The organism is Micromonospora sp. CA-246542 (assembly GCF_050942905.1).
GTDB lineage: Bacteria > Actinomycetota > Actinomycetes > Mycobacteriales > Micromonosporaceae > Micromonospora.
Window position 1 is genome coordinate 6546544 of sequence record NZ_CP192040.1, and the last position, 55167, is coordinate 6601710.

At 72.3% G+C, this 55167-nt stretch carries 57 protein-coding genes, 2 pseudogenes and 1 riboswitch (2 of these 60 cut by a window edge); of the genes and pseudogenes, 27 read left to right on the forward strand and 32 right to left on the reverse strand.

Features of this window, described 5'->3' with window-relative positions; genetic code table 11:
- Positions 1-460 carry the beginning of a glycerol-3-phosphate dehydrogenase/oxidase gene (locus ACQP0N_RS30470; RefSeq protein ID WP_433115883.1) on the reverse strand. 1406 nt of this gene lie to the left of the window's left edge, so the window shows 460 of its 1866 coding nt (coding positions 1-460); its start codon is at positions 458-460; the stop codon falls past the left edge of the window.
- A gap of 136 nt (positions 461-596) precedes the next feature.
- Here ACQP0N_RS30470 and ACQP0N_RS30475 point away from each other — a divergent pair, with 136 nt between their 5' ends.
- The 3 genes from ACQP0N_RS30475 (at position 597) to ACQP0N_RS30485 (ending at position 4536) form a co-directional block, all read left to right on the forward strand.
- A complete protein-coding gene (locus tag ACQP0N_RS30475; protein ID WP_433115885.1) occupies positions 597-3239 on the forward strand; it encodes a S8 family serine peptidase in 2643 nt (880 codons plus the stop codon).
- Positions 3240-3278: 39 nt separating this feature from the next.
- Complete coding sequence (locus tag ACQP0N_RS30480; protein WP_433115887.1) at positions 3279-4214, forward strand: GNAT family N-acetyltransferase; 936 nt, start codon at positions 3279-3281, stop codon at positions 4212-4214.
- Positions 4215-4290: 76 nt separating this feature from the next.
- Positions 4291-4536 carry a hypothetical protein gene (locus ACQP0N_RS30485; protein WP_355050899.1) on the forward strand — a complete coding sequence of 82 codons (246 nt, stop codon included), beginning with the start codon at positions 4291-4293 and terminating at the stop codon, positions 4534-4536.
- 58 nt (positions 4537-4594) lie between these two features.
- Here the strand turns inward: ACQP0N_RS30485 and groL are convergent, their stop codons facing one another.
- The 3 genes from groL to ACQP0N_RS30500 all read right to left on the reverse strand — a co-directional run bounded on the left by groL (position 4595) and on the right by ACQP0N_RS30500 (position 8029).
- Positions 4595-6217: a chaperonin GroEL gene (gene groL, locus ACQP0N_RS30490; protein ID WP_357392346.1), complete on the reverse strand. Its 1623-nt coding sequence runs from the start codon at positions 6215-6217 to the stop codon at positions 4595-4597.
- A 272-nt stretch (positions 6218-6489) separates the two neighbouring features.
- A complete protein-coding gene (locus ACQP0N_RS30495; RefSeq protein WP_433115890.1) occupies positions 6490-7710 on the reverse strand; it encodes a hypothetical protein in 1221 nt (406 codons plus the stop codon).
- A 115-nt stretch (positions 7711-7825) separates the two neighbouring features.
- The gene (locus ACQP0N_RS30500; protein ID WP_124815530.1) at positions 7826-8029 is read right to left on the reverse strand and encodes a cold-shock protein; all 204 of its coding nucleotides are present in this window, start codon (positions 8027-8029) and stop codon (positions 7826-7828) included.
- A gap of 284 nt (positions 8030-8313) precedes the next feature.
- On the opposite strand from ACQP0N_RS30500, the gene ACQP0N_RS30505 reads away from it, so the two are divergent.
- On the forward strand, positions 8314-8844 hold the full coding sequence (locus ACQP0N_RS30505; RefSeq protein WP_433115892.1) for an N-acetyltransferase family protein: 531 nt from the start codon (positions 8314-8316) through the stop codon (positions 8842-8844).
- A gap of 85 nt (positions 8845-8929) precedes the next feature.
- Here ACQP0N_RS30505 and paaN read toward each other — a convergent pair whose 3' ends face one another.
- The 4 genes from paaN to ACQP0N_RS30525 all read right to left on the reverse strand — a co-directional run bounded on the left by paaN (position 8930) and on the right by ACQP0N_RS30525 (position 14379).
- A complete protein-coding gene (gene paaN / locus ACQP0N_RS30510) occupies positions 8930-10603 on the reverse strand; it encodes a phenylacetic acid degradation protein PaaN (RefSeq protein WP_433115894.1) in 1674 nt (557 codons plus the stop codon).
- Positions 10604-10654: 51 nt separating this feature from the next.
- Positions 10655-11674, reverse strand: coding sequence for an N-acetyltransferase family protein (locus ACQP0N_RS30515; RefSeq protein ID WP_433115896.1), 1020 nt, complete (start codon positions 11672-11674; stop codon positions 10655-10657).
- Positions 11675-11910: 236 nt separating this feature from the next.
- On the reverse strand, positions 11911-13197 hold the full coding sequence (thrC, locus tag ACQP0N_RS30520; protein WP_433115898.1) for a threonine synthase: 1287 nt from the start codon (positions 13195-13197) through the stop codon (positions 11911-11913).
- 10 nt (positions 13198-13207) lie between these two features.
- A riboswitch (SAM riboswitch) is annotated at positions 13208-13343 on the reverse strand.
- Positions 13344-13410: 67 nt separating this feature from the next.
- Positions 13411-14379 (reverse strand): DMT family transporter, encoded by a 969-nt coding sequence (locus ACQP0N_RS30525; RefSeq protein WP_433115900.1) that lies wholly within the window; start codon positions 14377-14379, stop codon positions 13411-13413.
- A 91-nt stretch (positions 14380-14470) separates the two neighbouring features.
- Between ACQP0N_RS30525 and ACQP0N_RS30530 the strand changes: the two genes are divergently transcribed.
- Positions 14471-14776, forward strand: a complete 306-nt coding sequence (locus ACQP0N_RS30530) for an ArsR/SmtB family transcription factor (RefSeq protein WP_355050907.1) — start codon at positions 14471-14473, stop codon at positions 14774-14776.
- 108 nt (positions 14777-14884) lie between these two features.
- Here the strand turns inward: ACQP0N_RS30530 and ACQP0N_RS30535 are convergent, their stop codons facing one another.
- Positions 14885-15328, reverse strand: a complete 444-nt coding sequence (locus tag ACQP0N_RS30535) for a DoxX family protein (RefSeq protein WP_433115902.1) — start codon at positions 15326-15328, stop codon at positions 14885-14887.
- A 466-nt stretch (positions 15329-15794) separates the two neighbouring features.
- Here ACQP0N_RS30535 and ACQP0N_RS30540 point away from each other — a divergent pair, with 466 nt between their 5' ends.
- The 5 genes from ACQP0N_RS30540 to ACQP0N_RS30560 all read left to right on the forward strand — a co-directional run bounded on the left by ACQP0N_RS30540 (position 15795) and on the right by ACQP0N_RS30560 (position 18717).
- Positions 15795-16058 (forward strand): hypothetical protein, encoded by a 264-nt coding sequence (locus ACQP0N_RS30540; RefSeq protein ID WP_363660087.1) that lies wholly within the window; start codon positions 15795-15797, stop codon positions 16056-16058.
- 46 nt (positions 16059-16104) lie between these two features.
- Positions 16105-16590: a hypothetical protein gene (locus ACQP0N_RS30545; RefSeq protein ID WP_433115905.1), complete on the forward strand. Its 486-nt coding sequence runs from the start codon at positions 16105-16107 to the stop codon at positions 16588-16590.
- Positions 16587-17387 (forward strand): hypothetical protein, encoded by an 801-nt coding sequence (locus ACQP0N_RS30550; protein WP_433115907.1) that lies wholly within the window; start codon positions 16587-16589, stop codon positions 17385-17387. The genes ACQP0N_RS30545 and ACQP0N_RS30550 overlap by 4 nt, the downstream gene beginning before the upstream one ends.
- A gap of 107 nt (positions 17388-17494) precedes the next feature.
- Positions 17495-18136 carry a hypothetical protein gene (locus ACQP0N_RS30555; protein WP_363660084.1) on the forward strand — a complete coding sequence of 214 codons (642 nt, stop codon included), beginning with the start codon at positions 17495-17497 and terminating at the stop codon, positions 18134-18136.
- Positions 18133-18717, forward strand: a complete 585-nt coding sequence (locus tag ACQP0N_RS30560) for a hypothetical protein (RefSeq protein ID WP_433115909.1) — start codon at positions 18133-18135, stop codon at positions 18715-18717. The genes ACQP0N_RS30555 and ACQP0N_RS30560 overlap by 4 nt, the downstream gene beginning before the upstream one ends.
- Before the next feature lies 1 nt (position 18718).
- Here ACQP0N_RS30560 and ACQP0N_RS30565 read toward each other — a convergent pair whose 3' ends face one another.
- Positions 18719-18952 carry a GntR family transcriptional regulator gene (locus tag ACQP0N_RS30565; protein ID WP_433115911.1) on the reverse strand — a complete coding sequence of 78 codons (234 nt, stop codon included), beginning with the start codon at positions 18950-18952 and terminating at the stop codon, positions 18719-18721.
- A gap of 252 nt (positions 18953-19204) precedes the next feature.
- Here ACQP0N_RS30565 and ACQP0N_RS30570 point away from each other — a divergent pair, with 252 nt between their 5' ends.
- From ACQP0N_RS30570 to ACQP0N_RS30585, 4 genes are all read left to right on the forward strand, one after another.
- Positions 19205-19708, forward strand: coding sequence for a hypothetical protein (locus tag ACQP0N_RS30570; protein ID WP_433115913.1), 504 nt, complete (start codon positions 19205-19207; stop codon positions 19706-19708).
- Positions 19709-19751: 43 nt separating this feature from the next.
- Positions 19752-20024, forward strand: a complete 273-nt coding sequence (locus tag ACQP0N_RS30575; RefSeq protein WP_433115915.1) for a hypothetical protein — start codon at positions 19752-19754, stop codon at positions 20022-20024.
- 176 nt (positions 20025-20200) lie between these two features.
- Entirely contained in the window at positions 20201-21244 is a 1044-nt protein-coding gene (locus ACQP0N_RS30580) for a virulence RhuM family protein (RefSeq protein WP_433115917.1), read from the forward strand.
- 120 nt (positions 21245-21364) lie between these two features.
- Positions 21365-21973 carry a DUF4232 domain-containing protein gene (locus ACQP0N_RS30585; protein WP_433115919.1) on the forward strand — a complete coding sequence of 203 codons (609 nt, stop codon included), beginning with the start codon at positions 21365-21367 and terminating at the stop codon, positions 21971-21973.
- Here the strand turns inward: ACQP0N_RS30585 and ACQP0N_RS30590 are convergent.
- Together ACQP0N_RS30590 and ACQP0N_RS30595 are read right to left on the reverse strand one after the other, a co-directional pair.
- Positions 21963-22829: an ABC transporter permease gene (locus ACQP0N_RS30590; protein ID WP_355050919.1), complete on the reverse strand. Its 867-nt coding sequence runs from the start codon at positions 22827-22829 to the stop codon at positions 21963-21965. The two genes, ACQP0N_RS30585 and ACQP0N_RS30590, sit on opposite strands and share 11 nt — an antisense overlap.
- Positions 22829-25693, reverse strand: coding sequence for an alpha/beta fold hydrolase (locus ACQP0N_RS30595; RefSeq protein WP_433115921.1), 2865 nt, complete (start codon positions 25691-25693; stop codon positions 22829-22831). Before ACQP0N_RS30595 ends, ACQP0N_RS30590 begins: the two co-directional genes overlap by 1 nt.
- A gap of 375 nt (positions 25694-26068) precedes the next feature.
- Between ACQP0N_RS30595 and ACQP0N_RS30600 the strand changes: the two genes are divergently transcribed.
- The 8 genes and pseudogenes from ACQP0N_RS30600 to ACQP0N_RS30635 all read left to right on the forward strand — a co-directional run bounded on the left by ACQP0N_RS30600 (position 26069) and on the right by ACQP0N_RS30635 (position 35402).
- Positions 26069-27241, forward strand: coding sequence for a hypothetical protein (locus ACQP0N_RS30600; RefSeq protein ID WP_433115924.1), 1173 nt, complete (start codon positions 26069-26071; stop codon positions 27239-27241).
- The gene (locus ACQP0N_RS30605; protein WP_433115926.1) at positions 27228-29912 is read left to right on the forward strand and encodes a nitrate- and nitrite sensing domain-containing protein; all 2685 of its coding nucleotides are present in this window, start codon (positions 27228-27230) and stop codon (positions 29910-29912) included. Before ACQP0N_RS30600 ends, ACQP0N_RS30605 begins: the two co-directional genes overlap by 14 nt.
- Positions 29909-30382 carry a roadblock/LC7 domain-containing protein gene (locus tag ACQP0N_RS30610; protein WP_355050923.1) on the forward strand — a complete coding sequence of 158 codons (474 nt, stop codon included), beginning with the start codon at positions 29909-29911 and terminating at the stop codon, positions 30380-30382. The genes ACQP0N_RS30605 and ACQP0N_RS30610 overlap by 4 nt, the downstream gene beginning before the upstream one ends.
- Positions 30379-30861, forward strand: coding sequence for a DUF742 domain-containing protein (locus ACQP0N_RS30615; RefSeq protein ID WP_433115928.1), 483 nt, complete (start codon positions 30379-30381; stop codon positions 30859-30861). The genes ACQP0N_RS30610 and ACQP0N_RS30615 overlap by 4 nt, the downstream gene beginning before the upstream one ends.
- Positions 30839-31594 carry a GTP-binding protein gene (locus tag ACQP0N_RS30620; RefSeq protein ID WP_433115930.1) on the forward strand — a complete coding sequence of 252 codons (756 nt, stop codon included), beginning with the start codon at positions 30839-30841 and terminating at the stop codon, positions 31592-31594. Before ACQP0N_RS30615 ends, ACQP0N_RS30620 begins: the two co-directional genes overlap by 23 nt.
- Positions 31595-31632: 38 nt before the next feature.
- Positions 31633-32142 (forward strand): hypothetical protein, encoded by a 510-nt coding sequence (locus ACQP0N_RS30625; RefSeq protein WP_433115932.1) that lies wholly within the window; start codon positions 31633-31635, stop codon positions 32140-32142.
- A gap of 36 nt (positions 32143-32178) precedes the next feature.
- A pseudogene (locus tag ACQP0N_RS30630) lies at positions 32179-34378 on the forward strand (AAA family ATPase).
- A gap of 91 nt (positions 34379-34469) precedes the next feature.
- Complete coding sequence (locus tag ACQP0N_RS30635; protein ID WP_433115934.1) at positions 34470-35402, forward strand: SMP-30/gluconolactonase/LRE family protein; 933 nt, start codon at positions 34470-34472, stop codon at positions 35400-35402.
- Between the two features lie 41 nt (positions 35403-35443).
- On the opposite strand, the gene ACQP0N_RS30640 is transcribed toward ACQP0N_RS30635, so the two are convergent.
- The 16 genes from ACQP0N_RS30640 to ACQP0N_RS30715 form a co-directional block, all read right to left on the reverse strand.
- The gene (locus ACQP0N_RS30640) at positions 35444-35797 is read right to left on the reverse strand and encodes a gas vesicle protein K (protein WP_433115936.1); all 354 of its coding nucleotides are present in this window, start codon (positions 35795-35797) and stop codon (positions 35444-35446) included.
- Positions 35794-36003 carry a gas vesicle protein gene (locus tag ACQP0N_RS30645; RefSeq protein ID WP_396800027.1) on the reverse strand — a complete coding sequence of 70 codons (210 nt, stop codon included), beginning with the start codon at positions 36001-36003 and terminating at the stop codon, positions 35794-35796. Before ACQP0N_RS30645 ends, ACQP0N_RS30640 begins: the two co-directional genes overlap by 4 nt.
- On the reverse strand, positions 36000-36821 hold the full coding sequence (locus ACQP0N_RS30650) for a GvpL/GvpF family gas vesicle protein (protein WP_433115938.1): 822 nt from the start codon (positions 36819-36821) through the stop codon (positions 36000-36002). The genes ACQP0N_RS30645 and ACQP0N_RS30650 overlap by 4 nt, the downstream gene beginning before the upstream one ends.
- The gene (gvpJ, locus tag ACQP0N_RS30655; RefSeq protein ID WP_433115940.1) at positions 36805-37188 is read right to left on the reverse strand and encodes a gas vesicle protein GvpJ; all 384 of its coding nucleotides are present in this window, start codon (positions 37186-37188) and stop codon (positions 36805-36807) included. Before gvpJ (ACQP0N_RS30655) ends, ACQP0N_RS30650 begins: the two co-directional genes overlap by 17 nt.
- Before the next feature lies 1 nt (position 37189).
- The gene (locus tag ACQP0N_RS30660) at positions 37190-37504 is read right to left on the reverse strand and encodes a gas vesicle protein (protein ID WP_433115942.1); all 315 of its coding nucleotides are present in this window, start codon (positions 37502-37504) and stop codon (positions 37190-37192) included.
- The gene (locus ACQP0N_RS30665; protein ID WP_433115944.1) at positions 37473-37802 is read right to left on the reverse strand and encodes a gas vesicle protein GvpG; all 330 of its coding nucleotides are present in this window, start codon (positions 37800-37802) and stop codon (positions 37473-37475) included. Before ACQP0N_RS30665 ends, ACQP0N_RS30660 begins: the two co-directional genes overlap by 32 nt.
- Positions 37803-37804: 2 nt before the next feature.
- Positions 37805-38560, reverse strand: a complete 756-nt coding sequence (locus ACQP0N_RS30670) for a GvpL/GvpF family gas vesicle protein (protein ID WP_433115946.1) — start codon at positions 38558-38560, stop codon at positions 37805-37807.
- A gap of 1 nt (position 38561) precedes the next feature.
- Complete coding sequence (gene gvpJ / locus ACQP0N_RS30675) at positions 38562-38942, reverse strand: gas vesicle protein GvpJ (RefSeq protein WP_433115948.1); 381 nt, start codon at positions 38940-38942, stop codon at positions 38562-38564.
- Positions 38939-40138 carry an SRPBCC family protein gene (locus ACQP0N_RS30680; RefSeq protein ID WP_433115950.1) on the reverse strand — a complete coding sequence of 400 codons (1200 nt, stop codon included), beginning with the start codon at positions 40136-40138 and terminating at the stop codon, positions 38939-38941. Before ACQP0N_RS30680 ends, gvpJ (ACQP0N_RS30675) begins: the two co-directional genes overlap by 4 nt.
- A gap of 2 nt (positions 40139-40140) precedes the next feature.
- A complete protein-coding gene (locus ACQP0N_RS30685) occupies positions 40141-40614 on the reverse strand; it encodes a hypothetical protein (protein WP_433115952.1) in 474 nt (157 codons plus the stop codon).
- A 275-nt stretch (positions 40615-40889) separates the two neighbouring features.
- Positions 40890-41399 carry a GNAT family N-acetyltransferase gene (locus tag ACQP0N_RS30690; protein WP_433115954.1) on the reverse strand — a complete coding sequence of 170 codons (510 nt, stop codon included), beginning with the start codon at positions 41397-41399 and terminating at the stop codon, positions 40890-40892.
- A 126-nt stretch (positions 41400-41525) separates the two neighbouring features.
- The gene (locus ACQP0N_RS30695; protein WP_433115956.1) at positions 41526-42356 is read right to left on the reverse strand and encodes a hypothetical protein; all 831 of its coding nucleotides are present in this window, start codon (positions 42354-42356) and stop codon (positions 41526-41528) included.
- A gap of 170 nt (positions 42357-42526) precedes the next feature.
- Complete coding sequence (locus ACQP0N_RS30700) at positions 42527-42940, reverse strand: DUF3263 domain-containing protein (protein WP_433115958.1); 414 nt, start codon at positions 42938-42940, stop codon at positions 42527-42529.
- Between the two features lie 109 nt (positions 42941-43049).
- A complete protein-coding gene (locus tag ACQP0N_RS30705) occupies positions 43050-44066 on the reverse strand; it encodes an ABC transporter permease subunit (protein ID WP_433115960.1) in 1017 nt (338 codons plus the stop codon).
- A complete protein-coding gene (locus ACQP0N_RS30710; RefSeq protein ID WP_433121887.1) occupies positions 44063-44986 on the reverse strand; it encodes an ATP-binding cassette domain-containing protein in 924 nt (307 codons plus the stop codon). The genes ACQP0N_RS30705 and ACQP0N_RS30710 overlap by 4 nt, the downstream gene beginning before the upstream one ends.
- A 207-nt stretch (positions 44987-45193) precedes the next feature.
- A complete protein-coding gene (locus ACQP0N_RS30715) occupies positions 45194-45979 on the reverse strand; it encodes a DeoR/GlpR family DNA-binding transcription regulator (protein WP_053654382.1) in 786 nt (261 codons plus the stop codon).
- Positions 45980-46181: 202 nt separating this feature from the next.
- Here ACQP0N_RS30715 and ACQP0N_RS30720 point away from each other — a divergent pair, with 202 nt between their 5' ends.
- The 3 genes and pseudogenes from ACQP0N_RS30720 to nagA all read left to right on the forward strand — a co-directional run bounded on the left by ACQP0N_RS30720 (position 46182) and on the right by nagA (position 49185).
- Positions 46182-47111, forward strand: a complete 930-nt coding sequence (locus tag ACQP0N_RS30720; protein WP_433115963.1) for an SIS domain-containing protein — start codon at positions 46182-46184, stop codon at positions 47109-47111.
- 56 nt (positions 47112-47167) lie between these two features.
- A pseudogene (locus tag ACQP0N_RS30725) lies at positions 47168-48060 on the forward strand (ROK family protein).
- A gap of 15 nt (positions 48061-48075) precedes the next feature.
- A complete protein-coding gene (nagA, locus tag ACQP0N_RS30730) occupies positions 48076-49185 on the forward strand; it encodes an N-acetylglucosamine-6-phosphate deacetylase (RefSeq protein ID WP_433115965.1) in 1110 nt (369 codons plus the stop codon).
- An 11-nt stretch (positions 49186-49196) separates the two neighbouring features.
- On the opposite strand, the gene ACQP0N_RS30735 is transcribed toward nagA, so the two are convergent.
- Positions 49197-50408: a DUF4032 domain-containing protein gene (locus ACQP0N_RS30735; RefSeq protein ID WP_433115967.1), complete on the reverse strand. Its 1212-nt coding sequence runs from the start codon at positions 50406-50408 to the stop codon at positions 49197-49199.
- A gap of 102 nt (positions 50409-50510) precedes the next feature.
- Between ACQP0N_RS30735 and ACQP0N_RS30740 the strand changes: the two genes are divergently transcribed.
- Together ACQP0N_RS30740 and ACQP0N_RS30745 are read left to right on the forward strand one after the other, a co-directional pair.
- Positions 50511-51257, forward strand: coding sequence for a phosphatase PAP2 family protein (locus ACQP0N_RS30740; protein WP_433115969.1), 747 nt, complete (start codon positions 50511-50513; stop codon positions 51255-51257).
- An 11-nt stretch (positions 51258-51268) separates the two neighbouring features.
- Positions 51269-52534: an APC family permease gene (locus ACQP0N_RS30745; protein ID WP_433115971.1), complete on the forward strand. Its 1266-nt coding sequence runs from the start codon at positions 51269-51271 to the stop codon at positions 52532-52534.
- Here ACQP0N_RS30745 and ACQP0N_RS30750 read toward each other — a convergent pair.
- The 3 genes in view from ACQP0N_RS30750 to ACQP0N_RS30760 are tightly spaced (at most 30 nt apart) and all read right to left on the reverse strand, a layout consistent with a single transcriptional unit that may run on beyond the window.
- Positions 52513-53298, reverse strand: coding sequence for an ABC transporter permease (locus ACQP0N_RS30750; protein WP_433115973.1), 786 nt, complete (start codon positions 53296-53298; stop codon positions 52513-52515). The genes ACQP0N_RS30745 and ACQP0N_RS30750 overlap by 22 nt on opposite strands.
- Entirely contained in the window at positions 53295-54284 is a 990-nt protein-coding gene (locus tag ACQP0N_RS30755; RefSeq protein ID WP_433115975.1) for an ATP-binding cassette domain-containing protein, read from the reverse strand. Before ACQP0N_RS30755 ends, ACQP0N_RS30750 begins: the two co-directional genes overlap by 4 nt.
- Positions 54285-54314: 30 nt before the next feature.
- Positions 54315-55167, reverse strand: the 3' portion of a protein-coding gene (locus tag ACQP0N_RS30760; RefSeq protein ID WP_433115977.1) for a BTAD domain-containing putative transcriptional regulator. It continues 1997 nt past the right edge of the window; the window shows 853 of its 2850 coding nt (coding positions 1998-2850); its start codon lies off the right edge, out of view; its stop codon occupies positions 54315-54317.

Consider the following 55167-nt stretch of genomic DNA (forward strand, 5'->3'; position numbering starts at 1 on the left):
CGCCCGCGCCGTAGTACGAACGGCGGAAGACGCGCGCCGGCACGTCCCGCAGACCCCGGCCGGCGGGCAGCGGCACGAGGAACGGCACCGGACGGACCAGGTGCGGCGCGAGCCGGGTCGCCAGCAGACCGCGCTCGGTCAGCGCCTCGTGGACCAGGTGGAACTCCAACTGCTCCAGGTAACGCAGCCCGCCGTGGATCAGCTTGCTGGATCGGCTCGACGTGCCCGACGCGAGGTCGCGCGCCTCGACCAGGGCGACTTTCAGGCCCCGGGACGCCGCGTCCAGGGCGGCACCGGCACCGGTCACGCCACCCCCGATGACCAGGACGTCGAAGCGTTCGGCGCGGAGTCGGCGCAGGTCTGCCGCACGACGGATCGGCGAGAGCTGCCCGGCGACGGACCGGGAGACATTGGGATCACGCACCCATCCACCGTAACCGCCCTGCCAGCCGGTCGGCATGCGCCGCCCGTCCCGCCTCCCCAGGGTTCCGGGTCGACCGGCCGCGGACCGTGGACAGTTTCCGCCACCGGAAACTGTTCGAGATCTGCGCGGTTCTTCGATTCGGGACCGCTCGGGGTGGTCGTAGGGTTTCCGGATGCATGGTCAACCTGCGCATCCCGGGGTCGGCGCCCGCAGCTCCCCGTGGCCGGTGGTCGCGGCCGTGTTCGTCGGCTGCTGGATCGTCGCGGTCACGGTGGCCGTCCAGACCGGTGGCTGGCTCACCGATCAGGTGCTGCTCGGCTTCGGACGGGACCGGCTGGGCTGGCTGTGGCCGGTGCTCGGCCTGGTCACCGTCGTGCTGGTCGGCACGCCCGCCCTACTGCTGGCGGTACTGCCCCGCTCGACCACGGTCCGGGCCACCGGACGGGTGTGGTTGGCCGCCGTGCTCATCCTCGGCGTCCTCATCCTGCTGCGCGTCGTGCCGCCCGTGCACCACGAGGCGTACCTCGCCACGCTGGCCGCCGCGACGCTCCTCGCCGCGCTCGCCGTCAGGTGGTCGGGACGTCGGCGGACGTACCCCGGGCCGGCTGGCCTGGTCGACGGCCCGGCACCCGGCGACGAGGGCGACGCCGCGCGGACCGACGCCACCCCGACCGACGCCACCCCGACCGACGCCACGCGGACCGACGCCACGGGTGACGCGGAGCTGGCGGGGCGCGACTCGCGCCGGCCGGGCGCGGTGCCGCTGCTGGCGGTCGCCGCCGGGTTGGCGCTGTTGCTGCCGTGGGCCTGGCTGGGCGCGCTCGGCGGGCTGCTGGAGACGGTCCTCGCGGCGCTGGCAGCCGCCTCGCTGGGCGTGCTGGCCGCCACGCTGCTGGACGCCACCTTCTGGTCCCGGTTCGCGGTCGGCCGGCCACCCCGACCGGCCCGCCTGGTGCTGGTCGGTGGCCTCGTCGCCGGGGTGGCGCTGCTGCTGCTCGCGGCCGGGACGGGCCAGTCCGGCGCGCAGTTGCCCGCCCTGCTCACGCTGCCGCCGACGGGCTTCGCGCTGGCCGCGCTCTACGCCGCGACCCGACGACCGACCGCCGACCCGGCCGCGCCGCAGGCACCGACCGCCGACCCGGCCGCGCCGCAGGGACGGGCCGCCGGGCCCGCCGCGACCCGGGGGCCCGGGCTCGATCCGGCCGACCAGGTCCGCGCCGGCCGGGGCGCCACCGGCTGGCTGGTGGGCCTGGCCGCGCTCGGGCCGCTGGCGTTCACCGACCCGGAAGAGATCAGCCTGCTGCTGGTCGGCACCCGCGACGTGCCGTTCTGGGTCGCGGCCGCCGCCGGCGTCGGCCTCGCCGTCGCGGTCGTCCTCGCCATCGGGTACGCGGTGCTGCTGGCCCGCCCAGCGGCACGTACCCCGAGTCGCCGGGTGGCCGCGCTGGCGGCGGCGGTCCTGCTGGTGACGGTGGGCGTGGTCGACGTCGGGCCCGGTCAGCCCGGCCTGTACGGCGAGCGGCTGCTGGTGGTGCTGCGCGAGCAGGCCGACCTGAGCGGCATCCCGGCCGGCGCCCTGGGACAGGCCGGGCGGGACGCCCGCGCAACGGAGGTCTACCGGCGGCTGGTGGCGACCGCCGACCGTACGCAGGCCGACCTGCGCCGCACGGCGGGGCGGCTACGGCTCGACCCGGTGCCGTACTACCTGGTCAACGCGGTCGAGGTGGATGGTGGTCCGGCCGTGCGCGCCTGGCTCGCCCGTCGGCCCGAGGTGGCCCGGGTACTGGTCAGCCAGCGCCTGCGGCCGCTGCCCGCCCCGGCGGGACAGACCCGGGGCACCGCCCCGGCACCCACCGGCCCGGAGTGGAACATCCGTCAGCTCGGCGCGGACCGGGTCTGGTCCCAACTCGGGGTGACCGGCACGGGGATCGTGGTCGGCAGTTCCGATTCCGGCGTGGACGGCGGCCATCCGGCGCTGCGGGCCGGGTTCCGGGGCGGCGACGACTCCTGGTACGACCCGTGGGACGGCACCCGGGCACCGAACGACCAGGGCGGGCACGGCACCCACACGGTGGGCAGCGCGGTCGGACGCAACGGCATCGGCGTGGCCCCGGACGCGCAGTGGGTGGGCTGCGTCAACCTGGACCGCAACCTGGGCAGCCCGGGGCACTACCTGGACTGCCTCCAGTTCATGCTGGCGCCGTTCCCGACGGGGGGTGACCCGTTCACCGACGGCCGGCCGGAGCGCGCCCCGCAGGTGCTGACCAATTCGTGGGGCTGCCCCTCGATCGAGGGCTGCGACCGGGACGCGTTGCTGCCGGCCACCACGGCGCTGGACGCGGCCGGGATCTTCGTGGTCGCCGCCGCCGGGAACACCGGGCCGTGGTGCGCATCGATCGACGACCCACCCGCGCCGTACGCGAACGTGCTGACCGTGGGCGCGGTGGACGCGCAGCGACGCGTCGCGGAGTTCTCCTCGCGCGGCCCGGTTCCGGGCGGCGGGGCGGGCAAGCCGGACGTGCTGGCCCCCGGGGTGGGGGTCGTGTCGGCCATGCCCGGCGGCGGGTACGCGGCGCTGGACGGCACGTCGATGGCGACCCCGCAGGTGGCGGGAGTGGTCGCGCTCATGTGGTCGGCGAACCCGGCGCTGATCGGCGACCTGGCCCGGACCCGGCAGATCCTGCGGGACACCGCCACGCCGGCCGAGCCGACGTACCGCTCGCGCAATCCCAGTGACGCCTGCGGCACCCCGGCCAACGTCACCGGCGCCGGCCAGGTCGACGCGTACGCCGCCGTCCGCGCCGCCCGGGGGTGACCAGGGCGGAGGCCGGCGGGTGATCTAGGGTCGGCACCCATGGACGCTGAGATCACCGTCACCGAGCTGGCCCTCGATCTCGCGCCCACCGTGGCGCGGCTCTGCGCGCAGGCGCTAGAACTGCCGGAGGACGCCGCCGAGGCGGACGCGATCGTGGACGTCCTCTGGCCCCGGGCCGCCGTCGACCGGACGGTGATCGGGCTGGGGGCGTACCGGTCCGGCGACCTGGTCGGGGTGCTGCTCTGCTCGGTGTCGCCGACGGAGCCGGGCATCGGGCACGTGGACCTGGTCGCCGTACTGCCGGGGCAACGTCGCCGGGGCGTCGGCCGCGCACTGCTCGCCTGGGCCGAGCGGGCGCTCGCCCAGCACGGTGTGACCGAGGTGCTGCTGGCCGGAAACCCGCCGTACTACGCCTGGCCCGGCATCGACGTGCGGTACACGCCGGCGGTGTGCGCGGCCCTCGCGCTCGGCTACCAGCAGGACCGGACCGCCTGGAACATGACGGCGGACCTGTCGTACGACGAGTCCCCGGCGCTGCGGTCGACGGAGGCCGCCGAGCGGCGGCTGGCCGGGCAGGGCATCACGGTACGGCGGGCCGAGCCCGCGGACCTGCCGGCGCTGACCGCGTTCGCCCGGTCCACCTTCGGCGGCGCCTGGGACGGCGAGCTGGCCGGATCGGTGGGCCGCGAGGGGGCCGGCTGCCACCTGGCGGAGCGGGCCGGCGAGGTGCTGGGCTTCGCCGCCTACGGATCGTCGCGGCCGAGCTGGTTCGGGCCGATGGGCACGGCCCCGGCCGCCGAGGGCTCGGGCATCGGCGGGGTGCTGCTGCGACGCTGCCTGCGGGACCAGCGTGCGGCGGGACTGGACCGGGCGGAGATCGGCTGGGTGGGGCCGGTGCCGTTCTACTCGGGTAGCGCGGGTGCGCGGATCGAGCGGGTGTTCTTCCTGTACCGGCGACGCCTTGGGGCGCAATAGCGGTCAAATGGGACATTGATCCATTCGTCCGCGTCGGGCATCGACGCCCCCTACCGTTTTGGTAGAGGAGGCAGCCATGACCACGGAGGACGACCAGACCGAGGACGGCCCGCCGATCACCTGGAAACCGGCCGACGAACTGCCCGGCCAACTGCCGTTCGACCGGTTGGACTACGGGGACGCCGAACAGCTGGCCGAGATGAGCACCGACGGACGACCGGCGTCCGAGGAACCGCAGGAGATGGTGGACGCGCCGATCCGGTCGCTGCCGCCGTACGACCGGGCGCAGAAGCGGCGCAACCAGCGTCGACTGCCCACCTGACGACGAACGGGGCGGACCGCGTCAGCGGCCCGCCCCGTTCGGTGTGTCGGAACTGGACTCAGAAGTCCATGTCCCCGCCACCCGGGCCAGCCGGGGCAGCCGGGGTCTTCTCCGGCTTGTCCGCGACGACGGCCTCGGTGGTGAGGAACAGCGCGGCGATCGACGACGCGTTCTGCAGCGCCGAACGGGTCACCTTGGCCGGGTCGATGATGCCCGCGGCCAGCAGGTCGACGTACTCGCCGTTGGCGGCGTTGAGGCCGTGACCCGCTTCGAGGTTACGGACCTTCTCCACCACGACGCCGCCCTCGAGGCCGGCGTTGACGGCGATCTGCCGCAGCGGGGCGTCCAGCGCGACCTTGACGATGTTGGCACCGGTCGCCTCGTCGCCGACCAGGTCCAGCTTGTCGAAGGCGGTCTTGCCGGCCTGCACCAGCGCGACGCCACCACCCGGGACGATGCCCTCCTCGACGGCCGCCTTCGCGTTGCGAACGGCGTCCTCGATGCGGTGCTTGCGCTCCTTCAGCTCGACCTCGGTGGCCGCGCCGACCTTGATGACCGCAACGCCACCGGCCAGCTTGGCCAGCCGCTCCTGCAGCTTCTCGCGGTCGTAGTCGGAGTCGCTCTTGTCGATCTCGGCCCGGATCTGGTTGACCCGGCCCTGGATCTGCTCGGCGTCACCGGCACCGTCGACGATGGTGGTCTCGTCCTTGGTGACGACGACCTTGCGGGCGCGGCCCAGCATGTCGACGCTGACGGCGTCGAGCTTGAGGCCGACCTCCTCGCTGATGACCTGGCCACCGGTGAGGATGGCGATGTCGCCCAGCATGGCCTTGCGGCGGTCACCGAAGCCCGGCGCCTTGACGGCGACCGACTTGAAGGTGCCACGGACCTTGTTGACCACCAGGGTGGCCAGGGCCTCGCCCTCGATGTCCTCGGCGATGATCAGCAGCGGCTTGCCGCCCTGCATGACCTTCTCCAGGATCGGGAGCAGGTCCTTCACCGACGAGATCTTGCTGTTGACGATCAGGATGTACGGGTCGTCGAAGACGGCCTCCATACGCTCCGGGTCGGTCATGAAGTAGGCCGAGATGTAGCCCTTGTCGAAGCGCATACCCTCGGTGAGCTCCAGCTCCAGCCCGAAGGTGTTGCTCTCCTCGACGGTGATGACGCCTTCCTTGCCGACCTTGTCCATCGCCTCGGCGATGATCTCGCCGACGGTGCTGTCGCCAGCGGAGATGGAGGCGGTGGAGGCGATCTGCTCCTTGGTCTCGACGTCCTTGGCGAGCTTGGACAGCTCCTCCGAGACGCTCGCGACCGCAGCCTCGATGCCCCGCTTCAGGGCCATCGGGTTGGCACCGGCGGCCACGTTGCGCAGGCCCTCGCGAACCAGGGCCTGGGCCAGGACGGTCGCCGTCGTCGTGCCGTCACCGGCGACGTCGTCGGTCTTCTTGGCGACCTCCTTGACCAGCTCGGCGCCGATCTTCTCGTACGGGTCCTCGAGCTCGATCTCCTTGGCGATGCTCACACCATCGTTGGTGATGGTGGGGGCACCCCACTTCTTCTCGAGCACGACGTTGCGGCCCTTGGGGCCGAGGGTCACCTTTACGGCGTCGGCGAGCTGGTTCATGCCCCGCTCGAGGCCGCGGCGCGCCTCTTCGTCGAACGCGATCATCTTGGCCATACGGCGTTGTCCTCCTGGACACTCACGGGCCACCCGAGATGTGTGCCCCGGATGGGCCGCCTGGTGTACGCACCTTGGGACGTCGCCACCTGGCGACGACGACGTCCTTCGGCCGGGCCGGATAGCCCGCGACGACCGGCCATGTGCTGCCCCGGTGTCTCCACACCGGCGCAACCAGGCCCCACCGTCCCGACCATTGGCACTCACGGTATGCGAGTGCCAATGACTTGTTTAGCACTCTCACCTGCCGAGTGCAAGCACGATGAGCCCGGTCAGTCGAGTTCCGCAGCCAGTGTGGCCCCGTTCACGGGCCCCTCATGAGCCCGTTGCTCGGCGTACGTGATCAGCAGACCGACCAACTGGGCGAGGTGGGCCGGCAGGGCCAGCACCGCAGTGACGGCGATGACCACCACCACCCCGACCGCGGGGCCCGGGGACGCGAACGGATCCTCGCCGAACGCGCCGGTGCCGGCGGACTCCAGGATGCCGGGCACCACGGTTCCGATGATCACCGCCGCGCCCACCAGGGCCACCCGGCCGAGCAGCATTCCGAGCCGGTCGTGGAACATCCGGAACGACCGGCCGATCGGGTTGTCCCGCTCGAACAGGTAGACCGGACCGGCCATGCTCAACGCGAAGGCCAGGTAGATGCCCGGCAGCACGCAGAAACAGACTCCGATGCCGATGAGCAGGCTGACCAGCAGCGTCCAACCCCACACGCCGACGGCCCGGCGCAGCCCGTACCGCAGCGCCGCGTCGAGCCGGGCGGGCCGGCCGGCCGCCTGTTGGGTGATCACCCAACTGCCCGCGGCCCAGCCCAGCGCCTGCACCAGGCCGATCAGCAGGCTGCCGCCGACCAGCACGACGACGAGGGTCAACAGGCTGGTGGCGAAGTTGTCCGGCAGCCCGGCGGACGGGTCCGTCTCGGCCTGCGCCTCCCAGGCGGGCGACGGGTCCAGACCGAACGAGATGACCGAGAGCACCGCCGCCGGCAGGACCTGGGTGAGCAGCATGATCGGCACCAACTGCCGCCAGCCCCGACGCAGCGCGCCCCAGAACCGGTCGAACCAGCCGCCGATACCGGCGCCGGGCGGGGTGACCAGGGCGTCGTTCGGGTCGAGGCCGTAACCGGGCGGGTACCAGCCGACCGGCGCCCCCGGATACCACGGCTGCCCGCCATAGGGACCGGCCCCGGGCGGGTAGCCGCCGGTGGGCGGAAACACCCAGCCCTGCGGCGGCGGCGCCTCGGGCTGACCCCACGCACCCTGGGCGGGATCCCAGCCCGGTGGCGGACCGGCGGGCTGACTCCACGCACCCTGGGCGGGATCCCAGCCCTGCGGCGGCACGCCCGAGTGCGGCAGGCCGGCGTCCGGGACCGGCGGCGTGCCCGGCACCGGTGACGGCCCGGAGCCGTCGCCGGGTGACGTCGGGTCGGGCCGGCTCGGCTCACCCGGCCCGGAGGGCGTGGCGGGTGGCGGCGACTGGTCGGTCATGAACCCTCCTCAGCATCGGCTGGAACGGTTCACGATCTTCCCGGGCCGGCGTCCGCGCCGCAGCCCCGACTCGCCAGCCGATCGAGCGGACAACCGGCGAGCAGATCGGGATCGGTCAGCCGATGACGCGGACGTGCTCCGCCTGCGGGCCCTTCTGGCCCTGGGCGATCTCGAACTCGACCCGCTGACCGTCGTCGAGTGCCTTGTAACCGTCCATCTCGATCGCGGAGAAGTGGACGAACACGTCCTGACCGCCGTCGACGGCGATGAAGCCGTAACCCTTCTCGGCGTTGAACCACTTCACGGAACCCTGTGCCACGGTGCACTTCCCTCACTCTGCGCGGCGTTGCCTGCCCGAACGTCCGGCACGGCCGGACACCCGCGAACCACCACCTCAGCGATCGACGACGACCGCTGGAAGAGGTGATCGAAATCGCACGCTACACGAGGAGTGACGGGAGCGCACGACCTCAAATCGGGCATAGTTCGTAGCGATCCGAGGGTCCGTCGGATTCATGACGATGGTTGTATTTGGACCGGATGGAGGGGATCTGGCGGCACAGGTCGCCGGCGCGCGGCCGCCCCTGTGGTAGGCATGCGGGCATGACCACCGACACGGGCTCCACGCCCCTGCGGCAGGCGCGGATCCACCGGGTGCGACCGCAGGACGCCGCCCGGATGCGGGCGCTGCGCCTGGAGATGCTCGCCGACGCGCCGTTGGCCTTCCTGGAGACCCTGGCCGACGCCGCGGCCCGGCCGCACGACGAGTTCGCCGCCCGGGTGGCGTTCACCTCGATCGGTCCGCACAACGCGCAGTTCGTCGCGGATCCGGGCGGCCGGCTCGTCGGACACGCCGGTGGAACGGTCGCCCCGAACGAGCCGGGCCTCACCGTGATCTACGCCGTGTACGTCACGCCGGCCTGGCGGGGCAGGGGGCTGCTCGGCGAGCTGATCGACGGGGTCGCCGCCTGGTCGCGGGACTGCGGCCGGCCGGAGCTGCTGTTGGAGGTGGTGGTCGGCAACGACCGCGCCTACCGGGCCTACCAGCGCCTCGGCTTCAAGGACACCGGCGTACGGGTCCCCCACCCCACGATCCCCGCCCTAACCGAACTACAAATGCGCCGAACAGCCTAAAACCCGCGTCCGACCTCGGTGATCAAGAGGTTCGCGTCAAGAACAGCGTGATTTCTGACGCGAACCTCTTGATCACCACGAGAGGTCAGGCGTGGCGGCGGGACTGCACGATCCGGAAGCGGTTGGCGACGTAGGCGCCGTCGGTCAGGGCGGAGTTGGCCGCCGCGTTGGCGCCGCTGCCGTGGAAGTCGGAGAAGGCCGCCGACTGGTTCACGAAGACACCGCCGGTGAGGTTGCCGGACAGGTGCACACCGACCTCGACCGCGACCGCCTCGGCGGCGTCCAGCACCGCCTCGTCGGTCGAGTAGACCCCGGCGGTCAGCGCGCCCTTCTCGCCGATGGTCCGGCGCATCAACTCCAGGCTGTGCGCGGTGGAGTCGGTCGCGATGGCGAAGGAGATCGGCCCGAACCACTCCCGGCCGTACGTCTGGGCGTCGTCCGCGGTCAGCTTCACGATCGTCGGGGTACGCACCACCGCGTCGGCGTACGACGGGTGCGCCACCGTCCGCGACTCCAGCACCGGCTCGCCGACCTTGGTGACCTCGGCCAGCCGCTCCAGCACCCCGTCGTTGACGATGGCGCCGGTCAGCTCGACACCCCGGGCCGGGTCGGCGGTCAGCTTGCCGATCGCCGCCGCGATCCCGCCGGCCACCTCGTCGAAGCTCTTGTGCCCCTGGTCGGTCTCGATGCCGCCGGCCGGGATGAGGATGTTCTGCGAGGCGGTGCACATCTGCCCGCTGTAGAGGGTCAGCGTGAACCCGAGGTTGCGGCACATACCGGCGAAGTCGTCGGTGGAGTCGATGACGACCGTGTTCAGGCCGGCCTTCTCGGTGTAGACCGACGCCTGCCGGGCGTGCGTCTCCAGCCAGTCGCCGTACTCGGTGGAACCGGTGAAGTCGACGATCTTGACGGCCCGGTGCAGGGCCAGGTCGCTGGCGAGCTTCTCACCGGGGGCCTCGGCCGCCAGCAGGACCAGGTTCGGGTCGAAGCCGGCCTCGGCCAGCACCTCCCGGGCGTACTTCACGGTGATCGCCAGCGGCAGCACCGCGCGCGGGTGCGGCTTCACGATCACCGGGTTGCCGGTGACCAGCGACGCGAACAGCCCGGGGTACGAGTTCCAGGTCGGGAAGGTGTTGCACCCGATCACCAGCGCCACGCCACGCGGGACCACGTGGAACGTCTTGATCATCCGCAGCGGGTCACCCTTGCCGGCGGCCTTCTCCCAGCCGGCCGTGCCCGGGTGCCGGGTCATCTCGGCGTACGCGTACGCCAGCGCCTCCAGCGCCCGGTCCAGCGCGTGCGCGCCACCGGCCTGGAAGGCCATCACGAACGCCTGCCCGCTGGTGAACTGCACCGCGTTGGCCAGCTCGAAGATGTGCTTGTGCAGCCGGTCGAGGATCTCCAGGCAGACGCCGACGCGGGCCTGCGGGCCGGCGTCGCGCCAGGCCGGCAGCGCGGCGCACGCGGCGGCGACCAACTCGTCGGTGCCAGCGTGCGGGTACCGCACCGCCAGGTCGACGCCGAACGGGCTCGTCTCGGTGGCGATCCGCTCGCCAGCGGCGGGCTGGTCGAGGGGAAAGTCAGCACCGAGGTACGCCTCGAAGGCGGCCTTGCCGTCGGCGGCGGCGGTCTCGCCGTACACCCGGGGGCTGGGGGACTCGGGATAGGCGGACCAGTAGCCCCGCTCCGTGATCGCGGTCAGCGCACGGTTGAGGGTGTCGGCGTGCCTGTCGTACAGGGGATGCGGGGTCTCCGTCATGCCCGCCATCATGCATGACGGAGCTCCGCGAACAGTAGCGGCGGATACCCGTCAGAGGGTGAGCTGCCAGTTGTCCCAGGCGTCCACCGGGCGGAACCCGAGCTGCTCGTTGATCGCCACCATGTAGCTGTTGCTCGCCGCGTTCCAGGTGTCGATGACGCGTACGGCGGGCTCGTGGGTCAGCAGGTGGTGCAGGTTCTCGGCCTTGGCGATGAGGCCCAGCCGGTGACCACGGTGGGCCGGGTCGACGAGGGTGATCTGCTGGTACGAATGCCAGTCCGTGGAGGCGCCCACGTCGAGCAGGGTCCAGGCGACCAACCGGCCGGACGCCTCGTGTCGCATGGCGAGGTGGTAGCGCCGTCGACCCCGGGCGTCCAGGGCGCGTTCGTTGCCCCGGATGCGCTCGGCGTCGACCTGCTCCGGCTCCCACTGCACGTCGCCCATGGGCGCGTCCATCAGCAGCCGGCCGTCCAGGTAGGCGATGTCCGTTAGGTACTCCGGCGGGGTGGGCCCCTGCCAGGTGACGGCCTGGTATCCCTCGGCGTGGGGTTTAGCCTCGGCCAGCGCCGCTCGCAGCGCGACCCGGTCGATGTCGGCGATGTCCAGCCGGCGGCGCACCTCGGCCAGCGCGGAGTGCGCCCCCATCGCGGTGGCGAACGCCGCGCCCGCCACCGGTCGGGCCGGACCGCCGGGTAGCGCGGCGACAGCCATGGCGACGACCCGCTTGCGGCCGTGCTGGCGCAGCAGGCGTACCCCGTACTCGTGCAGGGCCCGGCCGACGCCCCGGCGGCGCAGGTCCGGACGGACCGTCAGCTCGGCGGTGGCGTTGTCGGGGTTGTCGAGCTGCGGCAGGTCGAGCTGAAGGTAACCGGCGGGCACCCCGTCCAGTCGGGCCAGCGCCCAGAGGGAGCGGGTGCCGGGCATCGGGGTGTGAAATTGGGCGTCGAAGCGTTGCCGGCAGGACGGCGGGAAGTCGGGCAGGTCGGCCTCGGTGGCCGCCGCTCCGATCCGGTACGCCTCGTCGACCGCGGTCCGGTCGGTGCCGTCGAACGGCGCGATCGTGATGCTCATGCGGGCGAGCCTGGCAGGTGCAAAAGCGACAGGGCCAGCGAATTTTCGCTGGCCCTGTCGGACGTGGTCGGGAGGGACATTCGCACAACGCCTCCGGCGTTGGGTCGCAAGAACTTCAAAAGTCTTCGGCGAAATGCCCTCCCGCACGGAGCATCTTGCGCCGTCCGGTTCCTGCCGTCAAGTCCTGAGCGGCGGGTTTTCCACACTCACAGCGAAAATCCAGTCACCCGGTGGATTCAGCCGAGTAGACCGGCGTCGCGGGCGGCACGCAGGGACGGCTTGATCTGGTGGGTGGGGCCGACCTGGGCGGCGACCGCGTCGATCGTCTTCAGACCTTCGCCGGTGTTGAAGATGACCGTCTCCGCCGTGGGGTCGAGCCGGCCGGACTCGACCAGCTTGCGCAGCACCGCCGCGGTGACGCCGCCCGCCGTCTCGGCGAACACCCCGGTGGTACGGGCCAGGTCGCGGATGCCGGCGCGGATCTCGTCGTCGTCGGCGTACTCCATCCACCCGCCGGTGCGGCGCACCGCCTCCAGGGCGTAGAGGCCAGCGGCCGGGTCGCCGATGTTCAGCGACTTGGCGATGCCGGTGGGCTTGACCGGGATGATCGTGTCGGTGTCGGCGTGCAGGGCCGTCGCGATCGGGTTGCAGCCGGCCGACTGCGCCCCGAACACCTTCCAGCCGCCCGCCGGGGCCTCGACCAGGCCGATCTCGACCAGCTCGGAGAAGGCCTTGTCAATCTTGGTGAGCAGTTCGCCGCTGGCCATCGGGATGACCACCTGGGCGGGGATGCGCCAGCCGAGCTGCTCGGCCACCTCGTACCCGAGGGTCTTGGAGCCTTCCGCGTAGTACGGCCGGACGTTCACGTTGACGAACGCCGTGTCCTCGAACTCGTCGGTCTCCACCAGCTCGCCGCAGAGCCGGTTGACGTCGTCGTACGAGCCGTCGATGGCGACCAGTTCGCCGCCGTACACGGCGGTGGTGATGACCTTGCCCTGCTCCAGGTCGCAGGGGATGAAGACGATCGAGGGCACGCCGGCGCGGGCGGCGTGCGCGGCCACCGAGTTGGCCAGGTTGCCGGTGGAGGCGCAGGCGAACCGGCTGAACCCGAGCGCCTTCGCGGCGGTCAGCGCCACCGAGACGACCCGGTCCTTGAACGAGTGGGTCGGGTTGGCGCTGTCGTCCTTGACCCAGAGCGGCGCGGTGATGCCCAGCTCGGCGGCGAGGTGCGGCGCCGCCACCAGCGGGGTCAGCCCCGGGTCGAGGGTGACCCGGCTGGCCGGGTCCTGCCCGGCGGGCAGCAGCGCGGCGTACCGCCAGATGTTGTTCGGGCCGGCCTCGATCTGCTCGCGGGTGACCGTGGCGAGGGCCGCGGTGTCGTAGTCGACTTCCAGCGGGCCGAAACACTCGTAACAGGCGTGCTGGGCGGCGAGCGGGTAGCGGGCCGAACAGGCGCGGCAGACGAGGGCCCGGGCGGGGCTGGCGGAGGTGTCGATGCCGGAGGCGGCGAGCGTCGACGTCATGTCGAGAGTCCTCTCATCTTTCCCCGCATCGCACGGTGCGGCGGGGACGGAATTGGCACCTGCCCCACGGGTCGCTCAGCGGTGAGCGCGCGGGGTGGTTGCCGGGGCGTCGTCGGGCCGTATCCCTCAGCCCCTCTGGATGAGGTATGCAGTTGTGCCGTCGAGTCTAGGCAACGTTGCCCGGCGCCTCCACCGGGCATCCCAGCCAGTGGGTCAGCGGGCGGCCATCGCCACCGGGTCGACCACCGCGACGGGATCGGTGACCGCCGTCGACTGGGGCGGCGACGAGGGCCGGGGCCGGGTGCGCGCCGCGAGGTTCGCGGCGACCAGGGCGGCGATGGTGATCGCCGCGCCGACCAGTTCGACTCCGTCCGGCCGGTAGCCACGGGCGATCTGCACGACGAACGTGGTCACCGGGACGAGGTTCATGAACAGGGCGGCGTTGGCCGCGCCCAGCCGCTGCACACCGGTGTTCCAGGCCAGCACCGCGACGACGGCGGCGACGAGCACGGCGTACGCCAGTTGTGGGGTGACCGCCACCAGGTCGGCGGCGGCCGGCGCGTGCTGCCACCCGACGGCGTCGGCGCCGATGCTCGCGACCAGCATGGCGGCCGTGCCGGCGAGCGCGGTCAGCGTGGTGAAGCGCAGCGGCGACCACGCGCCGAACCGGGTCGCGCCGTGGGTGTAGATGGCCCAGCCGAGCACCGCGCCGATCATCATGAGGCCGCCGAGACCGAACTGGCCGAGCCCGGCCAGGCTCCCGCGCGTGATCACCAGTCCGACGCCGAGGAGCGCCACCAGGGAGAGGGCCAGCAGGGCAGGCTTCGGCCGTACGCCGTCCCGGGCCCACCGGACCAGTTGGGTGATGATCGGGGTGGTCGCGACGAACAGGGAGATCTGCTGCGGGGCGGCGTGTTCGAGGGCCAGGTTGGTGAGCAGGTTGAAGCCGGCGAAGCCGACGACACCCAGCACCACCACCTCGACTCCCCGACCGCCGAGGCGCAGCGCGGCAGACCCCTCGCGGAGCAGCAGGATGCCGACCAGGATGACGGCGGCGAACAGATAGCGGGCGGTGGTCAGGTTGAGCGGGTCGACCCTCGCCAGCGCGGTGGCCAGGATCGGGAACATCGCACCCCAGGCGAGCGCGGCGAGCAGCGGGTAGGCGGCGGCGCGGGATCGCATCGTCAGCTCCAATGTTCGAGTATCTTCGAACCAACGACACCGACCTTAGGGTGTTGTTCGATCGTTGTCGAACAAGGGTTAGACTGGTCACATGGAGCCGCACGAACCCGACCTGACCGCCGTACCGGTCACCGCCGTACTGGCCGCGCTCGCCGATGACGTGCGGTTGCAGATCGTCCGGGCGCTCGCCGAGGGCGGCGAGGCGGCCTGCGGCAGCTTCGACTTCGGCGTCTCGAAGGCGACCCGCAGCCACCACCTCAAGGTGCTGCGCGAGGCCGGCCTGACGCGCACCCGGGCCGCCGGCACGAGCCGCCTGGTCCGCCTGCGCCGCGACGAGGTGGACAAGCTCTACCCCGGCCTCCTGGACGCGGTCCTCACTCCCCGCCCTGCGGCCTGACCCGTCCACGCCCTTGACTGACCTGTCCACGCCCTTTGGCTGACCCGTCCGCGCACGCGTCGCCGGAGCCGACACGCCGAGGCTCCGGCGACGCGCGTTACGGGTCGGTCAGGCGTTGACCGGGCTGGGCTCGGCCATCGACGGCACCTCGGCACGCCGCTTGAAGAGCACCGAGTCGAGCGCCCACGGGCCCGCGCCGAGCGTCGCGACCAGCAGGAACGACCAGCAGAAGAGGGCTGCCAGCTCACCGCCGTTGCGCAGCGGCAGCAGGTCGTCCGGCTGGTGCACGACGAAGTAGGCGTACGCCATCGAGCCGGACGCGACAAGCGCGGCGGGTCGGGCGAAGAGTCCGACCAGCACCAGCGCGCCGCAGATGAGCTGGATCAGGGCGGCCCACCAGCCCGGCCAGGTGCCGAGCGGTACCGCCTTGCCGGTCATCGGGTTGCCGCCGAACAACCCGAAGACCGACGAGAGGCCGTGCAGCGTGAACAGCAGGCCGATCACGATGCGGAAGAGGGACAGGGTCGGCCCGCCGAGCCGAGAGACGTTCATGGAGACCTCCATCGAAGGGGACAGATCTCTTCCATGGTGGGGCCTCAAGCCATCGATGTTAATAAATTCCTTGCTAGTGGGAAAATCCACGGCGGTACAACCCTTAGCGCAGTGCGGGATCTGCGGCTTCGTCCTGATTTGATCCACACCCGGCAGTAGCTCTCGCGCATTGGGAGCGCTCCCGGCCCCTCAACGTACCGGCTGGGCTGCTACCCGTACACCCTGTCGAGCTGCCCCGGATGCGGGGCAAGCGACTGTCAGGGGGGTGCCGCGACTCGGGCGTCACGCCACCTCGCTCGTCGAGACACCATTGTCCTTTGCAGACCGAAAGATCGAGAACACGCGGCCTGCGTCGTCGTCCAAGAACAACGACTCGGGCCGGGACTGCAAAGACGCTTCGATGTCGGATAGTGTCCGGTCCGACACGGGGCGCGATATCGCTTCGCATCAAGGTCTGGAGGCGCGCATGGCGAGCATCGAGGAAGTCAAGGCAGCGCTTGCGCAGGCCGCCGAGCAGGGCAACGCAACTCAGCAGCAGATTCGCGCCGCCGTCGAGGCCACCGAGCAGACCTTGGCGCGGCTGCGCGCTGTGGCCGCCGGTACTGGGCACCCGGCACTGGCCGAGGCTATCGCCCGCGCCGAGCAGAGCAAACAGCGCCTCGTGGAGGCGATGACGCTGCTTCAGGGCAGCTCGCAGGCCGCCCGAAACTACATGAGCGTCCTGGGCTGAGGGCCTTGGTTGCACTCCGGCTACTGCTTGACGACGGGGAGAAGGCGTGAGTCGACAGACGTCCCGGCTGATGACGGCGGACAACCTCGGCGCACTGCTCTCGCCCCTTGCCGCCGCGACGACCGTTGGCCGAGTCACCTGGACGACGAAGAGTCACGCAACCCGCCAGGGGATCATCCGGGTCGACACCGCTATCGCCACTCTCGCGCCCTGTCGGCTCAGAATGCTGGTGAACTATCTGAAGCCGAGCGAACCGCAGGTCCAGTACCTCGCCGGTGACGGTCGGACGGCGTTCTCGGCTCGCCGGCTCTGTGTCAACACCCCACACCGCCCCTTTGCCGGCACCCATAAGCACCGGGTTGAACCGGGCGGCGGTGAGGAGGGCGTTTACGAGCCGGACGACATCCCCGTCGTCCCGCTGCAACCACGGGTGTCACCCGGCACGTACCGTGCGATCCTGGAATCATTCGCTGCGGAATGCTTCGTCGCAATCGGGGCCGACTTTGCCTGGTCAGAGCCGTGGGAGGGATGATCGTGGACGCTAGGACGGTCATCGGCGCGGTGCTGCGAGCCACCAACGACAACACAGTCGCCCACCCCTACGGCGATGGACTGCTGGTCGACCTGCCCCTGTCCTACGGTGACGGCGATGGCGTGCGGGTCCTGGTCGAGCCGATGGGCACCGGTTTCCGGGTGAGCGACCGAGCCACTGCGGCCACCATGCTGGCAATGGCCGGGGTGAACATCTCCGCCGGCCGCGCGGCCGAGGCATTCGCGGAGATCACCCGCGGCAGCGGCTTGAACGGCGTCAACGCTGTACCAGGTGAATTGGCCACCTTCGGGGCTGCCGACGACGTAGGCCAGCTCATCCTCAACGTAGCGCAGGCATCGCTTCGTGCCGATCAACTGCGGTGGCTCGCTCCTCGCCAGGCCGGCACACGCTTCGTCGACCGGGTCACCGATCGGGTCTCGCACTGGGCGGGCCGCACCCGCAAGCTTCAGCGTGATGCTCCGATCCCACTCGGATCTGGGCGCAGCCGCCAGGTGACCGTCCGGGTAGCCAACGATGGCACGGCAGCCTACGTGCAGGCGCTCAGTCTGCGGGACCCCGACCAGGCCGCCGAGCACTGCTACCACGTCTTCGGCCTGTCGACGATTGCCAAGGAGAGCAGGATCGCCGCCCTCGCCGGCTCAAGGCGGGACTGGCCAGCGGCCATCGTCGCCGAGTTGCAGACGGTCAGCGATGTGGAGTTCTTCGACGACCCGTTCAGCCTTGAGCGGCAACTCGACAAAGTCGTTCCGCCTCCACAACCCGCATTGCGCGGCTGACCGGCGACCACAGCGCGTCCCTCACCGTCACTACCCGTCCTCGCAGGGCTGACCCAGAGTGCGGTTTTCGATAGGGTCAGCGGACCCCCGCACCGAAGGGACGACCCATGCCTCGCGTCATCATCCCAGTGGGCTTCAGCCTCGGGCCGCAACACAGGTACGTGCGGCCAGCCGACCCAACACCCGAGTCGTGGGAGGTGCACCTCGGCGGCGACATGCTTGAGTTGACCGAGGATGAGGTCGGCGTCTACGGTGCCGCCTTCCTCGATGTCGAGGGCCACTCGAAGCTGCGTGTCGATCGTGCCCAGCTCGTGAACTCGCTGCTCAATGCACCAATCCCGCAGCCACGGGCCGAGAGTCTGGTCGGATCGCTGATCGACCGTGGCCTGTTACTGGAGTTCGACCCGGAGGGCCCGCTGGAGGATTTGTTTCGACGCTACCGCCTCTTCCCGACCGCCGAGGGCATGGGCACAACGCCCGAGGAGCCGCACTACCACCGAATGGGCCACCACAATCGGGCACTTGTTGCCGTGCAGAACGATGCGTACGTGATGTGGGCGTTCTCGTTCGTTCACCCGAACTTGTGGGAGGCGTGCGCGTACTTTGCGCGGGCGGACGAGGAGGAGTTGGAGGGGAGCGAGGAGCCGATCGGGCTGACCGCAGAAGGCGTCGCCCGGGAAGTAGCGCTCAACATGCCGATGATGATCGCCACGCAATGTGCGTTCCTGGACCCAGTCGCGGTGCTGTGAGCTATCGACGGCGGGGCTATCGCAATGGTTCGAGGAAGCAGGACGGCTACCTTCGCGCCCTTCGATACGAGGCACCGAAGGAAGGCATCGGCAAACTCGTTGAGAAGCTGAGCGAGTGGGGCGGGGCAGTCCTCGGACTCGCAGCCGCCACTGCGATCGCGAAGCAGGGCGTGTCAGTCCCGCCCACCGTTCTGGCTGGATCCGGGCTCGTGCTTGGTGCCGCTTCTGGGGCTGCCGCGAAAGCGATGGTGACGGCCGCGTTCGACACGGTGCGAGAACGCCGCGGTGGCCGTCGACCCCACAGTCCCGGAGGGAACCGCTCTATCAGTGTTGGCGGCGTCGCCGCAGAGATCGAACAGGTCATCACGTCGATAGAGAGAACCCATCAGGCGCTGCTGGGCACGATGGATCGGATCAGCAACAACAGCGCTTGGCTGATGACAGTGCTCGCGGGGGCGAGCCCGGCAGTCTTGCAACAGGTCGGCGGCCAACTGACTGGCGCGCGCCGGTCGGTTCAGGACGCATGCACCATGCTGCGCCTGTCGAAGGACAGCCTTCGGGGTTATCTACGCTCGATCTGATCTACGCCAGCTCGGGCTTCTCGGCGACGTAGGTGCCCTTGCCCTGGTGCCCCTCCACCAAGCCGCGCTCCCGGAGAATCCGCAGCGCCTGCTGGGCCGTCGTGACACTGATCTTGTACTGCTCGGCCAGTTGCGCATAGGTGGGCAGCTTGTCACCAGGCGCGAGCTCGCCCGCGTTGATCTGCGCGGTGATGGCGTCCACGACACGGATGTAGTCGGCAATGCGGTTGGGCATCAGGTAGCACTCCTCGCTCGGCCCAGCCATTGCAACACGCCAACTTAGTTACCTACAACTTCGACGTTGACTTAGATAACTTAGACACCTACTCTCAGAACCACGGACCTCCTCGCTCGGCAGCAGGAGCTTCGTCCCTCCGGGTGTACGCCCGGACCCAGGCCGGGGCAGCGCGCAGGGCGGCTCGGATGTCCCCCATCTGAGCTGGTTGTCGCGCTGCTCCGGCACCCATCAATGCGAGAGGAGGCCCCCGTGACCGTGACCGAGGCGAGCGCCGCCTGGGAGGTCGAGCAGGTGGCCGGCGAGCTGGGCGAGACGTACCTCGCGGTGGCCGCCGCGACCGTCCTGTTGGAGCGGACCAGCGCCGGCTGTGCCCACCCGGCGATCCGGCACGCGCGGCGTCGCGGAGACGACGCGCTCGACCTGGCCGCCGACGCGGAACGGCAGCTCAGCGACGGCGTTAGCCGGCTGCGCACGGCAGCCGGCCAGCCCAGCATCGGCGACCTGGTCGAGGTGCTGGACACCGCCCGTGACCAGTTCGGTGCCGCCGCCGCGCGGGTCGGTCAGCTTCCGGCGCGGATCAGCGCAGCTCGGCAGCAGCTCGTCGACGCCGGCCAGGCCGACCTTGCCGCCGAGGCAGCGAGTGGGCAGTGGTCCCGGGCCGCCGAACAGATCGACCTGATGGCCGAGAGCCTGACGGCGGCCGTGGAGGCGCTCACGTCGTACACCGAAGGGTTGTCCGGAGCGACCACCTGACGCCGGGCCCAGGACCGGCGCCGCCCGAGCCAAGGGAAGAACCATGACGAAGTACGAGGTACCGCCGCGCTGGATCGTTCACCTACCCACCACCCTGACGAGCGTCGACGGCGCGCGGGCGCTGGCCGAGGCGCTGCGTGACTCGCTCGGGCACGTCACCGCGATCGACTTCGGTGAGACGACGCTCAGCGAGGAGGACCGCCAGTTCGTGCGTACCCGCGTCTGGTGCGACCACCGACTACCCGACGGCGCCCGTTGCGCCCTGCCCACCGACCACCCCGGCGGGTTGTGCGAGCCGGGTGTGACGCGGGAGTGACGTCGGCCGGGTCGGACGAGCCGAAGCCCTGCCCGGCCCCCTCGGTCAGCCTCGCCGACCGACCACCCCACCTGGTTGCCTGACGGACCACGGGTGCGCGATTCGCAACTGCTCCGTCACCGAGCGCTCGACTAACGTGAACGGTCGGCGCGACAGCCGACAGCAGAGGAGCCACGGTGACCGACCCCGCCGGAGAGCTGGTTCTCTACCGCACCCACGACGGCAGCTCCGTCGTCCAACTGAGGGCAGCCAGGGGAACGGTCTGGCTGACCCAGGCCCAGATGGCCGAGCTGTACGGCACCTCGGTGCAGAACATCGGGCAGATCCTGTCCCGGGTGCTGGCCGATGGAGAAGTGACCGAGGCAACTATCAACTCTGAGTTGATGGTTCGAATGGAGGGCGCGCGGCAGGTACGGCGCGAGGTCAAGCTCTACAACCTCGACATGATCCTGGCCGTCGGCTACCGGGTGACCACACCCCGCGCGGTGCAGTTCCGCCAATGGGCCACGACCGTGCTGTCGGAGTACCTGGTCAAGGGCTTCGCCATGCAGGACGAACGACTCAAGGACCCCGCTGCTGCGGATTACTTCGACGAGCTGCTGGAACGCATCCGGGACATCCGGGCATCCGAGAAGCGCTTCTACCAGAAGGTCCGCGACATCTTCGCCGCCACCAGCGCCGACTACTCCGGGACCAGCGATACCGCCAAGACCTTCTTCGCCACCATCCAGAACAAGTTGATCTACGCGGTCACCGGCCACACCGCTGGTGAGCTGATGGTGAAGCGGGCCGACCCGAGTTCACCCACCATGGGCTTGACCACCTGGCGGGGCCAGCAAGTACGCAAGGCGGACATCGCTGTCTCCAAGAACTACCTGACCGCTGACGAGATCAGCGAGTTGAATCGCCTGACCACGATGTTCCTCGACTTCGCCGAGGACCGGGCACGCCGCCGACAGCAGATCCTGATGGCGGAATGGGTTCAGCGCGTCGACGCGTTCCTGACCTTCAATGAACGGCAGGTGTTGACCGGTGCTGGCGGAATCTCCGCCACTGCGGCCGAAGCGCGGGTCGGGCAGGTGTACACCGAATTCGATCACCGACGTCGCGAGAAGCAGGCAGAGGAGGCGCGCCAACAGGAGGAACAGGACCTCGCCGAGCTGCTGGAATTCGAGCGGCGCGGCCGGCTTGGTAGCGGGCCACCAGAGGGTGCCGCCTGACCCGATGCCCCAGATCTGGGGCAGCTCGACAGCGTCTGAGCAGGGGACGGCAGGTCATACCCAGAGGATCGGCGACCGCCCGGGCAGCGGCGGACCACGGCCGTCGGCGAGGATCGAGGAATGATCTTTCGCAACACCATCGGGCTACGGGTCGGCGCAGCGGCCGCTTTGCTGGTCACGCTCAGCGCCTGCGTGCCGCGCGATCACGCGGGGCAGGGCGGCGACCCCACCGACCCGCCGCCCAAGGTCACGACCGCGCCCAGCGCGAGCGCGTCGGCTAGCACCGCCCCGGTGGCCGAGTGCCCGCCGTCCGGTGTCCGGATCCGGTCGACCGGCGGGGACGCGGCGATGGGGCTACGCGCCCTCGGCCTGGAGCTGGTCAACTGCGGTGACCGCCCGTACCGGCTCAACGGGTACCCGACGGTGTGGGTCCTCGACGAGCAGCGCAAGCCGATCATCCTGGCGGTGCAGAACGGGGCGAAGGACATCACGTCAGGCTACGACCAGCCGCCGCAGCCGATCACCCTGGCACCCGGCGAACGGGCCATCGCCAGCGTCCTCTGGCGCAACCTGGTCACCGACTCGACGGTGGTCGCCACCGACGGTGCGTACCTGACGGTGGCGCCCGCCGCCGGTCAGCCGGCCGAGGAGGTCGATCCGGACGGCCCGGTCGACGTGGGCAACACCGGGCGGATCGGCGTCAGCGCCTGGCGGATGCCTACGACGTGATGTCCTTGCGGGTGAAGCGCCAGAACGCCAACCCCCAGAACAGCGTCGCGTAGCTGATCGCCGAGATGGTGCCGCGTACCACGTCGTCGGTCTGCACCGGTGTGGACAGCAACCCGAGCCAGGCGGTGCTGAAGTGGGTGGGCAGGAAGTCCCGGAGCCCGCCCAGGGCGGTGATCTGGTCCAGGATGCTGGACAGGATCCACAGCAGGACCGCTCCGCCCACCGCGCCCAGCGCGGCGTCCGTCGTCACCGACAGCAGGAACGCCAGGCCGGCCACCACCAGGAGTACGACCGCCAGGTAGCCGAGCACGGCCAGCAACCGGAGCAGCCCCTCCCCCGGCTCCAGCTCGGCGGCCACGGTGCTGCGCAGCGGCGACCAGCCGTAGCGCAGGGTCCCCGCGAGCAGGGCGGTGCCGGCCAACAACACCAGAGCCAGACCCGAGTACGCGAGCGCGACCACCAGCTTCACCGTCAGCAGCCGCGCCCGGGGCACCGGGATCGCCAGCAGGTAGCGCAGGCTCCCCCAGCTCGCCTCGCTGGCCACCGTGTCGCCGCAGAACAGCGCGACGACCACCACCAGCAGGAACGACGCCGACACGAAGATCGAGAAGAGGGTGAAGTTGAGCCCGCCCGAGGTGGCCAGGTCGACGAGGCTGGCGAACTCGTTGTTGCCGTTGTCGTCGTCACCACCGGAGTTGAACTGGAAGGCGATCAGGATGATCAGCGGCAGCAGCACCATGAACCCGAGCGCCAGTTGGGTCCGCCGCCGGGACGCCTGCCGGCGGAACTCCGCCGCGAAGGGCAGGGTGGCCGACGGCCGGTAGCCCCGGGCCTCGCCCGCGTCGACAACAGCCATCACCGGTCACCGCTTCCCCGAGAGTTCTCGCCCACCAGGGCGAGGAACGCGTCTTCCAGGCGTCGCCGGGGCACCACCCGGTCCACCCCGATGCCGGCGCGCACCAGCTCGGCCACCACCTCGCTGCGGGCCGTGCCGTTGGTGTCGACGACCAACTGCCCGTCGCTCTCCGGCAACACCCGTACGCCGTGCAGCCGGTCCAGCACGGCCCGCGCCGCCTCCGGATCGGTGACGTCGAACAGCACGCTCGGCGACTCGCCGACGATCTCCTGGACCGGCCCGGAGGCCACGATCCGGCCCTTGTTGACCACCACCGCGTGCGTGCAGGTCTGCTCCACCTCGGCCAGCAGGTGACTGGAGACCAGCACCGCCCGCCCGTCGGTGGCGTACCGCTGGAGGACCCGGCGCATCTCGGCGATCTGCGGCGGGTCCAGCCCGTCGGTCGGCTCGTCCAGCACCAGCAGCTCGGGGAGGCCGAGCATGGCCTGGGCGATGGCGAGCCGCTGGCGCATGCCGTGGCTGTAGTTCTTGATCTTCCGGTGCACCGAGTCGCCCAGACCGGCGATCTCCAACGCCTCGTCGAAGTGCGCGTCCTCGGCCGGTCGCCCGGTGGCCCGCCAGTACGCCCGCAGGTTCGCCAGGCCGGAGAGGTGCGGCAGGAATCCCGGCCCCTCCACGAGCGCGCCGATGCGGGACAGGACCGGCGAGCCGGGCACCAGCCGACGGCCGAACACGTAGATCTCCCCGGCGGTCGGCTGGGTCAGCCCCATCAGCACCCGCAGGGTGGTGGTCTTGCCCGCGCCGTTGGGTCCCAGCAGGCCCACCACCTGACCCGGGTGCACCTCGAAGTCCACGTTCGACACCGCCACGAACCCGTCCGCGTACTCCTTGCGCAGCGCGCGCACGGCCAGCGGCGTGTCCGCGTACTCCGGATGCACCGAGCGGTCCTGGCGGCGATGCCGGCGGCGGACGACGGCGACGACCACGACGAGCCCGATCAGGATGGCGGCGAGCAGGCCGGCGAGCACCCAGCGCCAGACGGTCGCCGCGGTGGGGATCGGCTCGCCGTCGACCGTGGGCAGGCTGACCGCGCCGTCCGCGGCCACCGTGTAGACGGTGGGCGCGGCGGGGGTGGTGTACGCCTGGTCGGAGCTGGCGACCACCAGGCGCAGCCGGTGCCCCGCCTCGATCCGGCGGACGATCCCGGGCAGCGTCACGGTGACCGGGCGGGCGTCCTGCACCCGCTGCGGCAGACCGGTGAGGCGGATCGGCGCGACCAGACCGTTCGGCAGGGTCGCCGCGCCGTCCTTGTCGACGTCGTACAGCTTGACGAAGAGGACCGCCTCCCCGGTGGGCGAGGCGGCCCGCACGGTCACGGTGGGCGCACCGGCCACGTCGACCGCCTCGGTCAGCGGCGTCGACTCGAAGCGCGCATGCTGACCGGGCACGTCGCCGGCCACCCCGTCGAGCAGCGAGGCGAGGCCGCCGGCGAACGGAATCGAGGAGATGGCGGCCGGGTTGCCGTTCGGCGGGTTCGCGATCGGCTGCGCCGGACCGGCGACGGCCACCTCCCGGCGGGCGTTGCCGGCGAGGCCGGGGTAGTCGGCGCGGCGGAAACCGGTGGCGACCAGACCCCGGTCGAGCGCGTCGAACCCGGCGATCCGGGACCAGGTGAAGTCGTCGCCGGGCGCGTCGCCCTCGCCCTTGACGTAGTGGTCGAGCCACTGGATGGTCAGGAACTTCACCCGGTCCTCGTCCGAGCGCGGTCCACTGCCGCCGTCGTGCCCGCCGGTGAACCAGGCGACCCGCACCGGGGTGCCGGCGGCGGCGATCCCCCGGGCGTTCGCGTCCGCCTCGCCGAGCGGAAAGAGCGTGTCCGCCTCGCCCTGCACCAGCAGGGTGGGCGCCTTGATCCGGTCCAGCACACCGGCCGGGCTGGACCGGCGCAGCAGGTCGACGGCCGCCTGGTCGGCCCGGCCCGCGGTGGCGATCCGCAGGTACGCGGCGCACACGTCGGCCGCGAACCGCCCGCAGGACGGGTCGGCGGCACCGGCCGGTAGGCCACCGGGCGCGGTTCCGGGACCCGCGCCCGGCCCCGGGCTCGGTGCGCCGGCGGACGCCGGCGCTCCTTCCGGTTGGGCGGCGGTCGTACCGGCGAGCCCGGCCGGGCCGCTGCCCACGTTGCCACCGCCGCCGAAGAAGAGGCCGGCCCAGCCCTTCTTGAACACGCCCTCGGTCGGCGCCCCGCCGGTGCTCTCCGGCAGGAAGGCCCGGGACAGGTCGTTCCAGGTGATCATGGGGACGATCGCGTCCACCCGCTGGTCCTGCGCGGCAAGCAGCAGCGCCAGGCCGCCGCCGTACGAGCCGCCGACCACGCCCACCTTCGGGTCGCCGGGGGCGTCGGTCCGCACCTCGGGCCGGGCGGCCAGCCAGTCCAGCAGCCGCTGGGCGTCGCGCACCTCGTAGTCGGGGTTGTCCAGGTGGATCTCGCCGCCGCTGCGGCCGAAGCCCCGCGCGGTCCAGGTGAGCACCGCGTAGCCGCGTCCGGCGAACTCCTCCGCGTCCGAGCGCACCGACTCCTTCGTGCCGCCGAAGCCGTGCGCCAGCAGGACCGCGGGGACCTTCCGGCCGGACGACGCGCCGGGCGGTAGGTAGAGGGTCGTGTCCAGGTCCACGGGTTGGTCACCGGACGGTCCGGAGCGGACGGTGAGCATCGCGCTCTGGGTGCGGACGTCCGATCCCTGCGGCCACACCGCCCAGGTCACGGCGGCAGCCAGCAGCACGACGACCGCCGCTGCGGCGATCGCGCGGCGGCGGGTGGGCAGGGCACGCCGGAACCACGCGGCCGGCGACGGCGATCTCATGCGGCACACGGTACGGCGCGCAGCCTGAGCGTTGGCTGAGATCCGCCGTACGTCCGTCCGGTTGCCCCGATCGGTGATCCGGTCCGGTGCGACCGAGCATCAGGCGTGGCGGGCCAGTGAGTTGACTTCGGATCCCGTGAATTCCGATCTTTCGCGGATATCACCCTCGATGCCTTCATGTCACACCAACGAATCGGACAGAGCGTGCCCGGAACCCTGACGAACGGTGACATCGCTCGAACTGACGCAAACCTGACTCGTCGCAACCGGCCAGCTCGCCTGGGGGTTCGATTAGTTTTCCGGTCCGGTGGACGGGACTTGTCGGCGAACCCGACACCGCGCCGATCCCCCGCCCGACGCCGGAGGAGACACCCCATGACAGTCCCCGCGCCGCGGGCCCGTCGACGAACGTCCATGCTCGGCCGATCGCTGCCGTTGCTGCTCATCGTCGCGCTGCTCGCGCCGGTGGGCACGCTCTTCGCGTCCACCTGGCGACACACCGGCGACGATCGGAGCCTCGCCGACCGGGAACGACTCGGCGTGGAGTACCTCCGCGCGCTGGCCCCGGTCACCGAGACACTGGTGGAGGCCCAGACCACCGCCGTCGCCGGCCGTCCCGTCCCGGGCGAGCCCCTGACCCGCGCCGTCGAGCAGGCCGCCGCGGTGGACGCCCGCATCGGCGGAGAACTGCGCACGCAGGAACGGTGGGCCGGGCTACGCGCCAAACTGGAGGCGCTGCGCGAGCGCAGCCCCGCCGACCCGGAGGCCGCCTACACCGCGTACGGCGAGGTCACCGACCTGCTGCTCGCCCTGCACCGCAAGGTCCGGGAGAGCTCAGGGCTGGGCCGTGACCCGGGCGCCGACTCGTTCTTCCTGCAGGACAGCGCCGGCCAGAAGCTGCCCGAGGCGGTGGTGGGCGCCGGCCGGCTCGCCGACCTGGGTGTGCTCACCGCTCGACGACCGGCCGCCGAACGGCCCCGGAGCCTGATGGAGATGACCGGCCTGCGGGTGGCCGCCCTGGCACCCGCGACCGAGGTGGTCGACAACCTGCGCTCCGCCGTGGACAACTCGGAGAGCACCGACCTGGGCGCCAACGTGCTGACCCCGCTCGACGCCTACCAGCGGTCGGTGGAGGCGATGGCCCTGTACTCGACGCCCAGCGCCTCGGGAACGGTGGACCAGGGCCAACTGGCCGCCACCGCGCTCAACTCGCGCAACGCCGCCCGGCAGCTTCAGCCCGTCATCCTCGGCGAGTTGGACACCCTGCTCACCGAACGGATCGACGGGTTGGCCCGGGACCGGTGGCTGGCCGCCGGGGCGGCCGGGATGGCCGCGCTGGTGCTGATCTGGCTCGCCGTACTGCTGATCGCCGCCGACCGGCGGACACGCCGCCGGGCCGCCACACCGGACGCCACGACCCCGGCCGCCGCGCCGACCGGCGACCCCTGGCAACCACCGGCCGCGACCGACCTCCGACCGCTGCAACCGGTGGGCGCGGCCCACGAGCCGGTCGCCGAGCAGTGGGGGCCCTTCGATGCTGCTCGCTAGGCTCCGGATCCGCGGGAAGCTCGCGCTGCTCGTGGTGATTCCCCTGCTGAGCATGGTCGGCCTCGCGGTGCCCGTGGTGCTCGACCGGGTGGCCGCCGCCCAGCGCGCCGCCGACATCACCGACCAGGTACGGCTCGCCAGCCGGGTCGGCAGCCTCGTCCAGGACCTCCAGCAGGAGCGCATCCTGTCGATCGGCTTCCTCCTCGGCCGGGTCGAACGCTCCGAGGTGATCCGCAAGGCGGCCGACGTAGACGACCGGGTGGCCGACCTGCGGGCCGACGGCGGCGACGCGCTGACCGAGCAGGTCGACCACGCGCTCAACGGGGTGTCCCGGCTGGGTGACCTGCGCAGGGCGGTACTTGCCCGCACCGCGAACCCCGGCCAGGTGATGGACGCCTTCGGCCCGGTCAACCGGGAGTTGATCGGATCGCTCCGGCTGGTCTTCAGTGTGGACACCGAGACGTTGCCCGGCCGCCAGGTGCTCGCCCTGGACGGGCTGCTCCGCGCCGACGAGGGCATCGGCTCCTGCGCCACGCTGAGCATCCTCGTCAAGGCGATCGGCACTCCGGACACCACCGCCGGCTACGTGGCGTGCATCGCGGCCCTCCAGGTCGACAACGCGCGCTTCCGCAGCCTGATCACGCCCGAGCAGCTCAAGGTGGCCCAGCTCAACGATGCCGCCGTGGCCGCGCGTACCAGCCCCGACTTCCTGATCACCAGCGCCCGGGACCCGGCCGGGGCGGTCCGCGACGTGCCGATGGAGGCGCTGTTCCCGGCCGTCCGCACGATGATCCGGCTAGGTCAGTTCGTCGAGAAGAAGATCGTCGCCGACGTTCTCGCCGAGGTGAAGGCCGACCAGCGCCGCGCGCTCACCGCCGCCTACCTGGTAGCTGGCGCGGCGGCGCTGATCCTGGCGCTGGTGGTGCTGCTCAGCGCGGCGGTGGCGCGTACGGTGGCCCGACCGCTGACCCAGCTCACCCGCTCCGCCGACCGGGTCGCCCGGGTCGCGGAGGCGGAGCTGGTCCGGGTCACCGACGACGAGGCGGAGAGCGCCCAGTCGGTCCGGTTGCAGCCGGTGGTCATCTCCTCCAGCGACGAGATCGGTGACCTGGCCCGGGCGTTCGACCGGGTGCAGAACACCGCCGCCCAGTTGGTCGAGCGGCAGATCGCCGGCCGGCGCAACGTGGCGCAGATGTTCGGGCACGTCGGACGGCGTACCCAGAACCTGGTGAGCCGGCAGCTCGCGCTGATCGACCGGCTGGAGCAGCAGGAGGCCGACGCGGGCCGGTTGGAGCACCTGTACCGGCTCGACCACATCTCCAGCCGGCTGCGCCGCAACGCCGGCAGCCTCGTGGTGCTCTCCGGATCAGCCGGCGCCGACGCGCACACCGCGCCGGTTCCGCTGGCCGACGTGGTCCGGTTGGCGCTCGGCGAGATCGAGGACTACACCCGCGTCGACGTGCAGGTGCCGGCGGGTGTCGCCGCCGCGCCGGCCGTCATCGGCGACCTCGTCCTGGCACTGGCCGAGCTGATGGAGAACGCGACGGTCTTCTCCCCGCCGCACACCCGGGTCGTGGTGACCGGCGAGACGTCCGGGCTGGGCGCCCGGATCACCGTCGTGGACCACGGCATCGGCATGAGCGAGCAGCGGCTCACCGAGGAGAACGCCCGGCTCACCCGGCGCGAACGTCTCGACCTCGCGCCGACCGAGGTGCTCGGTCTCTTCGTGGTGGGCCGGCTGGCTCGCCGCCACGGCTGGGAGGTGCGTCTCGCGGCCACCGTTGGCGGCGGCGTGACCGCCCAGGTGGAGATTCCCCAGGCGTCACTGGTGCTGCGTCGCGCCGACCGGGCCGGGGCGACGGTCGCCCGGGCCGCCGTACCGGACCGGGGACGACGGCTGGCTCTCGACTCCACCCGGGGCGCTCGTGCCCGGGGCGCCGTCGCCGCGCCGGCCACCACCGCACCGGCCGTCGCCGCAGCCGCCGCAGTGCCATCGTCCGGCTTCGACACGGACCTGCTCAGCCGGGCCACCCGCAGCCTGGAGTCCGGCGAGTCCTGGGACGCCTTCGGCGCTCGGGAGTCGACGGACGCCGCCGCGACCGCCCGTACGACACCGCAAGCCGCCGCCGTCGCGCAGAGCGCCACCACGACAGGGACGTCCGCCGGCCCCCGGATCCGGCAGCGGGTGCCCGGCGCGAGCCTCGCCGCGACCGCCGCACCCACCCGGCCGGTCGACGCCACCAGCGCCGACCCGGACGCCGCCCGCGCGCTGGTCGAGGCGTTCCAGTCCGGCGTACGCCGGGCCGAGTCGAGCGCCCCACCCGCCGATGGTCCCGGCGGGAACTGGTCGATGCGGACGGTCACCGACCCGCCCGCCAGCGCGGGGCCCACGGCGGCGGATTCCGGAGCTACCGTCGACCTGCCCACCACCCCGGGCGGCTTCGGGCCGACCGTGGCGGACACCGGCGGCACCAACCGGGGCCGTCCCCGGCTGAGCCGGCGCGTGCCCGGCGCGAACCTGACGGTCTCACCGCCCAACCCACCAGCCAGCCCGCAGCTCGGCGACCCGGCCGAGGTGCGCAACCTCATCACCGAGTTCGAGGCGGGCGTCGCCCGCGCTCTCCGCGAAGTCAGCCCAGATCGTCGGAACGAAGAAGGATCATCACGGTGACCAGCCCCTTCCTGCACGACAACGTCGACCAGACCCAGCCGGCCGCCGCCGGGGACCTCAGCCCCGAGGCCCGCACGTTCAACTGGCTGCTGGACTCCTTCACCTCCAGCACCGCCGGGGTGTTGGAGGCGATCGCGGTCTCCTCGGACGGGCTGCTGATGGCGATGTCGGCCATCAAGGACCGCTCCAACGCGGAGCGTCTGGCGGCCGTGGTCTCCGGCATGACCAGCCTCGCCGGGGGCGCGGCGAGTTGGTACGCGCTCGGCGGCCTCAACCGGGTGATCGTCGACATGGCCGACGGGTACCTGTTGATCAGCGCCATCAGCAGCGGTTCCGTGTTGGGTGTCGTCGCCGACCGCTCGGCGAACCTGGGCACCGTCGCGTACGAGATGACGCTCTTCGCCGGCCGGGCCGGCGGCGCGCTCACCCCCCGCCTGATCGCCGAGCTGAAGAACGCCGTTCAGCAGTGACTCCCGACGTCGCCGGCGAGGATCCGGACCCGGAGCCCGGGGTACGGATCCGCCCCTACCTGCGCACGCCGCACCCGGGTGGGGGCGGCGCGTCGGCGGCGCCGGAGCCGACGCCGGCTCCGGACGACAGTGGCCCGGCCGGTCTGCGGCCGTTCGTGCTCACCGCCGGGCGGGTGGCCGGCGCGGATCCGGCGATCGGACTCGAGACGCAGGTGACCCGCTCCGACGTCGCCCGGTGGACGGGCACGCCGGTCAGCCTGCTGGCGCCGGAGCTTCAGGCGATCATCGCGCTCTGCGCCGAACCGATCTCGGTGGCCGAGATCTCCGCCCGGGCCCGGCTGCAGTTCGGCGTGACCCGCGTGCTGGTGGGCGACCTGCGGGCCGCCGGGCACCTGGACGTGCACGTCACCGACGCCAACGACGCCTACGACCCCGACCTCATCCTGCGAGTGATTGATGGACTTCGTGCGATCTCCTGAATGGCCGGTCGCCCCGATCGGGGGTCTCGCCGGCAACAGCGCCACCGCCCGCTACGGCGCGGCCGCGGGCACTCCGCCGGCGTCCGGGCGGGCCAGCGCGCCACCGCCGACCGGGCCGCCGCCTCCGTACCGGCCGCCGGCCGAAACGGGACCGACCAGCCGTCCGTCGGCCGCGCCGCCCGTACCGGTCAAGATCCTCGTCGCCGGTGGGTTCGGGGTGGGCAAGACCACCACGGTCGGCGCGATCTCCGAGATCGCGCCGCTGACCACCGAGGCCGAGATGACCAGCGCCGGCATCGGCGTGGACGACCCGGGCGTACGGTCGAACAAGACCACGACCACGGTGGCGATGGACTTCGGCTGTGTGACGATCGACCGCAGCCTGAAGCTCTACCTGTTCGGGACCCCGGGGCAGTCCCGCTTCGGCTTCATGTGGGACGACCTCGCCCGGGGCGCGCTCGGCGCGCTCGTGGTCGTCGACAGCGCACGCCTTGACGACTGCTTCCCGGCGATCGACTTCTTCGAGCGGGCCGGTCTGCCGTTCGTGGTGGGGGTCAACGCGTTCGACGGGCGACTGGCACTGGAACTCGGCGAGATCCGCTGGGCGCTGGCCATCGGCGACCACGTACCCCTGGTGCAGTTCGACGCCCGGGACCGACTCTCGGTGCGGGACGCCCTGCTGGTCGTCCTGGACCGCGCGTTGGACCGGGCCACCCGGGACAGGAAGGCCTGAGCCGACCGGCTCCGGCCGTGGCGGGAAGGGGTGATCTGGTGAGGGGCGACCTGGACGAGACGCTGGCCCGGCTGGCCCGGCGCGAGGAGGCGCTGCGCCGGCGGGCCGACGACCGTGACGGCACCACGCCACCGCCGGGCCCGACCGCCGGGCCGGGCGTCACCGCGCCGGCCCGCAACGCCGGGCCGGCCCGGCACGCGGAACGGCACGACCCCGCCGACGAGGCCGGGTGGGGGCCGGTCGAGGAGGTGACCGAGGCGGTACGCCAGGTCGTTGGCGCGTACCCCGGGCTGGCGGTGACCGTCCGGGTGGAGCACGACGGTCGGACGTACCCGCTGCGGGTCTCCTGGGACGGCCCGGACGTGACGGTCGGCCCGGAGCCGCCGGCGGCCCCGGTGGAACCCCCGCCGTCCTGGCCGCTCTCCGGGCGGACGGTCCCGGCGTGGGCGCCCGGCCCGGACGGGTTGACGCCGGACCCGGCGGCCCGCCTGGCGGAGTTGATCCGGCGCGACCCGTCGCTACTGGACGAGTTGGATCCGCGGCGCTGAACGGCGTGACCGGCTGACGGGTACTACGGTCGGGCGGTGGCCCCACCCGACCTGACCCTGACGGCGAGCCTTCGACCGGCCGCGCTGGACGCCCGACGGGGCATCGTGCGGCTGCACCCGGAGGCGCTGACCGCGCTGGGCCTGCGCCCGGGCTCGCCGGTGCGGCTGACGGGTCGCCGGGAGACCGCCGGGATCGTGGCGGCGGCCGGGGCGGGCGCGAGCAGCGCCCTGCTCTACGCCGACGACCTCACGCTCGGCAACCTGGGCGTACGGGACGGCGCGTCGGTACGCGTCTCGCCGCTGCCGCTGACCCCGGCGGCCCGGGTCACCCTGGCCGGGCCGGTGGAGGTGATCGCGGCGGTCAGCCCGGAGATGCTCCGGCTCGCCCTGCTCGGCAAGGTGGTCAGCGCCGGCGACGACGTGTCGCTGCTGCCCCAGGACGTGCTGCCGGACGCGTCGACGCGCGGTCTCGTCGAGGCGGCCCGGCGCAGTCTCGCCACCAGCGTCGGCTTCGCCTGGACGAGCACCCTGCTCACCGTGGTCACCGTCGAGGAGTCCGCCGGGTCGCTGGTCACCATGGACACGGTGGTCGCCTGGGAACACGGTCCGGCCACCCACGGCACGCCAGCACCGGCCCGGCGGCCCGGGACGGTCGACGCCGTCGACGAGACGGACGCGCCCGACGTGGACGAGCTGCCGGGGTTGCGCGCCCAGGCGGACGAGTTGACCGAACTCCTCGACCTCGGCTTCCACCACCGGGAGGTGCTGGGCCGGCTGGGCACCACCATCTCGCTGGGCGTGCTGCTCTCCGGACCGGCCGGCTCCGGGAAGTCGGCGCTGGTCCGGGCGGTCGCGGCCCGGGTGGGTGCCCGCGTACACCCGCTGTGGGCGCCCGAGGTGGTCGCGCTGGCCGACCAGGCCGCCGCCGACCGGCTGCGCGCCGCCGCGACGGCGGCCCGGGCCGGCGGGCCGGCCGTGCTGCTGGTCACCGACGTGGAGGCCCTGGCCCCGGCGGACGAGCCCGGTCCGCTGGCCACGGTGTTCCGGCAGGTGCTCGCGGAGGTCGTCCGGGCGGGGGTCGCCGTGGTCTGCACCACCAGCCGGCCGGAGGCCGTCGACGTGGCGCTGCGCGCGCCGGACCTGCTGTCGCTGCGGATCAGCGTGCCACTGCCCGACGCGGCCCTGCGCCGCGAACAGCTCACCGTGCTGACCCGGCAGGTCCCGCTCGCCGACGACGTGCGGCTGGACGAGGTGGCCGGCCGTACCCCCGGGTTCGTCGCGGCGGACCTGGCCGCGCTGGTCCGGGAGGCCGGGGTACGCGCGGCGCTGCGGCAGAAGTCCGCGTCGACGCCCACGGTGTCGATGGCCGACTTCACCGCCGCCCTGGAGGTGGTCCGGCCGACGACGATGGCCGCGTCGACGTTGGAGTTGGCGTCGGTGACGCTTGACGACGTCGGCGGACTGGACGAGGTCAAGCAGACGTTGACCGAGTCGGTGCTGTGGCCGTTGACCTACCCGGACACCTTCGCCCGCCTCGGCGTGCAGCCACCGCGCGGCGTGCTGCTCTACGGGCCGCCCGGTTGCGGCAAGACGTACCTGGTCACCGCGCTCGCCGGGTCGGGCCGGGCGAACGTGCTCTCGGTCAAGGGCGCGGAACTGCTCTCCAAGTGGGTGGGCGAGAGCGAACGCGCCGTCCGCGAGCTGTTCCGCCGGGCCCGGGAGGCCGCGCCGACGCTGATCTTCCTGGACGAGGTCGACGCGTTGGCCCCGGTACGCGGGCAGGCCACCGACGGCGGCACCACGGATCGGGTGGTCGCGGCGCTGCTCACCGAGCTGGACGGGGTGGAGGCGCTGCGCAACGTGGTGGTCGTCGGCGCCACGAACCGGCCGGACCTGGTCGACCCGGCGCTGCTGCGGCCCGGCCGGCTGGGGCGGCTCGTCTACGTGCCACCACCGGACGGTCCGGCCCGCGCGGAGATCCTGCGGGCCGCGTCCCGGAACGTGCCCCTGGCATCCGGACGTCGACCTGGCCGCCCTCGGCGCGGAACTGGACGGCTTCTCGGCCGCGGACTGCGCCGCCGTGATCCGGGAGGCGGCACTCGCCGCGATGCGCGAGTCGCTGGCCGCCGCCACGGTCACCGCCGCGCACGTCGCCACCGCCCGCGACCGCGTCCGCCCGTCGCTGGACCCGGCCCAGGTCGCCTGGCTGGCCGCGTACGCCGCCGAGCGGGGCTAGGCCCACTCCAACCTTCTGGGGTACGCGGAGCGTTACCAGGGCGACACGTTCCTCAGTGGAGACATCCACTCGACGACAGGCGGTGTTCCCCTTGCGCAGGCTGCTCTCTCTTCTCGTCGTCCCCCTGGTGGCGGCGGCAACCCTCGGCACGGTCGGTCCGGGCGCGAACGCCCACCCGGGAACGTCGTTCCCGTCCCGGATCGCCCTGCCCGACGGGTACAGCCCCGAAGGGCTGACGATCGGCCGGGGCACCACCGTCTACGTGGGCTCGGTCGGCAACGGGGCCGTCTGGCGGGGCGATCTCCGTACCGGACACGGTTCGGTGTTCATCGCGGGCGCTCCGGGGCGGGAGAAGGCCGGTCTCAAGCTCGACCCGCAGGGCCGGCTGTGGACCGCCGACTTCTCCGCCGGGACGGCGAGCGTCTACGACGGTGCGACCGGCAGGCAACTGGCCAACTACCGGTTCACCGACGAGCCGGGCAGCATCGTCAACGACCTCGTGGTCACCCGGCACGCCGTCTACTTCACCGACTCGGCCCGACCGGTGCTGTACGTCGTACCGCTGCTTGCCGGTGGTCGGCTGCCCGAGGCCACCGCCGCCCGGGTGCTGCCGCTCACCGGACCGGCCGCCACACCAGACGCGTTCAACAACGGGATCGTGGCGCTCCCCGACGGGGACCTGCTGGTCGACCAGATGTTGACCGGTCGGCTGGTCCGTGTCGACGCGCGCACCGGAGCCAGCCAGGTCGTCGACCTCGGCGGCTACTCGGTGGACCGAGCGGACGGGCTGGTGCTGCGCGGCCGCACCCTCTACGTGATCCGGAACCTGAGCAACGTCGTCGCGGTCGTCGAGCTGAACGCCGACGGCACCGCCGGGGTGCTCCGGCGGGAGATCACCAGCCCGGCGCTACGGTCGCCGGCCACCGGCGACCTGCTCGGCTCGGCGCTCTACGTGGTCAACGGCCGGTTCGACGTCGAGCCTGGCCCGACCGTCGACTACGACGTCGTACGCCTCCCGGCCTGATCGGACGGTCGGCGGCGGCCCTGGCAGGTCGCCGCCGACCTTCAGTCCGTGGGCAGGAGCGGGCCGAGCGGGCCGAGGTCCAGGTTGAGGTCCTCGGGGGCCAGGCCGAAGTGCTCCCGCAGCCCGGCCATCTGCTCCTCCAACGCCATCAGCGTGACCCCGATGCGTTCGACCTGCTCCTCGGTGAGGTCGCCGAGGTCGACCCGACGCAGCGCCTGCCGTTCCATGAGCTGGCGCAGCAACTCGACGACGGTCAGCACCAGGCTGGCCAGCCCCCGTTCGACCGAGTCACGGTCCACGGAGATCCGGCCGTCCAGCGGGGTCACCCGGGGTGGTTGCCAGGACGAGGCGTCGAGTGCCGCGACCAGCTCGCTGGTGTCGTCCCGCCCGGTCACCCGGCGTCCTCCGCCGCCAGCGCGCCGACCGACGCCACCAGCGCGCGCAGCGAGATCCGGACCAGGTCGACGTCGGCGATGGCCAGGGTGATGTCGCCGCTGATCACCACGCCGGTGGCGAGCACCCGGTCGAGCAGGTCGACCAGGGCGACCGGCCGGTACGCCAGCGGATCGTCCGCGCTGCTCGGCGCGAGCGCGGTGGTCACCGTGGCTCCCCGGCGGCACCGGCCGGCCGTTCCGCCACGAAGGAGTACGCCGGCCACGGCCCGGTCAGCTCCAACCGCAGGCCCGGATGACGGTCCCCGAGCGAATCGACCAGGTCGGTGAAGCGGCGCAGCGCCGCGACGTCGACGAGGTACGCGCCGTTGAGCGCCATCGGCGTGGACGCGCCGGAGAGCCGCCGGTCCTGCGGGGCGTGCCGACGGCCCGCAACTGCCACCTCGCAGAGGGCGCCGTGCACGGCGTCGGCGGCAGCGCTCGCCACCTGCTGTCGCTCGTCGCGGGCGGTCAACTGGGCGCGTCTGCGGCGCAGGTACGCCGTACCCACCCCGCCGCCGTCCTGGGCGGCCGTGCTCTCGACGGGCGCTCCCGGCATCAGGTAGCCCTTGACGCCCCACTCGCCGCGTCCGGTCAGCCGGGTCAGGGTGGCGGACAGTTCGGCCCGCCGGGCGGCGAGCGACGTCGCCACGCGCTCGTCGTCGGTGTGCACGGTGGCGAGCCGGGCCGGCACCACCGGCCCCTGTCGGGCGAGCGCGTCCACCACGGCGTGGTGCGCCCGCGCGGCCCGCTCCAACCAGGCCAGGTCCTCCAGGTGGTGGCGCAGCGGCTCCTCGCCGTACTCGTCGAGTGGCGCGGGACTGACCACGGCGACCAGCCCGGCCCCGGCGACCGCGCGGACCGGAGCGCCGCCCATCCCGGCGAGCCCCGCCAGCGTCGCCGGCTCGACGTGGCGCACCACGGCGTGCAGCCACGCCCCGGTCGCCGGGGCGGACTCCTCGGCCGCCACCTCAGCCGTCGAACTCATCCCACTCCTCCAGCTCGGCGTCGCGGCGACGGGCCCGGGCCGCCACCCGGGGACGCCGTTCCGCCTCGACCTGCTCCGGGTCGCGCGGCCCCGGCTCCACCGGAGGGCGGGCCCGCGAGCTGAGCCACGGGTCGTGCTCCCACCAGTCGATGCCGATCTGGCGTGCCGTGTCGACCGATGCGATGACCAGTCGCAGCTTCAACGTCAACAGCTCGATGTCGAGCAGGCTGACCCGGATGTCACCGGCGATGACGATGCCCCGGTCGAGCACCCGTTCCAGGATGTCGCCCAGGTTGGCCGGCTCGTGGCCGGCGGGCAGGACCTGACCCGAGTTCTGCACCACCGAGGGCGGCTGCCCGACCGTCATCTCAGCCCACCTCACCCTTTCCGCGCTGGTAGCGCCGTACCCGCCGATAGCCGACCAGGCTCCCCTCGACGTCCAGCTCCACCTCGTAGAGACCGAGCAGGTCCGTCGAGTCGGGGATCCGGCGTGCCTCGACCACCTCCACGCCGACCAGCCAGCCGTCCTGGGTGGCCTCCAGCGACGTGGTCACCGTCGGCTCCCGGCCGGTCAACTCGACGAGCTGCCGCAGGCCCGCACGCGCCGCCTCGGCCGCCGACACCGGTTCCAGATACTCCTCGTCGGCCTGCTCAGGCCCGCGGGTTCTCGCCTCGTCGGTCATGGCGCACTCCCCTCTCCCGACCCGGGCCACGAGACCGTCCGTCGGCGGGCGGAGTGCCGCCAGCCCGCCGCCCGGCGCCCCCGGTGAGCCGGTCCAGCACCCGCTGCTCGGCCCGATCGCGCTCCTCGGCGCTGAGCTCACCGGCGGCCACGGCGGCGTCCAACTCCTCCAGCTCACGCCGGACGTTGACCGGGTTGTGCTGTCGCGCCTCGGCTTCCCGGGCCACCACCCCGACCACGGCGGTCAAGCCCCGCACGGGGGCGTACGGCAGGGTCAGCAGCGCCCAGAGCAGGTCCACGGTCAGCCCGCCAACTGGTACGCGGCGACGAAGTCGTACGGGGCGAGGGGCCCGAGCAGCCGCAGCCGCAGCAGGCCCCGACGGTCCTGGGCGTACTGCTCCAGCACGTCGACCAGGTCGGCCTCGCGGTCGGTGTCCACCAGCAGCGCCACGTGCCCCGCGTCCATCTCGTGGGTGGGCGGGCGCAGTTGCGTGGTCACCACGTACTCGGCCGTGACGTCGAGCAGCCGCCGGTTCTCCGCCTCGCGGCGTAGCTCCACGGCCTGGCTGATCAGCTCACCGAGCCGGATCCGGGGCTCCCGGCTGGCCGCCTCGGCCCGACCCCGTACCTGCTCGGCGAGCCGGGCGGCACCGGGGTTCTCGTCGAGGACGGCACGCAGCAACGCCTGCTCGTCGAAGCGGCCCTGCACGACGTACTGCACCCGACCCTCGAACTCGGCGAGCGCGGCGGCGAACCGGTCGTGGTGGGGCCGGAGCAGGTCGAGCACCGCGTCCGGCCCGGTGACCACGGTGCCGAACCGCACCGGCAGCACCGGGGCCACCGCCGCCGTACCGTCCAGCAGCTCCTGGTACGCCCGCAGGTCCGCCGCGCGGCCCAGCGGCGCGTCCAGGGGCACCTCACTGACCAGGGCCGCGAGGTCGCCGTGCCGGACGACTGTCACCTCGCCGGCGGGCTCGCCCACGCCGGCCGCGTCGGGCGTCGCCTCGACGTCCGCCGGCACCAGCCCGTAGATGAACAGTCCCGTCTCGTCCGCCATGTCAGCCCCTCCCGAGGTCCCGCACCGTGCCGGTGGCATCTCCGGTGACGTCCCGCACGGAGCCCGTGACGTCCCGGACCGAGCCGGTGACCTCGCGGACCGCACCGGTGACCCCTCCGACGAGGCCGGCCAACCCCTCGCCCTCCTCCGGGCCGATGTCGAACCGGTCCACCGCCTCGGCGAACCGCAGGTACGTCTCGATGCTCGCCACCACCACCCGGGCGTTGATCTCCACGAGGGGGATGCCGACGACCCCGACCGACACCTGCGCGTCGATCACGACGCCCTTGTCGAGCACCGTCTCCACCACGTCCGCGAGGCCGCCGCCGGAACCCACCTGTTCCAGGGCACCACCGACGGGGTCACCGGAAACCAGCGTCACTCGTCCTCCCCCCGACGGCGGCGCACCACGGGCCGTCGCGCCGGCTCCGACCCGCGCCGGACGGGCGGTCGCGGCCGCTGCGGCTCCTCGCGGGGCTGTGCGCGACGGGCCCGCTCAGGAGCACGGCGGCGGGGTGCGGGCGGCGGCTCCTCGTCGGCCTCGTCCGCGTACCCCTCGTCGTAGCCGTCCTCGTACGCCTCGTACTCGTCGTCGTACTCCGGCTCGGCCGGTCGCCGTGGCGGGCGCTGGCGCAGTCGCCCCCCGGGCCGGCGGCGCGGCTGCTCCTCGGCGGGCTCCTCGTCGTACTCCTCGTCCTCGGGCTCGTTCGGTTCGCGGCCGCCGCGCTCCTGCTGCTCCCGCTCCTCGCGCAGGCCGGTCTCGTGGTCCTTGACCACCTGGGAGTCGCGGATCTCACCGCGCCAGCCCTGCACCTGGTCCGGGTCGAGTGCCACCTCGGTCATCACGTGCCGGACGAAGTGCTTCAACTCCAGCCGTACGCGCCGACCCTGGGCCCGCCACAGGTTGCCGGTGTGCTCGAAGAGGCCCTGCGGGTGGTATTCGAGGACCACCAGGATGCGGGTCAGGTCCGGGGTCAGCTCGTGGAAGCTGACGGTGCCGTCGACCGACCCCTTCTCGCCCTTGGACCGCCAGTGGATGAGCTTGTCCGGCACCTGCCGGACGATCGTCGACTCCCAGGTCCGGTGCGACCAGAAGACCTGCGCCTTCCAGGTCATCTTCTCGGGCTCGTCGTTGTCGGCCTGTTCGACCTTCTTCATGAAGCTCGGGAAGTCGCCGAACTGCGTCCACTGGTTGTACGCGGCCCGCACCGGGACACCGACCTCGATCGTCTCGACGATGTTGGTGACCTTGTTCTTGCCGCCCTTACCGCCCTTACCGCTCGCACGGCCGAGAGCCGCCATCACCTTCTCCTTACCGCCGGCCACCCCGGCGTGCAGCATCGCCTTCACCGGGGAGCCGCCCTCGGCCAGCTTCTGGGCTCCGGTGGCGGCGGCGATCAGGCCGGGTCCACCGCCCTGGCGCGCGTAGTCGCTCAGGCGGCCGGTCGCGCCGGTGATCCGCTCCGTCACCACGCTCACCGCACGTTCGCCGATGGCGCCGGCGAGGTTGCGCACCTCGTCCGCCAACTGGCCCCGGATCTTGTCGCTGAGGCCGCCCGGGCTGCTGTTTCCCGCCATGGTCACCGCCCCCGCCGCGGCCCGGCCGACGCGTCGTCGCGACCGCTCGCCGTCGCACGATCACGGTCGCCGCCCTGGTCGCCGTTACCGCCCTGGTCGCGGTCGCCGCCCTGGTCGGCGTTGGCGCGCTGGTCGCCGTTACCGCCCTGACCACCGCCGGGGTTGCCCGCGCGGCGGCGGAGCGCGTCGGCGGAGCCACGCAGCCGGCCGGTGAGCGCGTCGACGCCGCTGCCGGCCGCGGCGGTCGCGGCGGACCGACCGGCGTTGACCAGCGGCCCGCCGAGTCGGCTGAGGTTGCTCAACTGTGGGGACGACTGGAGCAGGTCACCACCCCGCTTCAGCAGACCGCCCGGGTCGCGGCTCGCGCGCCCGGCGGCCACCGCGGCCGCCAGGGTCAGCGCCGTACGCAGCTTGCGACGACGGCCCAGCAGGTAGCCGAAGCCCACCGCCAGCCCGATTCGTGTTCCGGTCTTCATCAGGTCTCCCTCGCTCCCCGGTGGGTCCGGGACGTCTGCGGGATCAGGGGCAGGGGGCCGCCGGGGAACAGCGCACACCACACCCTGGATCAGACGTCCCGCATTTGCGGACCCGGCGGGCAGTACCCGACGTAATTGCCGCGAAACCGTCGGGAGAAATTCCGTCCGCACTGGTGAGAAGGTATTCGGAAAAGCGTTGCCAGACGGTGCAGACGGGACAGGAGGGCGGTTCTGAGCAGTGCGAACGCCGGACGCGCGAAAGACGGAAACGACCGTCAGAGAGCCGGCGGCGTCGAATCCAGACAGATTTCGGCGTGCACCTTTCCGTCACCCTCGCGCAGTTTCGCACCGCACTTTTCGAGGATGGCGAGCGCGCCGACATTGTCCGGGGTCGTCTCCGCGACGACGGCACGCATTCCGGCGCGGGCGGCGAGGTTGAGCAACTCACGCAGGGCGGCCGCGCCGATGCCCTGGCCCCGCGCCGAGAGGCCGAGCCACATGCCGGTCTCCACCGTGCCCGGTACGTCACAGCGCGTCATCCGGATCATGCCCAGCACCTCGCCGCCGACGAGGATCGCGTACATCTGGGAGCCGGTCGGACCGTCCAGACCGGCGAAGCTCGCCCGGTGGAACTCGCGGAAGGCCTCCCGGCGGGCGAGCGACCAGCCGGCGGGCGCCTCCACCGGAGGCATCACCTCACCCGGCTCGGCCTCGGCAGCCGCTACGGAGAGCAACGGCTCCAGATTCCGCTCGTCCACCGGCTCCAGCCGGACCGCACCCGCCACGTGCCGCAGTCTGCCGGCCCCATCGGCCGAAGTCCACCCCATTGGGCACCGGATGGCGGTCCGGCCACGGGTACCGGCCGGTCGGGCGGTTCGCGTGTTTCTCCTCACGCTCCGTCGTCATTTGGCCTATGGGCCGAACTCGCAGAACACCACCGAGGCGTCGTCGGTGGACTTGTGCCGGCGGAGCCGATCGGGATGATCGCGCTCGGCGTCCCGCACCCGGCCGAGCAGCGCGGCGGGACCTTCGGCGCTCAGCAGATCCAGCAGTCCCGCCCAGTCGGTCAGCCCGAACTGCTCGACCGCGCTGGACGCGCCGTCACTGAGCAGCGCCGCCCGGCGCAGGGTCGCCGAACCCCGCCGGGGCGCCGTCCCGGTCACCGCGTGGAACGCCGCGTCCGGGTCGGCCGCCGCGACCCAGTAGCCGTGCGTACGGTTCATCCGCTCCCGCTGGACGCCGACCGCGTGCCGGAAGCGCGTGACCGGGTCCGACGCGCCCGCCGGCACGGTGGCGAGGGTCTGCCGCAGCTCGGCCATCGCCGTGTCCAGCCGGTCGTCGGTCACCACGGTGACCTGGCCGTCCACATCGAGCACCAGGGGACTGTCGCAGAGCACCAGGTAGTCGACCTGGTCGCCGCAGTCGCGCAGCAGGCAGACGGTGCTGGACGGGGTGCCCGGGTGGTCGAGGTCGCACTGCCCGCCATGGTCGGCGCGGACGGCGAGGATGGCCGCGGCCAGGTTGCTGGTCAGGCGGGCCGCCGGGCGGGCCGCCTCCGCCACCGCGAGCCGGGCGGCCAGGTGTCGGACGTACCACTCCGGGCCGTGGACGCAACCCGTGTCGAAGCCGTCCGGGACGGTGGCGCCGTCCAGGACACCGACCAGCGAACCGAACTGGAAGACCACGTCCTCGTTGACGGGCCGACCAGGGGCCGGCGCGGACGCGGAACGTACCCGCATCATCAGCAGGGCCCTGCCGCGGTCGTACCCCTCATGGCCCGCTCCCTCCGTTGACCCGCGCCACGGTGACGAGATCGGCGTCGCGTACCCGCGCGCCCGAGCTCCATTCCTGCGCTGGCGGGTGTCGCGGCGGCCCAGGGGCTCCGTCGGCCCCGTAGGCGCCCGCGACACCGTCAGCGGCGGCGGTTGCGGGCCCGCGACGAGCGCAGCCGGCGGAGCCGGCCGATCAGCACGGGATCGGCGGCGAGCGCCGCCGGATTGTCCAGGAGACCGTTGAGCAGTTGGTAGTACCGCGTCGAGGAGACGCCGAAGGTGTCCCGCACGGCCTGTTCCTTGGCGCCGGCGTGCCGCCACCACTGCTGCTCGAAGGCGAGGATGGCCTGTTCGCGGGTGGTCAGGCCCGCCGCCGGAGAGGTCGCAGAGGCAGTGGTCGGCTCCGCCGTGTCGTTCAACTCACCGTCGTCGGTGCTCTCGACGGGCGGTGCCGGTCGCGGGGTCGGCACACTGGGCGCGAGTCCGCCGGCCGACTCGGCCGGACGAGCGTCGGTGGACGGCTCGGGGGCGGCCGGGGTGGCGTCGGCGGGCATGCCGTTCAGCCTAGTCAGGGCGGGCCGTGGTCGCAGCAGCCGGCGCGGCCGGCCCCGCCGTCGGAACCCGACGGTCGAAGCCGGCCGCGCCGGGCCGTTGACGTGTCGATCAGGAGATGTCGCGGCGACGCATCGCCCAGATCGCCGCGCCGAGGATCACCACGAGCCCGACCGAGAAGATGGCCGAGGACTGCTGCCAGGTGATGTCCATCGTCTCCGGCTTGCACTCGCCGAAGTAGGTCGCGTTGCAGGACTGCCAGTTCTCCAGCGTGACCGTCTTCGTCATCCAGGCCAGCGCGTACGTGGGCAGCAGCCACGCCTCGGCGAACTTGACGCTCGCCATCGACAGCAGGATGCCGAGGCCGAACTGGCCGACCACCATCAGCGCCACGACACCGCCGAGGGCCATCGCGGTGTGCCGGCCCAGCGAGGCCAGCGCGAAGCCGATCGTGGTGATCACCAGCACCAGCGCCACGCCGCGCAGCCCGGTCAGGGCGAACGACTGCCAGGCCCCCGAGGTCATCTTCTCGGTGCTGCCCCGGAAGCTGGCGACGGCCCAGAAGCCGGCGAACCACAGCACCGCGGCGGGCAGCGTCACCGCCAGGATGCCGGTGAGCAGCGCGGCCAGCTTGGTGAACAGTACGGTGAGCCGCTTCGGCCGCCAGAGCAGCAGGTTCATCATGCCGCCGGTGCTCCACTCGGCTCCGATGAAGGACGCCCCGATCACGAACCCGACCAGGGCGAGGATCGCCGCGAACGGGACCAGTGTCTCGTCGAACGTCTTGCGGAAGTTGAACGTCGACGGCAGGAACCACTCCGCCTTGATCTCCTCGCGCGGCGGCGGCGTGATCACCGAACAGTCGTCGGGGTAGCGGCCGTCGCTCGATGTGCCGGCCTTCTTGGCCTGCTCGCAGTTGACCCGCTCCTGCTCGCTCCAGCGGACCTGCTCCTGGTACTGCTGGTCGGCCTGCCGTTCGGCCTTGGCAAGCTGGCCGGCGTCGATCTTCTGGTTGGTGAAGAACACGCCGACCACCACGGCGGCCAGCACCAGCAGGCCGAGCAGCGTCATGTAGCGGGTGAAGCGCCGCTTGACCAGCCGGCGCAGCTCCGTCCGATAGAGGCTCACGCGCCCCACCCTCCTCCGGTGGCGCCGGGCTGACCCGTCCCACCGACCTTCATGGACTCGTCGACCTGCCGGTGCTGGCCGGGGACCGGCGCGGTGGCGGTCAGTTCGAGGAAGACACTCTCCAGGTCGACCGCGATCGGGGCCAACTCGCTGACGTACAGGTTCTGCTCGGCGAGCAGCCGGGTCACCGACGCCGGCTTGTCGACGCCGGTCAGCATGAGGTGGTCCGGGTGCCCGGTGACCCGGATGCCGGCCCGGGTCAGGGCCTCGGTGGCCGTCGGCAGGTCACTGACCGCCTCCAGGCGTACCCGGACCGCGCCGGACGAGTGCTGGGCGAGCACCTCGTCGACCGGGCCGAAGGCGACCCGTCGGCCGAGCGAGATGATGGTGACGGAGTCGCAGATGAGTTGGATCTCGCCGAGGATGTGGCTGGACAGCAGCACGGTCATCCCGGACTCGGCGAGGTTGCGCATCAGCGTGCGCATCTCCCGGATGCCGCCCGGGTCCAGGCCGTTGGCCGGCTCGTCGAGGATGAGCAGCGTCGGGTTCTTCAGCAGGGCGGACGCGACGGCGAGCCGCTGCTTCATGCCCAGCGAGTACGTCTTGACCCGCTCGCCGGCCCGGTCGCGCAGCCCGACCAGCTCCAGCACCTCGTCGACCCGCGCGGCGGGCACCTCGCCCGCCCCGGCCAGCAGGGACAGCGTGTCCCGTGCGGTGAAGTGCGGGAAGAACTGTGGGCTCTCGACGATCGCGCCGACCTGACCGGCGACGGTGGGCAGCGCGGCGGGCACCTCGTGCCCGAGCAGCGTCATCCGTCCGCCGTCGGGCCGGATCAGGCCGAGAAGCGTACGCAGCGTGGTGGTCTTGCCGGACCCGTTGGGACCCAGGAAGCCATGCACCTGCCCCGCGTCGACCTGCATATTGAAGCCGTCGAGCGCGTTGCGGGTGCCGCGTCGACGACTCTTGTACGTCTTACGTAGACCTTCGATCTCCAGGACAGCTGGCAAGCTGCACCTCCCCCGATGGTGGGCGTGACAGCCGACACCATACGCGGTATGCAGCGGTGCGCAATACCCGGTATGCAGTGACACGCCGGTCGATGCGTTTCATCGACGGAGCGTGACCGTTCAGGCGCAGACGACCTGCACGCCGGCCGCCCGGAAGGCGTCCACCACCTCGGGCGCGGCCCCGGAGTCGGTCACCAGCGTCTCGACCCGCTCGACCGGGCAGATCCGGGCGAAGGCGTGACCGCCCAGCTTGGACGAGTCCGCGATGATCACGACCCGCTTGGCGCGCGCGACCATCAGGTTGTTCATGGCCGCCTCTCCCTCGTGGTGGGCGGCGGCGCCGAGCTGCGGGTCGATCGCGTCCACCCCGAGCAGGGCGACGTCCAGGGTGACCTCCCGCAGCAACGCGCCGCCCAGCGGGCCGACCAGCTCGAACGACTTGGGGCGTACCACCCCGCCGGCCACCACGACCTTCATCCGGGACCGCACGAGCAGCTCGTTGGCGATGTTCAGCGCGTTGGTCACCACGGTGAGCTGGGCGCCCTCGGCGCTGGTGTTGAGGTCCGGCCGGACGGCCAGCGCCCGGGCGACCTCCGTGCTGGTGGTGCCGCCGTTGAGGCCGACCACGGTTCCGGGCGTGACGAGCGCCGCGGCGGCGGCCCCGATCCGCTGCTTCTCGGCCGAGTGCTTGGCCGTCTTGTAGCGCAGCGGCAGGTCGTACGAGACACCGTTGGCGACCGCGCCACCTCGGGTTCTGGTGATCATCTGCTGCTGGGCGAGCTGGTCGAAGTCACGCCGGATGGTCGCCTGGGAGACGTCCAGCCGCTCGGCGGCCGCCTCGACGCTGACCCGACCGTTGTCGGTCAACATCTCCAGCAGGGCGTTCCATCTGGCGTACCGGTCCACCTCGGGGGCCCTCCCAGTAACTGCACGCTCGGTGATTGATTGCGTGCACACTAGTGCGCGAAACTGGGCTGGCGCAAAAGGCTGGCCTGCGCGATCGGCCGGCCGGTTGCCACGACCACCCCGGTTCGCGCAGAATAACGCGCGAAATACGGCCCTTACGAGCCGTATTGCGCAGACAGGTCGGCCCTGCGAGGAGTTACCCATGGCGTACGTGGACGCGGAGATCGCGAGCCAACCCGACTGTTGGCGGGAGGCCGCGTCGCTGTCCAACGCCGTACGTGCCGACCTTCCGCGCCCCGGCGAGCGGGTCGCCGTCGTCGGCTGCGGCACGTCGTGGTTCATGGCCATGGCGTACGCAGCCCGCCGCGAGCAGGCCGGCCAGGGCGAGACGGACGCGTTCCAGGCGTCCGAGTTCCCCGCCGGCCGCCGCTACGACCGGCTCATCGCGATCACCCGTTCCGGCACGACCACCGAGGTGCTGGAACTGCTCGCCGCGCTGCGCGGTCGTACGCCCACCACCGTCATCGTCGGTGACCCGGCGGCACCCGCCGTCGACCTGGCCGCCGCCGCGGTGACCATGGCCTTCGCCGACGAGCGCTCGGTGGTGCAGACCCGTTTCGCGACGACCGCGCTGGCCCTGCTCCGGGCGAACCTCGGCGACCCGATGACCGCGCTCGCCGCCGACGCCGAGGTCGCGGTGCGTTCCCCGCTGCCGATCGACCCGGCCACCATCGAGCAGGCCACCTTCCTCGGTCGCGGCTGGACGGTCGGCCTCGCCCAGGAGGCCGCACTCAAGTGCCGGGAGGCGGCCACCTTCTGGGCCGAGGCGTACCCGGCGATGGACTACCGGCACGGTCCCATCTCGGTCGCCGCGCCGGGCCGGCTGGTCTGGGCGTTCGGTGAGTTGCCCGACGGGCTGCCCGAGGACGTCGCCGCCACCGGTGCCGCCTTCGTGCACAGCCGCACGCACGGTTGGCGCACGGTGCTCGGGAGCTGGTCGGCCGGTCGTACCCCGGTCGACCCGATGGCCGACCTGATCCTGGCCCAGCGGTTCGCGGTCGCCCTGGCGACCAGCCGTGGCCTCGATCCGGACGCGCCGCGACACCTGTCCCGGTCAGTGGTACTGGCGTGAGCGGTGCCGGGCGCGACGACCGGGTGGTCGTGGCGTTGGACGTCGGCGGCACCGGCATGAAGTGCGCCCTGGTCCGGCCGGACGGCGTGGCGGTACGCACCGAACGACACCCCACCGACGCCGCGCGCGGGCCGGCCGCCGTGGTCGACACCATCCTCGGCGTCGCCGAAGGGCTGGCCGCCAAGGCCCGCGCCGACGGCTTCACGCCGGTCGCCATCGGCATCGCGGTCCCCGGGGTGGTGGACGAGGCGCGGGGGTGGCGGTGTGGTCGGCGAACGTGGGCTTCCGGGACGTACCGCTGCGGGACCTGGCGGTGCGACGGCTCGGGCTGCCCACGGCGCTCGGCCACGACGTGCGCGTCGGTGGCCTCGCCGAGGCCCGGCTCGGGGCCGGACGCGGCGCCGACCACGTGCTCTTCGTGGCGATCGGCACCGGCATCGCCGCCGCGCACGTCGTCGGCGGCGTGGCCGCCGTCGGCGCGCACGGCGCGGCCGGCGAGATCGGCCACATCATGGTCCGACCCGACGGTCCGCGTTGCGGATGCGGGCGGCCCGGCTGCCTGGAGGCGGTCGCGTCGGCGTCCGCGATCGGCCGGCGCTACGCGGAGCTGGCCGACGGCCGGCCCGACGCTCCGGTGACGGCTGCCGCCGTGGCGGAACGGGCGGCGGCCGGCGAACCACTCGCCGCCGAGGTCTGGCGTACGGCCGTCGAGGCGCTCGCCGACGGCCTGGCCACCGGGCAGGCACTGTTCGACGTGACGACGATCGTGCTCGGCGGCGGTCTCGCCCAGGCGGGCGACCTGCTGCTCGTCCCCCTCCGGGCGGCGCTGCACGAGCGGATGACCTTCCACCGTGAGCCGCAGCTCGTCGCGGCCGCCCTCGGCGACGAGGCCGGCTGCCTGGGGGCCGCCCTGCTCGCGCTGGACACCCTGACCGCCGACCGAGCTTGACCAACAGGAGGAACGATGACCGAACGGGTGAACGGCCGAGTGGTGACCCCGACCGGTGTCATCCGGCAGGGCTGCGTCGAGTGGGACGGTGAACGGATCACCGCGGTGGCCGAGTACCCGTCGGTCCGCGACGGGCACTGGATCCTGCCGGGCTTCGTCGACATGCACACGCACGGCGGCGGGGGCCACACCTTCACCACGGGGGACGCCGACCAGGCCCGCGCGGCGGCGGCATTCCACCTGGGACACGGCACCACCACGCTGCTGGCCAGCCTGGTCAGCGCGCCCTTCGCGGTGATGCGCTCGGCCACCGAGGCGTTCGCGCCGCTGGTCGACGAGGGTGTGCTGGCGGGGATCCACTTCGAGGGCCCCTACCTCTCCACCGCCCGCTGCGGCGCGCAGAACCCCGAGTACCTGCGGGACCCTTCCACGGAGGAGCTGGCCGAGCTGATCGAGCTGGGCCACGGCGCGGTCCGGATGGTCACCCTCGCCCCGGAGCGCGACGGCGCGCTGGAGGCGATCAAGCTGCTCACCGCGCAGCGCGTGGTGGCCGCCGTGGGTCACACCGACGCCACCTACGAGCAGACCCAGGCCGCGATCGCCACCGGGGCGAGCGTGGGTACACACCTGTTCAACGGCATGCGCCCGGTGCACCACCGCGAACCGGGCCCGGTGGTGGCCCTGCTCGACGCGTCCACCGTGGTCTGCGAACTGGTCGCCGACGGCGTACACCTGCACGACGGCATGCTGGCCTTCACCGCCACGACCGCCGGCCCCGACCGGGCCGCGCTGATCACCGACGCGATGGCCGCGGCCGGTATGGCCGACGGTGAGTACGAGCTGGGCGGGCAGGCGGTGACCGTCGCCGACGGGGTGGCCCGGCTCGCCCGCGACGGCGCGATCGCCGGCAGCACGCTGACCATGGACGCGGCGCTGCGCCACGCCGTTCACGCCGGAATCCCGATGGCCGACGCCGCCCGGATGGCGGCGACCACCCCGGCCCGCGCGATCGGCCTGGGCGACCGCGTCGGCGCCCTCCAGGTGGGTCTCCGCTCCGACCTGGTGGTGCTCGACGACGACCTCAACGTGGTACGGGTGCTGCGCGGCGGTTCCTGGGTGGAGTGACGCGGGCCCGATCAGCCCAGGCTGGGGACGTCGACGCCGAGGATGGCCTGTTCGTCGGGGCGGTGCACCAGCACATCGGCCAGGTACGACTGGACCGCGTGTCGCATCCCCACGTCCCGGCCGGCCTGCTCGGAGAGCAGCCACTTGTGCTCGATGATCTGCGCGAACAGCTCCTGCGGCTCAAGCTTGCGCCGCAGGTGCGCGGGCACGGCCCGGACCACCGGCTCGAAGACCTCGGTGAGCCAGCGGTGCGCCGCCTGCTGCTCGTCGGTCAGATCACTCTCCGCGCGGTAGGCGTCCAGGTCGTTGAGCAGCTTGCGGGCCTGGTTCTCCTCGGCGTCCAGACCGGTGAGCCGCAGCAGCCGTCGCGTGTGGTAGCCGGCGTCGACGACCTTCGGCCGGACCAGGTAACGCCCGTCCGCAGCGCTCGACATGGCCACCTCGGCCACGTCGAATCCCAGGTCGTTGAGGCGACGGATCCGTCCCTCGATGTCGTGCCGCGCCTGTCGCTCGATCGCCTGCTCGTAGGTGATCTCGTGCCACAGCCGCTCGTAGCGCTGCACGACCTCCTCGCAGACCACCTCCGGGTCGATGGACTCGTGCAGCAGGCCGGCAGCCTGGAGGTCCAACGCCTCCCCGAAGATGTTCACCCGGGCGATCTCCAGGTCCTCGCCGCGCTGCCCGTTGGAGAGCGAGTTGTGCAGCGCACCCGTCTCCGCGTCGACCAGGTAGGCGGCGAAGGCCCCCGCGTCCCGGCGGAACAGCGTGTTCGACAGCGAGCAGTCTCCCCAGAAGAAGCCGGTCAGGTGCATCCGCACGATCAGCGCCGCGAGCGCGTCGAGGAGCCGGCTCATCGTCTCCGGCCGCAGGGTGTGCGAGAAGAGCGCCCGGTACGGCAGCGAGAACTGGAGGTGTCGGGTGATCAGCACCGATTCGAGGGGCTCCCCGTCGTCGGCCTGCCGGTCGGCGACGACCGCCACCGCCTCGACCGACGGGAAGTCGATCCGCTCCAACGCCCGCAGCAGGTCGTACTCCCGCTCGGCGATCCGCTCGCGGGTCTCCTTGAAGGCGTACACGTAGTCGCCCAACCGGACGAACCGGACGATGTGCCGGGAGATGCCCTGCGGCAGGGCCACCAGGTGCTGGGCAGGCCACTCTTCCAGCGGTGTCGACCAGGGCAGGTCGAGCAGCGCCGGGTCGACGAGGGCAGACGTGATCCGCACGGGGACAAGCATGACGGGTGACCCCCCGCATCCGCCGCACATCGTGGTTGGGCCCACAGCGCCGCACGTCCCGGCCTCGCGCCGGGCCGGTAGCGTGGTCGCGTGCTCAAACCCACGGGTGTACGACGTGACCTGCGGCTTCGGCCCGTCCGCCCGGCCGGCTGGTGGTTCGACGCCCTCCTGCTGGTCGGTTTCGGGGCGGTGACCCTGGCGCTGGCGAACGGGGCGCTGCTCGGGCTGGACCTCGCGGTCCGCGAATGGGCCTACGCCCATCACCCGGCGCCGATCTACTGGACGGCGCGGGTGTTGAACTTCCTCGGGCAGGGCGGCTGGCTGCTGATGCCGATCGCCGGGGCGCTCGGGCTGGCGGTCGCGTGGCGCTCCCGCACGGTTCGGCCACTGCTGCTGCTGGCGGCGGCGTTCGTGCTGCTGTACCTGACGGTCGGCCCGCTCAAGATCGTGACCGATCGGGCAGCGCCCAGCTCGGATCTGCCGCCGGCGCAGTCGGTCCGGATCTTCAACGACCTGCCCCCCACCGAGTACGACCTCTCCTATCCGTCGGGGCACGTCGCCAACGCGATCGTCTGGTACGGGGTGATCGCCGTGCTGCTGACCGCGCTGACGGTCGGGCGACTGCACCCGAGCGTGTACCGCCTGATCCGTTTCGCACCGCCGGCGATCCTGCTGGTCACCACCACATACCTGAACTTCCACTGGCTCACCGACGGCGTCGCGGCACTGCTGCTCGGCCTCTTCCTGGACCGGCTGCTGCACCGGGTGCCGTGGGACGATCTGCCGCTCCCCGGCCGGTTACGTGAGTGGGACCGCCCGTTCACGTCGTACCCCTAGGATTTCGGCTCGTGGATCGACTGGCGCGGCGGCTGGGCGTACCCGATGCGGTTGTCATCGGGCTGGGCTCGATGCTCGGCGCGGGCGTCTTCGTGGTCTTCGCCCCGGCCGCGGCGGCGGCCCGCGGCGCCGGCCTGCTGCCCGCGCTGCTGCTCGCCGGCTTCGTCGCCTTCTGCAACGCGACCAGCTCGGCGCGGCTGGCGGCCCGTTACCCGGAGTCCGGCGGCACCTACGTCTACGGCCGGGAGCGCCTCGGCCCGCTGGCGGGATTCGTGGCGGGCTGGGGGTTCGTGGTCGGCAAGACGGCGAGCTGCGCGGCGATGGCGCTGACCATCGGGGCGTACCTGTGGCCGGGGCAGACCCGGCTGGTCGCCGTCGGCGCGGTCCTCGCGGTGACCGCCGTGAACCTGCGCGGCATCGGTAAGACGGCCACCGCCACGAAGGCGCTCGTGGCGCTGGTGCTCGCCGTGCTCACCCTCGTCGCGGCCGTCGGCCTGGTGGGCGGGCCGGTGCACCTGGACCGGCTGACCGATACCGGCGGCTCCGCGCGCGGTGTGCTCACCGCCGCCGGGCTGCTGTTCTTCGCCTTCGCCGGGTACGCGCGGATCGCCACGCTCGGCGAGGAGGTGCGCGACCCGGAGCGGACCATCCCCCGGGCGGTCCCGCTGGCGCTGGGGGCGGTGCTGGCGATCTACCTGCTCCTGGCCGTGATCACGCTCGGCGTGCTGGGCGCCGACCGGCTGGCCGGGTCCGCAGCGCCCCTGGTCGACGTGGTGACCGCCGCCGGGCTGCCCGGCCTGGCCTGGGTGGTCCGCGCCGGGGCGACCATCGCCGTCGTCGGGGTGCTGCTGTCCCTGGTCGCCGGGGTGGGCCGGACCACGCTCGCGATGGCCCGCCGCCACGACCTGCCCGGCGCGCTGGCCGCCGTGCACCCCGTGCGCCGGGTACCGCACCGCGCCGAGGTGGCGGTGGCCGCCGTGGTGATCGTGGTGGTGCTGCTCGGCGACGTACGGCAGGCGATCGGCTTCTCCAGCTGCACGGTGCTGGTCTACTACGCGATCACCAACGCGGCGGCGCTCACGCTGGGCCGGGACCCGGACCGGCGGTCGCCGGTCCGGGTGCTCGCCGCCCTGGGGCTGGTCGGCTGCCTGGTGCTCGCGGTCAACCTGCCGCTCGGCAGTGTCGTCGCCGGGTTCGGCGTGCTCGCCGTCGGCATCGCCTGGTACGCGCTACGGGCGGGCCACCGGCGGCCCGGTCAGCGGCTCAACCGCCGGTAACGACGCACCGCCAGCGGGGCGAAGGTCGCGATCAGGAGCACCGGCCACAACACCGCCAGCAGCAGGGCGTGCTCCGCCGGCCAGGAGTCGCCCCCCAGTCCGGGATTGCCGAACAGCTCACGCGTCGCCGCGACGGTGGCCGACAACGGGTTCCACTCCGAGATCGTCCCGATGAACGGCGGCATCAGCTCGGGCGACACGAAGACGTTGGAGATGGCGCTGAGCGGGAACGCGGCCGGGAAGACGATCACGCCGACCGTGTCCGGGTTACGGACCAGCAGCGCCAGATAGATCCCGGCCCAGGTGATCGCGACGCGGAGCAGCAGCAGGAGCCCGACTGCGAGCAGGGCCTTGCCGACGCCCTGTCGCCACTGCCACCCGACGAGCAGGCCACAGAGCAGCAGGGTGGACATCTCCAGCAGCGCGCGGAGCAGGTCGGCCGCGCTGCGACCGGTCATCAGGGCGGACCGGGCCATCGGCATCGACCGGAACCGGTCGACGACACCTCGACTGAGGTCCATCGCCACGCCGGTCGCGGTGGCGCCCAGGCCGTACAGCATCGTCATCACGAAGACGCCGGGCAGCAGGAACTCGCGGTAGTTGCCACCGCCGGCCACCTGCATGCCGCTGCCGAACACGTACCCGAAGACCAGCACGAACATGATCGGCAGCGAGAAGTAGAGGATCAGCTCCTCCGGCGCGCGGATCACGTGGATCATGTTCCGCCTGGTCATCGTCCAACCGTCGACCACCGCTGCCGTCATGCCAGGTCCGCCTCTCGTCCCACCCCGACGGGCTCGCGAGCCTCGTCGGTCCGGTGCCCGGTCAGGTACAGGAACGCCTCGTCCAGCGTCGCGCGCCGCAGACCGATGTCCTCGACCGCGACTCCGGCGTCGTCCAACGCGCGCACCACGTCGACCAGGCCGGCGACCCGGTCGGTCACCGGGACGCTGAGTCGACGGACCTCCGGGTCGACCTCGGGTTCAGCGCCGCAGACCGACGCGATGACCCGGGCGGCCCGGGTCAGGGCGGCGGCGTCGCGGACCACCACCTCGACCCGGTCGCCGCCGGTCATCGCCTTCAGCTCGTCCGGCGAGCCCTCGGCCACCACCCGCCCGGCGTCGATGACCGAGACGCGGTTGGCGAGCTGATCGGCCTCCTCCAGGTACTGCGTGGTGAGCAGCACGGTGGTCCCGTCCGCGACCAGAGCGCGAACCAGGTCCCACACCTGGTTGCGGCTGCGCGGGTCCAGGCCGGTCGTGGGTTCGTCGAGGAAGAGCACCCGCGGGGTACGGATCAGACTGGCGGCGAGGTCCAGCCGTCGGCGCATCCCGCCCGAGTACTCACCGGCGGAGCGACCCGCCGCGTCCTGTAGCCCGAACCGTTCCAGCAGCTCGTCGGCGCGTTGACGGGCGGCCCGGTGGCCGAGGCGGGACAGCCGTCCGAACAGCTCCAGGTTCTGCCGGCCGCTGAGGGTCTCGTCGACCGCCGCGTACTGCCCGGTCAGCCCGATCCGGGCGCGCACCTCGTCCGGTTGGCGCAGCACGTCGTACCCGGCCACGCTGGCCCGGCCGGCGTCGAAACGCAGCAGCGTGGCGAGGATCCGTACCGCCGTCGTCTTGCCCGCGCCGTTGGGGCCGAGCAGCCCGTACACGGTGCCGGTCGGGACGGCCAGGTCGAACGAGTCCAGCGCCCGGGTCGGGCCGTACCGCTTGCCCAGCCCTTCGGCGACCACTTCGAATGTCGTCATGCCCCCACGGTGCGGCGGTCCGCTGACGGGTCACGCACGGTCCGCTGACGGCGGCGCACCGGGCCCGGCCTTCTCCGCCTCGATGATCTGTTCCAGCACGAAGATGATCTCTGCCCGGGTGGCTTCGCCGACGTACCAGCCGGTGAGGCCGCCGGTCAACGCCGCTTCGCAGAGCCGTCGCGCCTCGGCCAGATCACCGCCCAGCCGGGCCACCTGGGCGAGGCCGAGCCGGGCGGCCGAGACGAACTCCGGTGCGCCGCTGCGCTGCGCGAGGAGCAGGGCATCAGCGAAATCGTCGCGCGCCGCGACGAGGTCACCGGCCCGCAGCCGAATCTCGCCCCGGGTACGCAGCATGTCGGCCTGGTCGACGACTGATTCGAGTTCCTCGGCCAGCCTCATGGCCTGGTCCATGTGGGTGCCCGCCGCTTCCGGATCGCCGCGCCGGGCCGCGAGTTCGCCGAGCGCGCCCAGAGTGATCATGGATCCCCAGCGGTCCCCGGCCCGCCGGAAACCGTCGAGCGCGATCTCCAGTTCCGTCCCGGCCTGGTCCCACCTACCACTGAACATCTGCGCCGAGCCGCTCCCCATCGCGCCCAGCGCGTTGATCCACACGTCCGAGCCGACCAGCCGCCGCAACTCTCGCATCAGCTCTTTGACGTGCTCGGACCCACCGGACGGCGGTCCGGCCGAGATTCCCGACAGGTACAGCAGGAAGGGTTGGCGCGGCGGCCGGTCGAGACTGCGGATGACGGAACGCTGCGTACCCAACGAGTCCAGCTGCCCGGATCCGCTGAGCGAGGCGTTGTAGACGCAGAGCGCGTACTCCTCGCGCAGCCCGGCAGGTGCCTCGGCGCCGAGTAGTCCGAGGACGTCCGCGGCCAGC

What these genes read in the sequence shown, in the direction of transcription:
- ACQP0N_RS30650 (WP_433115938.1), bottom strand. Translation starts at nt 36,821, where the DNA reads ATGAGTTCGACGGCTGAGGTGGCGGCCGAGGAGTCCGCCCCGGCGACC.
- ACQP0N_RS30485 (WP_355050899.1), top strand. Translation starts at nt 4,291, where the DNA reads ATGACCACGGAGGACGACCAGACCGAGGACGGCCCGCCGATCACCTGG.
- ACQP0N_RS30585 (WP_433115919.1), top strand. Translation starts at nt 21,365, where the DNA reads ATGATCTTTCGCAACACCATCGGGCTACGGGTCGGCGCAGCGGCCGCT.
- ACQP0N_RS30755 (WP_433115975.1), bottom strand. Translation starts at nt 54,284, where the DNA reads ATGACGACATTCGAAGTGGTCGCCGAAGGGCTGGGCAAGCGGTACGGC.
- ACQP0N_RS30555 (WP_363660084.1), top strand. Translation starts at nt 17,495, where the DNA reads ATGCCTCGCGTCATCATCCCAGTGGGCTTCAGCCTCGGGCCGCAACAC.
- ACQP0N_RS30700 (WP_433115958.1), bottom strand. Translation starts at nt 42,940, where the DNA reads ATGCCCGCCGACGCCACCCCGGCCGCCCCCGAGCCGTCCACCGACGCT.
- ACQP0N_RS30525 (WP_433115900.1), bottom strand. Translation starts at nt 14,379, where the DNA reads ATGCGATCCCGCGCCGCCGCCTACCCGCTGCTCGCCGCGCTCGCCTGG.
- ACQP0N_RS30515 (WP_433115896.1), bottom strand. Translation starts at nt 11,674, where the DNA reads ATGAGCATCACGATCGCGCCGTTCGACGGCACCGACCGGACCGCGGTC.
- ACQP0N_RS30695 (WP_433115956.1), bottom strand. Translation starts at nt 42,356, where the DNA reads ATGATGCGGGTACGTTCCGCGTCCGCGCCGGCCCCTGGTCGGCCCGTC.
- ACQP0N_RS30590 (WP_355050919.1), bottom strand. Translation starts at nt 22,829, where the DNA reads ATGGCTGTTGTCGACGCGGGCGAGGCCCGGGGCTACCGGCCGTCGGCC.
- ACQP0N_RS30540 (WP_363660087.1), top strand. Translation starts at nt 15,795, where the DNA reads ATGGCGAGCATCGAGGAAGTCAAGGCAGCGCTTGCGCAGGCCGCCGAG.
- ACQP0N_RS30535 (WP_433115902.1), bottom strand. Translation starts at nt 15,328, where the DNA reads ATGAACGTCTCTCGGCTCGGCGGGCCGACCCTGTCCCTCTTCCGCATC.
- ACQP0N_RS30475 (WP_433115885.1), top strand. Translation starts at nt 597, where the DNA reads ATGCATGGTCAACCTGCGCATCCCGGGGTCGGCGCCCGCAGCTCCCCG.
- ACQP0N_RS30620 (WP_433115930.1), top strand. Translation starts at nt 30,839, where the DNA reads ATGGACTTCGTGCGATCTCCTGAATGGCCGGTCGCCCCGATCGGGGGT.
- groL (WP_357392346.1), bottom strand. Translation starts at nt 6,217, where the DNA reads ATGGCCAAGATGATCGCGTTCGACGAAGAGGCGCGCCGCGGCCTCGAG.
- ACQP0N_RS30505 (WP_433115892.1), top strand. Translation starts at nt 8,314, where the DNA reads ATGACCACCGACACGGGCTCCACGCCCCTGCGGCAGGCGCGGATCCAC.
- ACQP0N_RS30530 (WP_355050907.1), top strand. Translation starts at nt 14,471, where the DNA reads ATGGAGCCGCACGAACCCGACCTGACCGCCGTACCGGTCACCGCCGTA.
- ACQP0N_RS30480 (WP_433115887.1), top strand. Translation starts at nt 3,279, where the DNA reads ATGGACGCTGAGATCACCGTCACCGAGCTGGCCCTCGATCTCGCGCCC.
- ACQP0N_RS30720 (WP_433115963.1), top strand. Translation starts at nt 46,182, where the DNA reads ATGGCGTACGTGGACGCGGAGATCGCGAGCCAACCCGACTGTTGGCGG.
- ACQP0N_RS30575 (WP_433115915.1), top strand. Translation starts at nt 19,752, where the DNA reads ATGACGAAGTACGAGGTACCGCCGCGCTGGATCGTTCACCTACCCACC.
- ACQP0N_RS30605 (WP_433115926.1), top strand. Translation starts at nt 27,228, where the DNA reads ATGCTGCTCGCTAGGCTCCGGATCCGCGGGAAGCTCGCGCTGCTCGTG.
- ACQP0N_RS30595 (WP_433115921.1), bottom strand. Translation starts at nt 25,693, where the DNA reads ATGAGATCGCCGTCGCCGGCCGCGTGGTTCCGGCGTGCCCTGCCCACC.
- ACQP0N_RS30685 (WP_433115952.1), bottom strand. Translation starts at nt 40,614, where the DNA reads ATGAAGACCGGAACACGAATCGGGCTGGCGGTGGGCTTCGGCTACCTG.
- nagA (WP_433115965.1), top strand. Translation starts at nt 48,076, where the DNA reads ATGACCGAACGGGTGAACGGCCGAGTGGTGACCCCGACCGGTGTCATC.
- ACQP0N_RS30660 (WP_433115942.1), bottom strand. Translation starts at nt 37,504, where the DNA reads ATGACCGACGAGGCGAGAACCCGCGGGCCTGAGCAGGCCGACGAGGAG.
- ACQP0N_RS30750 (WP_433115973.1), bottom strand. Translation starts at nt 53,298, where the DNA reads ATGACGGCAGCGGTGGTCGACGGTTGGACGATGACCAGGCGGAACATG.
- ACQP0N_RS30565 (WP_433115911.1), bottom strand. Translation starts at nt 18,952, where the DNA reads ATGCCCAACCGCATTGCCGACTACATCCGTGTCGTGGACGCCATCACC.
- gvpJ (WP_433115940.1), bottom strand. Translation starts at nt 37,188, where the DNA reads ATGACGGTCGGGCAGCCGCCCTCGGTGGTGCAGAACTCGGGTCAGGTC.
- paaN (WP_433115894.1), bottom strand. Translation starts at nt 10,603, where the DNA reads ATGACGGAGACCCCGCATCCCCTGTACGACAGGCACGCCGACACCCTC.
- ACQP0N_RS30600 (WP_433115924.1), top strand. Translation starts at nt 26,069, where the DNA reads ATGACAGTCCCCGCGCCGCGGGCCCGTCGACGAACGTCCATGCTCGGC.
- ACQP0N_RS30680 (WP_433115950.1), bottom strand. Translation starts at nt 40,138, where the DNA reads ATGGCGGGAAACAGCAGCCCGGGCGGCCTCAGCGACAAGATCCGGGGC.
- ACQP0N_RS30710 (WP_433121887.1), bottom strand. Translation starts at nt 44,986, where the DNA reads ATGCAGGTCGACGCGGGGCAGGTGCATGGCTTCCTGGGTCCCAACGGG.
- ACQP0N_RS30670 (WP_433115946.1), bottom strand. Translation starts at nt 38,560, where the DNA reads ATGGCGGACGAGACGGGACTGTTCATCTACGGGCTGGTGCCGGCGGAC.
- ACQP0N_RS30550 (WP_433115907.1), top strand. Translation starts at nt 16,587, where the DNA reads ATGATCGTGGACGCTAGGACGGTCATCGGCGCGGTGCTGCGAGCCACC.
- ACQP0N_RS30495 (WP_433115890.1), bottom strand. Translation starts at nt 7,710, where the DNA reads ATGACCGACCAGTCGCCGCCACCCGCCACGCCCTCCGGGCCGGGTGAG.
- thrC (WP_433115898.1), bottom strand. Translation starts at nt 13,197, where the DNA reads ATGACGTCGACGCTCGCCGCCTCCGGCATCGACACCTCCGCCAGCCCC.